This is a genomic window from uncultured Desulfovibrio sp. (assembly GCF_944324935.1).
Classification (GTDB): domain Bacteria; phylum Desulfobacterota; class Desulfovibrionia; order Desulfovibrionales; family Desulfovibrionaceae; genus Desulfovibrio.
Map to the genome: position 1 here is coordinate 1 of NZ_CALUYG010000013.1, position 54,947 is coordinate 54,947.

56 protein-coding genes (1 of these 56 running past the window's edge) are annotated in these 54,947 nt (G+C 65.5%); 33 read left to right on the forward strand and 23 right to left on the reverse strand.

Annotated features, from left to right (window positions below; all coding sequences use genetic code 11):
* Positions 1-104: 104 nt before the first annotated feature.
* The 6 genes from Q0J54_RS04470 (at position 105) to Q0J54_RS04495 (ending at position 4,944) form a co-directional block, all read left to right on the forward strand.
* Positions 105-1,019: an NAD(P)-dependent oxidoreductase gene (locus Q0J54_RS04470; RefSeq protein ID WP_296304227.1), complete on the forward strand. Its 915-nt coding sequence runs from the start codon at positions 105-107 to the stop codon at positions 1,017-1,019.
* A 23-nt stretch (positions 1,020-1,042) separates the two neighbouring features.
* The gene (locus Q0J54_RS04475) at positions 1,043-1,813 is read left to right on the forward strand and encodes a 3-deoxy-manno-octulosonate cytidylyltransferase (RefSeq protein WP_296304228.1); all 771 of its coding nucleotides are present in this window, start codon (positions 1,043-1,045) and stop codon (positions 1,811-1,813) included.
* Positions 1,814-2,443, forward strand: coding sequence for a DapH/DapD/GlmU-related protein (locus Q0J54_RS04480; protein WP_296304229.1), 630 nt, complete (start codon positions 1,814-1,816; stop codon positions 2,441-2,443).
* Between the two features lie 44 nt (positions 2,444-2,487).
* A complete protein-coding gene (locus tag Q0J54_RS04485) occupies positions 2,488-3,042 on the forward strand; it encodes a DapH/DapD/GlmU-related protein (RefSeq protein ID WP_296304230.1) in 555 nt (184 codons plus the stop codon).
* A 230-nt stretch (positions 3,043-3,272) separates the two neighbouring features.
* Positions 3,273-3,908 (forward strand): HAD family hydrolase, encoded by a 636-nt coding sequence (locus Q0J54_RS04490; protein ID WP_296304231.1) that lies wholly within the window; start codon positions 3,273-3,275, stop codon positions 3,906-3,908.
* Position 3,909: 1 nt separating this feature from the next.
* A complete protein-coding gene (locus Q0J54_RS04495) occupies positions 3,910-4,944 on the forward strand; it encodes a hypothetical protein (protein WP_296304232.1) in 1,035 nt (344 codons plus the stop codon).
* Between the two features lie 247 nt (positions 4,945-5,191).
* On the opposite strand, the gene Q0J54_RS04500 is transcribed toward Q0J54_RS04495, so the two are convergent.
* Positions 5,192-5,860: a hypothetical protein gene (locus Q0J54_RS04500; RefSeq protein WP_296304233.1), complete on the reverse strand. Its 669-nt coding sequence runs from the start codon at positions 5,858-5,860 to the stop codon at positions 5,192-5,194.
* Between the two features lie 5 nt (positions 5,861-5,865).
* Positions 5,866-7,353 (reverse strand): hypothetical protein, encoded by a 1,488-nt coding sequence (locus Q0J54_RS04505; protein WP_296304234.1) that lies wholly within the window; start codon positions 7,351-7,353, stop codon positions 5,866-5,868.
* 358 nt (positions 7,354-7,711) lie between these two features.
* Here Q0J54_RS04505 and Q0J54_RS04510 point away from each other — a divergent pair, with 358 nt between their 5' ends.
* From Q0J54_RS04510 to truA, 5 genes are all read left to right on the forward strand, one after another.
* Positions 7,712-9,154 (forward strand): carbon starvation protein A, encoded by a 1,443-nt coding sequence (locus Q0J54_RS04510; RefSeq protein ID WP_296304235.1) that lies wholly within the window; start codon positions 7,712-7,714, stop codon positions 9,152-9,154.
* Positions 9,155-9,277: 123 nt separating this feature from the next.
* Positions 9,278-10,078: a bifunctional hydroxymethylpyrimidine kinase/phosphomethylpyrimidine kinase gene (gene thiD / locus Q0J54_RS04515; RefSeq protein ID WP_296304236.1), complete on the forward strand. Its 801-nt coding sequence runs from the start codon at positions 9,278-9,280 to the stop codon at positions 10,076-10,078.
* Positions 10,079-10,211: 133 nt separating this feature from the next.
* Positions 10,212-10,649, forward strand: a complete 438-nt coding sequence (gene fliJ, locus Q0J54_RS04520; protein WP_296304237.1) for a flagellar export protein FliJ — start codon at positions 10,212-10,214, stop codon at positions 10,647-10,649.
* The gene (locus tag Q0J54_RS04525; RefSeq protein ID WP_296304238.1) at positions 10,606-11,832 is read left to right on the forward strand and encodes a hypothetical protein; all 1,227 of its coding nucleotides are present in this window, start codon (positions 10,606-10,608) and stop codon (positions 11,830-11,832) included. Before fliJ ends, Q0J54_RS04525 begins: the two co-directional genes overlap by 44 nt.
* Before the next feature lie 2 nt (positions 11,833-11,834).
* A complete protein-coding gene (gene truA, locus Q0J54_RS04530) occupies positions 11,835-12,674 on the forward strand; it encodes a tRNA pseudouridine(38-40) synthase TruA (RefSeq protein ID WP_296304239.1) in 840 nt (279 codons plus the stop codon).
* A gap of 497 nt (positions 12,675-13,171) precedes the next feature.
* Here the strand turns inward: truA and Q0J54_RS04535 are convergent, their stop codons facing one another.
* Positions 13,172-13,606 carry a hypothetical protein gene (locus Q0J54_RS04535; RefSeq protein WP_296304240.1) on the reverse strand — a complete coding sequence of 145 codons (435 nt, stop codon included), beginning with the start codon at positions 13,604-13,606 and terminating at the stop codon, positions 13,172-13,174.
* A 383-nt stretch (positions 13,607-13,989) separates the two neighbouring features.
* On the reverse strand, positions 13,990-15,255 hold the full coding sequence (locus Q0J54_RS04540) for an MFS transporter (protein WP_296304241.1): 1,266 nt from the start codon (positions 15,253-15,255) through the stop codon (positions 13,990-13,992).
* A 385-nt stretch (positions 15,256-15,640) separates the two neighbouring features.
* Here Q0J54_RS04540 and Q0J54_RS04545 point away from each other — a divergent pair, with 385 nt between their 5' ends.
* The 7 genes from Q0J54_RS04545 (at position 15,641) to Q0J54_RS04575 (ending at position 21,946) form a co-directional block, all read left to right on the forward strand.
* Complete coding sequence (locus Q0J54_RS04545) at positions 15,641-16,159, forward strand: YchJ family protein (protein WP_296304242.1); 519 nt, start codon at positions 15,641-15,643, stop codon at positions 16,157-16,159.
* Positions 16,160-16,347: 188 nt separating this feature from the next.
* Positions 16,348-16,632 (forward strand): hypothetical protein, encoded by a 285-nt coding sequence (locus tag Q0J54_RS04550; protein WP_296304243.1) that lies wholly within the window; start codon positions 16,348-16,350, stop codon positions 16,630-16,632.
* Positions 16,633-16,703: 71 nt separating this feature from the next.
* Complete coding sequence (locus tag Q0J54_RS04555) at positions 16,704-18,068, forward strand: glucose-6-phosphate isomerase (protein ID WP_296304244.1); 1,365 nt, start codon at positions 16,704-16,706, stop codon at positions 18,066-18,068.
* A 20-nt stretch (positions 18,069-18,088) separates the two neighbouring features.
* Positions 18,089-19,606 carry an ATP-binding protein gene (locus Q0J54_RS04560; RefSeq protein WP_296304245.1) on the forward strand — a complete coding sequence of 506 codons (1,518 nt, stop codon included), beginning with the start codon at positions 18,089-18,091 and terminating at the stop codon, positions 19,604-19,606.
* On the forward strand, positions 19,603-20,982 hold the full coding sequence (locus tag Q0J54_RS04565; RefSeq protein ID WP_296304246.1) for a sigma-54 dependent transcriptional regulator: 1,380 nt from the start codon (positions 19,603-19,605) through the stop codon (positions 20,980-20,982). The genes Q0J54_RS04560 and Q0J54_RS04565 overlap by 4 nt, the downstream gene beginning before the upstream one ends.
* A gap of 97 nt (positions 20,983-21,079) precedes the next feature.
* Positions 21,080-21,487 (forward strand): PAS domain-containing protein, encoded by a 408-nt coding sequence (locus tag Q0J54_RS04570; protein ID WP_296304247.1) that lies wholly within the window; start codon positions 21,080-21,082, stop codon positions 21,485-21,487.
* 12 nt (positions 21,488-21,499) lie between these two features.
* Positions 21,500-21,946: a diguanylate cyclase gene (locus Q0J54_RS04575; RefSeq protein ID WP_296304248.1), complete on the forward strand. Its 447-nt coding sequence runs from the start codon at positions 21,500-21,502 to the stop codon at positions 21,944-21,946.
* A 534-nt stretch (positions 21,947-22,480) separates the two neighbouring features.
* Here Q0J54_RS04575 and Q0J54_RS04580 read toward each other — a convergent pair.
* Positions 22,481-23,692 carry an iron-containing alcohol dehydrogenase gene (locus tag Q0J54_RS04580; RefSeq protein ID WP_296304249.1) on the reverse strand — a complete coding sequence of 404 codons (1,212 nt, stop codon included), beginning with the start codon at positions 23,690-23,692 and terminating at the stop codon, positions 22,481-22,483.
* Between the two features lie 396 nt (positions 23,693-24,088).
* On the opposite strand from Q0J54_RS04580, the gene Q0J54_RS04585 reads away from it, so the two are divergent.
* Positions 24,089-24,466 carry a CGGC domain-containing protein gene (locus Q0J54_RS04585; protein ID WP_296304250.1) on the forward strand — a complete coding sequence of 126 codons (378 nt, stop codon included), beginning with the start codon at positions 24,089-24,091 and terminating at the stop codon, positions 24,464-24,466.
* Between the two features lie 47 nt (positions 24,467-24,513).
* On the opposite strand, the gene Q0J54_RS04590 is transcribed toward Q0J54_RS04585, so the two are convergent.
* The 7 genes from Q0J54_RS04590 to Q0J54_RS04620 form a co-directional block, all read right to left on the reverse strand.
* Positions 24,514-25,296, reverse strand: coding sequence for a 4Fe-4S binding protein (locus Q0J54_RS04590; RefSeq protein ID WP_296304251.1), 783 nt, complete (start codon positions 25,294-25,296; stop codon positions 24,514-24,516).
* A gap of 66 nt (positions 25,297-25,362) precedes the next feature.
* Positions 25,363-25,791, reverse strand: coding sequence for a TOBE domain-containing protein (locus tag Q0J54_RS04595; RefSeq protein WP_296304252.1), 429 nt, complete (start codon positions 25,789-25,791; stop codon positions 25,363-25,365).
* A gap of 121 nt (positions 25,792-25,912) precedes the next feature.
* The gene (locus Q0J54_RS04600) at positions 25,913-26,233 is read right to left on the reverse strand and encodes a multidrug efflux SMR transporter (RefSeq protein WP_296304253.1); all 321 of its coding nucleotides are present in this window, start codon (positions 26,231-26,233) and stop codon (positions 25,913-25,915) included.
* The gene (locus tag Q0J54_RS04605; protein WP_296304254.1) at positions 26,230-27,120 is read right to left on the reverse strand and encodes a tRNA (adenine-N1)-methyltransferase; all 891 of its coding nucleotides are present in this window, start codon (positions 27,118-27,120) and stop codon (positions 26,230-26,232) included. The genes Q0J54_RS04600 and Q0J54_RS04605 overlap by 4 nt, the downstream gene beginning before the upstream one ends.
* A gap of 353 nt (positions 27,121-27,473) precedes the next feature.
* Complete coding sequence (locus tag Q0J54_RS04610) at positions 27,474-29,927, reverse strand: penicillin-binding protein 1A (protein ID WP_296304255.1); 2,454 nt, start codon at positions 29,925-29,927, stop codon at positions 27,474-27,476.
* Positions 29,928-30,101: 174 nt separating this feature from the next.
* Positions 30,102-30,419: a TusE/DsrC/DsvC family sulfur relay protein gene (locus Q0J54_RS04615; RefSeq protein ID WP_296304256.1), complete on the reverse strand. Its 318-nt coding sequence runs from the start codon at positions 30,417-30,419 to the stop codon at positions 30,102-30,104.
* Between the two features lie 185 nt (positions 30,420-30,604).
* Positions 30,605-31,270, reverse strand: coding sequence for a CBS and ACT domain-containing protein (locus Q0J54_RS04620; RefSeq protein WP_296304257.1), 666 nt, complete (start codon positions 31,268-31,270; stop codon positions 30,605-30,607).
* Positions 31,271-31,512: 242 nt separating this feature from the next.
* Here Q0J54_RS04620 and Q0J54_RS04625 point away from each other — a divergent pair, with 242 nt between their 5' ends.
* Entirely contained in the window at positions 31,513-32,733 is a 1,221-nt protein-coding gene (locus tag Q0J54_RS04625) for a LarC family nickel insertion protein (RefSeq protein ID WP_296304258.1), read from the forward strand.
* Positions 32,734-32,883: 150 nt separating this feature from the next.
* Here Q0J54_RS04625 and dctA read toward each other — a convergent pair whose 3' ends face one another.
* From dctA to Q0J54_RS04640, 3 genes are all read right to left on the reverse strand, one after another.
* Positions 32,884-34,146, reverse strand: coding sequence for a C4-dicarboxylate transporter DctA (dctA, locus tag Q0J54_RS04630; protein WP_296304259.1), 1,263 nt, complete (start codon positions 34,144-34,146; stop codon positions 32,884-32,886).
* Between the two features lie 393 nt (positions 34,147-34,539).
* Positions 34,540-35,700 carry a UxaA family hydrolase gene (locus tag Q0J54_RS04635; protein WP_296304260.1) on the reverse strand — a complete coding sequence of 387 codons (1,161 nt, stop codon included), beginning with the start codon at positions 35,698-35,700 and terminating at the stop codon, positions 34,540-34,542.
* 2 nt (positions 35,701-35,702) lie between these two features.
* A complete protein-coding gene (locus Q0J54_RS04640; protein ID WP_296304261.1) occupies positions 35,703-35,987 on the reverse strand; it encodes a UxaA family hydrolase in 285 nt (94 codons plus the stop codon).
* Positions 35,988-36,243: 256 nt separating this feature from the next.
* On the opposite strand from Q0J54_RS04640, the gene Q0J54_RS04645 reads away from it, so the two are divergent.
* Positions 36,244-37,761 carry a sigma-54-dependent Fis family transcriptional regulator gene (locus tag Q0J54_RS04645; RefSeq protein ID WP_296304262.1) on the forward strand — a complete coding sequence of 506 codons (1,518 nt, stop codon included), beginning with the start codon at positions 36,244-36,246 and terminating at the stop codon, positions 37,759-37,761.
* A gap of 72 nt (positions 37,762-37,833) precedes the next feature.
* Here the strand turns inward: Q0J54_RS04645 and Q0J54_RS04650 are convergent, their stop codons facing one another.
* From Q0J54_RS04650 to Q0J54_RS04665, 4 genes are all read right to left on the reverse strand, one after another.
* Entirely contained in the window at positions 37,834-39,039 is a 1,206-nt protein-coding gene (locus Q0J54_RS04650; RefSeq protein ID WP_296304263.1) for an FprA family A-type flavoprotein, read from the reverse strand.
* A 103-nt stretch (positions 39,040-39,142) separates the two neighbouring features.
* On the reverse strand, positions 39,143-39,283 hold the full coding sequence (locus Q0J54_RS04655) for a rubredoxin (RefSeq protein ID WP_296304264.1): 141 nt from the start codon (positions 39,281-39,283) through the stop codon (positions 39,143-39,145).
* Between the two features lie 30 nt (positions 39,284-39,313).
* Positions 39,314-39,694 carry a desulfoferrodoxin gene (locus Q0J54_RS04660; RefSeq protein ID WP_296304265.1) on the reverse strand — a complete coding sequence of 127 codons (381 nt, stop codon included), beginning with the start codon at positions 39,692-39,694 and terminating at the stop codon, positions 39,314-39,316.
* A 146-nt stretch (positions 39,695-39,840) separates the two neighbouring features.
* Positions 39,841-40,818, reverse strand: a complete 978-nt coding sequence (locus tag Q0J54_RS04665) for a phosphodiester glycosidase family protein (protein ID WP_296304266.1) — start codon at positions 40,816-40,818, stop codon at positions 39,841-39,843.
* 154 nt (positions 40,819-40,972) lie between these two features.
* Here Q0J54_RS04665 and folD point away from each other — a divergent pair, with 154 nt between their 5' ends.
* From folD to Q0J54_RS04690, 5 genes are all read left to right on the forward strand, one after another.
* A complete protein-coding gene (gene folD, locus Q0J54_RS04670) occupies positions 40,973-41,827 on the forward strand; it encodes a bifunctional methylenetetrahydrofolate dehydrogenase/methenyltetrahydrofolate cyclohydrolase FolD (RefSeq protein ID WP_296304267.1) in 855 nt (284 codons plus the stop codon).
* A gap of 42 nt (positions 41,828-41,869) precedes the next feature.
* On the forward strand, positions 41,870-42,994 hold the full coding sequence (locus Q0J54_RS04675) for a DUF805 domain-containing protein (RefSeq protein WP_296304268.1): 1,125 nt from the start codon (positions 41,870-41,872) through the stop codon (positions 42,992-42,994).
* Positions 42,972-43,526, forward strand: coding sequence for a DUF4952 domain-containing protein (locus tag Q0J54_RS04680; protein WP_296304269.1), 555 nt, complete (start codon positions 42,972-42,974; stop codon positions 43,524-43,526). The genes Q0J54_RS04675 and Q0J54_RS04680 overlap by 23 nt, the downstream gene beginning before the upstream one ends.
* 161 nt (positions 43,527-43,687) lie before the next feature.
* Positions 43,688-44,161 carry a chemotaxis protein CheW gene (locus Q0J54_RS04685; protein WP_296304270.1) on the forward strand — a complete coding sequence of 158 codons (474 nt, stop codon included), beginning with the start codon at positions 43,688-43,690 and terminating at the stop codon, positions 44,159-44,161.
* Between the two features lie 2 nt (positions 44,162-44,163).
* Positions 44,164-44,739, forward strand: a complete 576-nt coding sequence (locus tag Q0J54_RS04690) for a TetR/AcrR family transcriptional regulator (RefSeq protein ID WP_296304271.1) — start codon at positions 44,164-44,166, stop codon at positions 44,737-44,739.
* Between the two features lie 15 nt (positions 44,740-44,754).
* Here Q0J54_RS04690 and Q0J54_RS04695 read toward each other — a convergent pair whose 3' ends face one another.
* Positions 44,755-45,390 carry a YigZ family protein gene (locus Q0J54_RS04695; protein ID WP_296304272.1) on the reverse strand — a complete coding sequence of 212 codons (636 nt, stop codon included), beginning with the start codon at positions 45,388-45,390 and terminating at the stop codon, positions 44,755-44,757.
* A gap of 233 nt (positions 45,391-45,623) precedes the next feature.
* On the opposite strand from Q0J54_RS04695, the gene Q0J54_RS04700 reads away from it, so the two are divergent.
* The 7 genes from Q0J54_RS04700 to Q0J54_RS04730 all read left to right on the forward strand — a co-directional run bounded on the left by Q0J54_RS04700 (position 45,624) and on the right by Q0J54_RS04730 (position 51,291).
* Positions 45,624-46,136, forward strand: a complete 513-nt coding sequence (locus tag Q0J54_RS04700; RefSeq protein ID WP_296304273.1) for a rubrerythrin family protein — start codon at positions 45,624-45,626, stop codon at positions 46,134-46,136.
* 187 nt (positions 46,137-46,323) lie between these two features.
* Positions 46,324-47,628, forward strand: coding sequence for a S41 family peptidase (locus Q0J54_RS04705; protein WP_296304274.1), 1,305 nt, complete (start codon positions 46,324-46,326; stop codon positions 47,626-47,628).
* Between the two features lie 12 nt (positions 47,629-47,640).
* Positions 47,641-48,873 carry a divergent polysaccharide deacetylase family protein gene (locus tag Q0J54_RS04710; protein ID WP_296304275.1) on the forward strand — a complete coding sequence of 411 codons (1,233 nt, stop codon included), beginning with the start codon at positions 47,641-47,643 and terminating at the stop codon, positions 48,871-48,873.
* Positions 48,874-48,978: 105 nt separating this feature from the next.
* Complete coding sequence (gene uraH / locus Q0J54_RS04715) at positions 48,979-49,389, forward strand: hydroxyisourate hydrolase (protein WP_296304276.1); 411 nt, start codon at positions 48,979-48,981, stop codon at positions 49,387-49,389.
* A gap of 529 nt (positions 49,390-49,918) precedes the next feature.
* The gene (gene proC, locus Q0J54_RS04720) at positions 49,919-50,737 is read left to right on the forward strand and encodes a pyrroline-5-carboxylate reductase (protein WP_296304278.1); all 819 of its coding nucleotides are present in this window, start codon (positions 49,919-49,921) and stop codon (positions 50,735-50,737) included.
* Positions 50,734-50,877, forward strand: a complete 144-nt coding sequence (locus tag Q0J54_RS04725) for a hypothetical protein (RefSeq protein WP_296304279.1) — start codon at positions 50,734-50,736, stop codon at positions 50,875-50,877. Before proC ends, Q0J54_RS04725 begins: the two co-directional genes overlap by 4 nt.
* A gap of 36 nt (positions 50,878-50,913) precedes the next feature.
* The gene (locus Q0J54_RS04730) at positions 50,914-51,291 is read left to right on the forward strand and encodes a CrcB family protein (protein WP_296304280.1); all 378 of its coding nucleotides are present in this window, start codon (positions 50,914-50,916) and stop codon (positions 51,289-51,291) included.
* Between the two features lie 996 nt (positions 51,292-52,287).
* On the opposite strand, the gene hydF is transcribed toward Q0J54_RS04730, so the two are convergent.
* The 3 genes from hydF to Q0J54_RS04745 form a co-directional block, all read right to left on the reverse strand.
* Entirely contained in the window at positions 52,288-53,568 is a 1,281-nt protein-coding gene (hydF, locus tag Q0J54_RS04735; protein WP_296304281.1) for a [FeFe] hydrogenase H-cluster maturation GTPase HydF, read from the reverse strand.
* A complete protein-coding gene (hydE, locus tag Q0J54_RS04740; protein WP_296304282.1) occupies positions 53,561-54,541 on the reverse strand; it encodes a [FeFe] hydrogenase H-cluster radical SAM maturase HydE in 981 nt (326 codons plus the stop codon). The genes hydF and hydE overlap by 8 nt, the downstream gene beginning before the upstream one ends.
* An 80-nt stretch (positions 54,542-54,621) precedes the next feature.
* On the reverse strand, positions 54,622-54,947 hold the end of the coding sequence (locus tag Q0J54_RS04745; RefSeq protein WP_296304283.1) for a monomeric [FeFe] hydrogenase. Its footprint extends 1,129 nt past the window's final position; 326 of the gene's 1,455 nt are visible here — the last part of the coding sequence; the start codon falls outside the window, past its right edge; the stop codon is at positions 54,622-54,624.

Genomic DNA, 54,947 nt, shown 5'->3' on the forward strand with positions numbered 1-54,947 from the left:
ACTGGATGCCTTGTTTCTGGGATTCATCATGTTTGCCTTAATCGTTGAGTCTCTTAAATAGTGTTAACAGGCCCTAGTCCGTAGACAGCCAGCGGGAGAACAGCATGAAGATAACCGTATTCGGCGGCTCCGGTTTCCTGGGGTCGCACATTTGCGACAAACTTTCCGAAGCCGGGCACGAGGTCACCATCGTTGATGTGCACCCCTCGCCCTGGCTGCGTCCCGATCAGCACATGCTGACCGGCAGCATCCTGGATGAGGCGCTGGTGGATCAGGCGGTCTCCGGGGCGGACGTGGTGTTCAACTACGCCGGCATAGCGGACATAGGGGAGGCCAACCGCCGCCCTGTGGACACGGCCCGGCTCAATGTGCTGGGCAATGTTATGGCGCTGGAGGCCTGCCGCAAGGCCGGGGTGCGGCGCTATGTCTTCGCCAGTTCGCTCTATGTCTATGGCAAGTCGGGCGGCTTTTACCGGTGCAGCAAGCAGGCGTGCGAGATCTACATTGAAAATTATCAGGCCATGCACGGCCTGCCATATACCATCCTGCGCTACGGCTCCCTGTACGGGCCGCGCGCCGATGCCCGCAACGCCATCCACCGCTTCGTGCAGGAGGCCCTGACCACGGGCAGCATCACCTATTACGGCGCGCCCACGGCCCTGCGCGAATATGTGCATGTGGACGACGCCTCCACGGCCACCGTGATGGTGCTGGAACCGGAGTTCGCCAATCAGAACATCATCATCTCGGGCAACCAGCCCATGCGCGTGGGCGATCTGTTCAAGATGATCGGCGAGATGCTCGGTAGGGAGCTGACCATCAATTACCAGAACGACCCCAACAGCGGACATTACCAGATCACGCCGTACGCCTTCATGCCCAAGGTGGGTCGGAAGCTGGTGCCGCCGCTGACCGTGGACCTGGGACAGGGCATCCTGCGTGTGATGGAGGCCGTGCACCGCGACGCGCATCCCGAATTGCAAAGCGAAGGCGGCTATCTGGTCGCCACCGACGACTAGCCCGCACGGGCAAAGGAGCAGACATGAACATCATCGCCATCATTCCCGCCCGTATGGGATCGAGCCGCTATCCCGGCAAGCCGCTGGCCCTCATCCACGGCACGCCCATGGTGGGGCATGTGGCCTTTCGTACGGCCATGAGCGGCATCCTTTCCGACACCTATGTGGCGACCTGTGACGAGATCATCGAGAATTACTGCCGCGACGCCGGGCTCAAATGCGTTATGACCGGCGATCATCACGTCCGCTGCTCCACGCGGACGGCCGAGGCCCTGCTCAGGATCGAAGCGCAGACCGGCAAAAAGGTGGACATCGTGGTCATGGTGCAGGGCGACGAACCCATGATCACACCGGACATGATCGACGCCGCCGTCCAGCCCATGCTGGACGACCCGTCCATCAACGTGGTCAACCTCATGGCCGAGATGGAGACGGTGGAGGAGTTCGAGGATCCCAACGAGGTCAAAGTGGTCGTGGACTGCCACAATGACGCGCTCTACTTCTCCCGCGAGCCCATCCCGTCCCGCAAGAAGGGCTCGGACAAGGTTCCCATGCGTAAACAGGTCTGCATCATCCCCTTCCGCCGGGATTACCTCATCCGCTTCAACGAAATGGCGGAAATGCCGCTGGAGATCTATGAGTCCGTGGACATGATGCGCATCCTGGAGCACGGCGAAAAGGTACGCATGGTGCCGACGGACAAGCGCACCTTCAGCGTGGACACGCCGGAAGACCTGGCCCGCGTCACCCGGCTCATGGAAGGCGACACCCTGATGCAGGAGTACGGCAAATAGATGAAGGGCCATCAACGCCTTTTGCTGGCCCTTGAGGAGCTGTGGGTGTTCGCCTTCGGGTGGATACCCACGCCCCTGGGCCGTCTGGTGCGCCTCATCATGTGGCGCTGGATGTTCGCCCGCTGCGGGTCGGTGCGCTTCAATACGGGCATCGGCATGGTCGGCTGTCACAATATGCGGCTGGGCAATCAGGTGCGTGTCGGCCGCAACTGCATCCTGACGGCGGGCAACGGCAAGCTGGAGCTGGCCGATCACGTCTCCCTCTCGCCAGGCGTCCACCTGTGCGCCGACGGCGGGAGCATCTTCATCGGCGTCAAGACGGCCATAGGGCCAGGCACCGTCATCCGTTCGGCCAACCATTGCTTCACCCGGCAGGATGTCCCCATCATGGAACAGGGGCACGAGCCGGGTGTCGTCGTTATTGAGGATGACGTCTGGATCGCCGCCAACTGCACGGTGACGCCCAATGTGCGCATCGGGCGCGGCGCGGTGGTGGGCGCGGGCGCGGTGGTGACCCGCGACGTGCAGCCGTACGACATCGTGGCCGGCGTGCCTGCCCGGCCCATCGGCAAGCGCGGCAAGGACGACTGTCTCAATCAGGTCGGCGAGATGGACGACGACATGTATTGACGGTAGTCCGACATATTCCAACCTGTCCGACAAGAGGAAGATCCATGGAAGAAGTGCGTCTGGATACACGCAACATGCCGCCGGAACGGGTGGCCGAGGTGCGGCGCTGCGCTGAACTCTGCTTCAAAATCAATCATACGCCGCCCACCAGCCCGGAATGCCGGAAACTCATCGACGAGCTTTTCCAGCATACGCTGGGCGAGGGGACGGTCATCCATCCGCCGGTGTTCACCATCTTGGGCGACACGGTGCGCATCGGGCGGAACGTGACCATCATGAACGGCTTCCACTGCATGTCCGCCGGGGGCCTTACCATCGAGGACGGCGTGATGATCGCCCTGAACTGCACGGTGCTGACCAACAATCATGATATGTACGAGCGGGCGGTCATCACCTGCAAGCCGGTGCGCATCAAGCGAAACGTCTGGATCGGGGCCAATGCCACCATCCTGCCGGGCGTGACCATCGGGGAGAATGCCGTGGTCGGGGCCGGATCGGTGGTGACCAAGGATGTGCCGGACAATGCCGTGGTGGCGGGGAACCCCGCGCGCCTCATCCGCTTTCTGGATGCGGAACGGCTGGCCTCCCCTCAAGAATAGAGCATTTTACCTTTGAAAAAGGCAAAACGCGAGGCGGCGGCACAGCGCCGTCCGGCCCGAAGTGAGCGGAAAAACCGCCCCTTTTCCGCGAAACGACAGGCCGCATGGTTTGAAACGCAGAGCGCTTCAAACAGAAATTGCGCTAATCCCGCTGCCGCGCGGAGCGGTTCTCTTTCCCGCGTCTGCCCCTCCGCCGCCCGGCAGGGGGATATTTTGCCTGTGGAGAATCTATGCCCCTGCAAGCCATCGTTTTTGACTGTGACGGCGTCATCCTGGACAGCGTGCCGGTCAAGACCCGTGCCTTTGCCCGCCTTGCCGAGCCCTTCGGGGAAGAGGCGCGGGATCGTTTCGTCATGTACCATACGGTCCACGGCGGCGTGAGCCGCTACCGGAAGTTCGAGTGGTTCTTCCATGAAGTGCTGGGCCGGGAGATCACGCCGGAGGAATCGAAGGAGTGGGGCGAGCGCTTTGCCGCCTATGCGCTGGACGAAGTGCGCCGCTGCGCGCTCATCCCCGGCATTGCCGGGGTGCTGGAAGACTGGTGGGAGCGTCTGCCGCTCTACGTCTGCTCCGGCGCGCCGCAGGAAGAGGTCCGCCTCGTCCTCGAAGAGCGGGGGGTGTCCGGCAAGTTTCGCGGCATCTTCGGCTCGCCGCCGGCCAAGGCCGCACTGCTGGCCCGCATCGTCAGCGCGGCGGGAGTTGATCCGGCGGATGTGCTCATGGTGGGCGATGCCGTCACCGACCGCAATGCCGCGGAAGAGGTCGGCACCCTGTTCTACGGTATAGGCGCGGAACTGCGCGGCGGCGACTTCCCGTGGGGCATGGACGCCACGGGCCTCTCCGCCTGGATCGCGGAGCATGCGTAACATGCGGCGGACAGGATACATGCGGCGCGGTCTGCTGCCCGCTGTCTGCCTCTGCGCGGCGCTGCTGCTGAGCGCCTGCGGCGATGACGGAACCCCGCGGGAAAAAACGGCGGGAGGTACGCCCTCCGCCGCGCAGGACTCGCCGGCTGCCCCGTCCACGGAAAAAAAGAGCCCGTCCGCAACCGCGCCTAAGAGCTATCTGCCCGCCTCCCTCAAAGAGATACGGCAGGATGCCCCGGCGACGGAAGAGGCCCTGCGGGCGGCCAACGCCCAGCTGGCTTACGCCAACGGCGTTATGGACTGGCAGCTCGGCAAGGATGCCGGTTACGCGCTTTGGCTCTATCTTGGGGCGGATTTCTACCTCCGGGAAGCGGCCCTGCCCAAGCTTGCCAGGCGTCCGCCGCGCTTTGCCCGCGACAAGACGCTGCTGCCGCCCGCCGCATGGCCGAAAGAGTCGGCCGAAGCCATCCGCCAGGCGCTGCGGGAGATGGATGCCGCCGTTGACGCCGAGCGCGAGCAGTACGAAAAGCTCGTGAAATATGCGCTGGACGAAAGCATCGTGGATGACGGCAAGCAGGGGCGGACCTACCTGAAAGCCATCCGGCAGCAGTGGGAAGCCTACGAAGACGCCCGCCGCGTGCTGCGCGGCGAGGTGGAGAGCGTCGCCCTCGCCGCGGAAGCCGTCACCCTGCAGGGGCATCCCCTGCGGTCGCAGATACTGGCGGTACGCATCCTTTTCCGCCGCATGAAGGAAGCCCGTGCCCTGCTGGGCGAGCGGGAGGCCGACAAGCAGACCATCGCCGCCTGGCGACGCGAGCTGGAAGGCATACTGGCGGAAGCGGCCTTCCTGCCCTTCAGCGTGGCGGGCGAGCCGGAACGGCTCTGGCGAGCCTTCCTGCGTACGGCGCAACGCTTCCCCGCCGCCGTGGCCCTGGGCGAGGCGCAAGGCTTCCACCCCGAAGTCCGCAAACAGCTCAACGCCGCCTACAACGATAGCGAAAAAGCCTACAACGACTTCGTGGACAGCGTGCGCTGACAAGGAGGATTGTTTTGTGGGGGGAAGGGGAACCCCCCGCCTCGCGCGGGCGGGGTTCCCCTTCCCCCCACACCCCCCAACCCTTCCCCGGCGCGCTTTGCTTGTGAGGATGAAAGGGAGCGGGCCGCTCGGCGGCAGGCGGACAGCGCAAAAGCGTTTCCCTGATGTGAGGAAACGCTTTCTTTTTCATGCTGCCGGGGAACCGCCGGTCAGGGGATGCGCGGGGAGGGAAGATGTCCTTCCCTCTCTATTCTTCAAGCGCGGCGGCCTCGGCGGCGATGCGGGCGAAGAGCTCGTCGAGGTTGTCGATGCCGACCAGCATCACGCGGCCGTCGCGGCGGGCGAAGCGACCGACCACGGGATAATCATTGCCGTTGCCCGCATCGAAGACGCGGAACGGCAGAATCCAGCCGCCGTCGTTGCGGGCGCGGGCCTTGCCGATGCCGTGGATCTCCTTACGGCCCAGGGAGGCATCGGCGAAGAGCGGGGCGATGAGGCCTTCGGACTGATAATCCCGGGCCGGGGCGCGTCCGGCAAAGGCTCCTGACACGATGCCGTTGCGGATGAAGGCCCGGGCCTCGCCGCGCAGCATCTTACGCACGCGTCCGCCGCCGTCGGCCAGAGCCGCGCCGGAAAACATGAGGTGCAGCATGGGGGGGAGCCTGTCGGCATTTTCGGGCCGGCGCGCCTCCACAAACAGTTTGTCCACAACGGTTTGCAGGATGCCGTCCACGTCCGCATGCTGTTCAAAAGCCGCCATGTCGGCGTCGGCGACGGCCTGGGCTATGGCTTCCAGACAGTCCCGCGGGGTGTCGGCGGCGGGCGTCGTGCGGGGCAGCAGCAGGAGGCAGACCAGCAGCGCGGGCAGCAGGAGGCACGGCAGCGGGGGCGGGCAAGGGGCAAAACGGCGGCGCATGGCATTCACCTCGGCTGTCCGTCCGGGGACGAGACGGCGGGCGGGACACGCATCGGGGGGGTGACGGCTTCTTCCGATGGCGGCAGGGGCGGCGTGGCGGCAGGGGCGGGGGCCTGGGGCTGCGGGGGCCGGTAATCCGGCGAGCCCAGCGGGGCGCGCCGCGCCGGACGGGCGGGCGTCTGCGTAGCGGCGGACGGGGCCGGGACGCCCGGGACGGCCTGCGGGGGATTGGCTGCGGCAGGCGTCGTGCCGTCAGACGCCTGTGCAGGCTGGGCGGGCTGGGGGGAAGCCGCCGAGCGGGGCTGCACCAGTACGCCGCTGGCTCCTCCCTGGGCGAAACGCCGGCCCAGATCGCGCAAAATGCCTATGCCGGCCTGGACGGCGGCCCGGGCTTCAGGATCCTGCTGCAGGCGTCTGTCCACCCAGCGTGCCATGAACAGGAGTGTATCTTCGTCCATGCCCTGCGCGCCCTGCGTCCTGACGGCATTGACAAGATCGCGGCGCACGGCGTCCTGTTCGTCCACCGCATGGCGGTAGCGGGTGCCGAGGCTGTCCACCGCCAGCTGGGCGGCCGCAAGTTCGGCTTCCGATGCGCCCTGCTGGCGCTGGTTGTCGAGTTCGTACACGGCGTCGGTCATCTGGCCGCCGACATCGCGTACGGCATCGGCCTTTTCCTGCAGGGCCGCCAGCCGGCCGCGCAGATCGGGGACTTTCAGCACGGCGTCAAGCGCCGTGGCCGTGGTGACCAGCCGGCCGGCGAAAACCATATACATCTGGCGGGCCTGGGCCTGGGTCAGCGTCCTTCCCTTATGCGGCTGCTGGCTTTCCAGGGCGACCGCTTCCAGGAAGCGGTCCACATACAGATTATAGAGCCCATGCAGCATGGTGGGATGGAAGGCATAGCGCAGCACGCCTTCCCGTCCGCCCTGCGCGCCGCCGTCCAGCCCCGTCAGGTTGACGCCGTAGCGGCTGTTGAGGCTTTGCGGACTGATGGACAGGCTGCCTCCGCGCGCACCGGGGGTATAGTTCTCCACAAGATAGGCCGCCAGATCGTCCACAAAGCCGAAGCGGACCCGGGTGTCCTCCACCACCTTGGGGGCGACGACCTGGGGGCCGCCGTCCTGCGGCGCGCCCGGCATCATGGAGGTGTCCACGGGCGTGCCGACGCTGCCCTGCACCGTGGGACCGGAGAGCGTGCCCGGCGCCGTGGGCGGATTGAGCACGGAGGGCGGGGGCGGAGGCGGAGGCGGCGTCAGCAGGGTGCTGACCCCGGCAAGGGGCGTGCCTTCGGTGGCTTTGTCGATGGCGGTGGCGGCCTGCTGCCGCAGTGCCTCCCGCGTTTGGTCATCGCGCGTCAGCCAGTAGGCGGCGGCCGACACGACGAGCAGCGCCAGCACGGCCAGGAGGCCCAGGCGGAAACCGCCGCGGCCGGGCCTGGGCCTGGGCAGTTCGCTGATGTCGGTTGCGGGGGGCGTTCGGCGTTCCGTTTTCATGGGGAGATCCTTGCTGTGAAGAAAGCGGAAAGGGGGTTGTCCGGTGGCAGTTGCCATACGCGCGGCAGCAGGCCCGACCACCAGGGAAAGCCCTGTTCCCGCCGCCGGGAGGGCGAGGGGCCGGCGCTTTTCGCGGGACGGGCAGCCACGGGCAGGCGTCATGCACCCTAGCACTGCTCCCCGGCGCTGTGAAGGGCTTTTCCGGGGGGCGGGCGGACGGCGCGGCAAGCGGAGGATGATTGCACAGCCCTCGTCTTGACGGAGGCGGGGGGGCATGCTACGGGAGAAACGTTCTCGATAGGCCGCAAACGGCGATTTTTCGACGTGTTGCGGCAAAATACTGTTCCAGGAGGCTCGTATGCCTACATATTTGTACTTTATTCTTGCCGTGGTGGCGCTCCTTCTCGGATACGCCATCTACGGGACGCTGGTCACCAAGATCTTCGGGGCCGATCCCAAACGCCCCACGCCGGCCCAGACCATGGCCGACGGCGTGGACTATGTGGAAATGCCCATGTGGAAAGTCTGGCTCATCCAGTTGTTGAACATTGCGGGCGTGGGGCCGGTGTTCGGGCCCATCCTGGGGGCGCTCTACGGGCCGTCCGCGCTGATCTGGATCGTTATCGGCACCATTTTTGCCGGCGCCGTGCATGACTATTTTTCCGGCATGCTGTCGCTGCGCTACGGCGGGGCCAACGTGCCCACCATCGTGGGGTACAACCTCGGCAACATCGCCAAGAACATCATGCGCGTCTTTTCCGTGGTGCTGCTCCTGCTGGTGGGGGTGGTCTTCGTGGCGGCTCCGGCCGGCCTGCTGGCCAAGCTGACGCCGGAATCCCTCAATCTCACTTTCTGGATCGCGGTGATCTTCGTGTACTACTTCCTGGCCACCATCCTGCCCATCGACAAGATCATCGGGCGTCTCTACCCCATTTTCGGGGCGGTGCTCATTATCATGGCCGTGGGCATGACCGTGGGCATGTTCGTCTCCGGCAAGGAATTCTACAGCTGGCTGGAATGGCGCAACCCCAATCCTGACGGCCTGCCGATCTATCCGCTGGTCTTCATCACCATCGCCTGCGGCGCGCTTTCCGGCTTCCATGCCACGCAGTCGCCGCTTATGGCGCGCTGCCTCGCCAACGAACGGCAGGGCCGGGCCGTCTTCTACGGCGGCATGGTGGCCGAAGGGCTCATCGGCCTTGTCTGGGCCACGGTGGGCATGACCTTCTACCAGAGTCCCGATCTGCTCAATGCCGCCATCAAGGCCGGTGGTCCCGGCAACGTGGTGACCGAGACCTCCCTTGCCCTCATGGGTTCCTTTGGCGGCGTGCTGGCCATCCTCGGCGTGGTGGCCCTGCCCGTGACCTCCGGCGACACGGCTTTCCGCGCCGCGCGTCTGACCATTGCGGAAGTGTTCAACTTCTCGCAGCGTTCCATCGCTTCGCGTCTGATCATCGCCGTGCCCATCTTCGTCATCGGCATCATCCTGGCCAACGTGGACTTCAACATCATCTGGCGCTACTTCGGTTTCGCCAACCAGGCGCTGGCGGCCATCGTGCTCTGGGCGGCGGCGGGCTACCTCTACCGCAAGCACCTTCTGCACTGGATCTGCACCGTGCCCGCGGTCTTTATGACCTCGGTCTGCATCTCCTACATCTGCTTCGAGCCGAACATGGGCTTCGGCATGACCATCGGCATCTCCGACACCATCGGCATCATCTGCGCGGTGGTGACGCTGGCGGCCTTCCTCGTGCTGGGGCGCAAGCCCATTGAGGGCGCGCCGGATATCGACAGCGTCTAGTTTCCGCCGGCGGCGGGATTGCGCATCGACAACGGGCGGGCTATAGTTGGCCCGCCCTTTGTCGTGTTGGCGGCAGGGGAGCTCAGGACTTTTGACAGCGTACCGAAGACAAGGAGCTTTCTCATGTTGCAGCCTCCGAACATCCTCACCATCGCCGGATCGGACTCCGGCGGCGGGGCCGGCATCCAGGCCGACCTCAAGACCATCATGGCCCTCGGCGGCTACGGCATGAGCGTCATCACCGCACTGACGGCCCAGAACGGACTGGGCGTGCGGGGCATCCATGCGCCGGAGCCGGAATTCGCCGTGCTCCAGCTGCGTACCGTGCTCGAGGGCTTTCCCGTCGCGGCGGCCAAGACGGGCATGCTTTTTTCGGCGGGCATCATCCGTGCTCTGGCGGCGGAGCTGCGCAAGGTCGCCTTCCCGCTGGTGGTGGACCCCGTTTCCATCAGTCAGAGCGGCAGCCCACTCCTGCAGGAAGACGCCATTGCCGCCCTGAAGGAAGAAATGATCCCCCTGAGCAGCCTGCTCACGCCCAACCGGCCCGAAGCCGAGGCCCTGACCGGCCTGAGCATCCGCTCCATCGAAGACGCCTTTGCCGCCGCGGAACGACTCATCGGCATGGGAGCGAAGGCGGTCCTCGTCAAGGGCGGTCACATGGAAAGCTCCGTCGTGGTGACGGACTGCCTGCTCGTCAGGGGCGAAGCGCCCAAAACGCTGCCGCAACCCAGGGTGGAGACCGAAAACAATCACGGGACCGGCTGCACCCTGTCGGCCGCCATCGCGACGGGGCTGGGCAAGGGCGAACCGCTGCCGGTAGCCGTGAAGCACGCGCAAGAGTATCTCAATCTGGCGCTGCGCAAGAGCTATGCGCCCGGCAAGGGGTGCGGGCCGGTCAATCACGCGGCCCCGTTCGCGGGCTGACGGAAGCGGAGGCCGTCGCGTCAGGCTTCCGGCGGCAGTGCCGCGCGGGGAGGCGCGGCGCGGGAGAGGTGTTTTTGCACGCATTTTGCAAAGGGTATGGACGTGCTTTGATACCGTCAAAAAGAAGGCGCCCATGCCCTTTCATTTCAGCATGCAAAAGGTGCTCGACTACCGCGAGCAACTGGAAGAAGAGGCCAAGGTCAGGCTGGCCAGGGCCGAACAGCAGCGTAACGAGCTGCGTTCCCGGCTGGAGATCATCCGTAAGGATCTGATGGAGCAGGAAGAGCGTCTGTACACCCGGCCGCCGAGCGGGGCCGGGGAGCGCTGGCTGTTGGAGCATTTTGTCAGAGGGCTCAAGGCTGACATGGCCGCTACGGCGGTGCAGCTTCGCGCGGCGGAAACCATGGTGGAAGAATCGCGCCGGATTCTGGCGCAACGGGCTATGGATCGCAAGATCCTCGACAAGCTCAAGGAACGCCAGAAACAACATTATATGCACGATGAGCGTATGAAGGAGCAGCGCTTCAATGACGAAATCGCCACACTCCGTTACAAGGCTCCGACTTTTTAAGCTGTACCGCCTGCTGGCGCTTTTGTGCGTCTTCAAGCTCTGCCTCTTCGGCGCGCTGCTGCTGGATGTGGACTGGAGCAGGGTCCACAGGGACGTCAGGGACATCGCCAGGGAAGATGTCCGTCTGGAGGATGATGCCGACGTGAAAGCGATGACCGCTTCCCTTGAGGCGACGGATACGGCCGTGGCGTCGGAGGATGCCGTGCCGAAGGCGCTGGCGTCGGCCAGGAGCAAAGCGGAGGAAACCGCCGAAGGCGCTCCGGAAAAGGGCAGGGAACCGCAAGGGGCGGAAGCCGCCCGGCTGGCGGCGGAAGCCCGGCCCGCGCCGCGTCCGGCGACCATAGCCTCCGGTCTGGACGACAGCGTGGTCATGCCCGGGGGATCGGCGGCCAGTGCGGACGCCGGCGCGCCCGCCGCGGACGGCCCCTTTGTCCGCGCGCCGAAGCTTGCCGAACCGCCCCTGCTGGAAGCCGGCCTCGCCCGGAACGCCCGCCCGCGTGAAGAAGGCATCATGGACATGCTGGGGCTGAGCAATCTGCCCATCCCCCACCTTGGCAGCGTCAAGGCCGCGCATGCGGCGGCGCAGGATATGCCCGTGCCCGCGGTGGCGGATCGTGTGGGCAACACCTCCTTTGCTCCCGCCGCCCAGCAGAATGCCACCGTCATGCCGGGCGCGCCGGCCATCCCGTCCAATATCCCCCGGGGTGAGGACATCGCCTCCGGCAGAGCCGCCCGGCAGCCCGGCGCAGGCAACCTGCCGGAGCTGCCCGAGCGCACGTCGGATATCGCCAGGGCCCCGGCGCCGGCCATCCAGCCCATGACCCTGCCGGATGACCCCAATGAAAAAGCCCAGGATCTGGCCCGCCAGGAACAGGATATGCTGGTGCTCCGTCAGCAGATGGATCAGCGTCTCAAGGAGCTTGAGGGCGCCGAAAAGCGCATGCAGGAGCTGATACGGGATGCCCGTACCCTTGAGGATCAGAAAGTCCGCTCCCTTATCCAGATGTACGCCAACATGAAGCCCCGCGTGGCCGCCAAGGCGCTGGAAAACATGGATGAGCGCGTGGCCGTGCGCATCCTTTCCGGCATGGCCCCCAAGCAGTCCGGCGAGATCCTGACCTACACCAACCCTGAAAAGACGGCCAAGTTCACCGAGATTATCACGCGCATGAGGACGCCCTAACGATGCGCCTGCGGCTTCTGCTGGCGTATGACGGCAGTCGCTACAGCGGATGGCAGATCCAGGAGGCGGCCAAGGCCCCGCTCACCATTCAGGGAGAAGGTGAGAAGGCCCTTGGCCGCCTCTGCGCCTGTCCGGTGCGGCTGTTCGGCTCTGGCAGGACGGATGCGGGCGTCCATGCCCACGGGCAGGTGGCGCATGCGGACGTGCCGGACAGCCGGGCCGGGCTGCCGTGGCGGCATGCCCTCAATTGTCTTTTGCCGCCGGATATCCGCGTGCTGGCGGCAGAGGCGGCGCATCCGCGCTTCCATGCCCGGCTGGATGCCCTGCACAAGACCTATGTCTACGATTTCTGGCAGGACAGGGCCTTCGTGCCGCCGCGCCTTGCCCCCTATGTCTGGGCCTGCGGGCCCCTGGCCCTGCCGCCCATGCGCGAGGCCCTGCACCATCTGCTCGGCGAACATGATTTTGCCAGCCTGCAAAATGCCGGCACGCCCGTGGAAGGAACCGTGCGGCGCATCCTTGATGCGGAGCTGACGGAATGCCCCGCCGAAGAGTTCCTGCCGCCGCATCTGCCGCGTCTGCGCCTGCGCATCACGGCCAACGGTTTTCTTAAACAGATGGTCAGGAACATCGCCGGTCTGCTGGTGGCCTGCGGGACGGGCAGACTTGCGCCCGAGGCCATCCCCGGCCTGCTGGCCGCCGGCGACAGGCAGGCGCTGCCCACGCCCACGGCGCCGCCTCAGGGGCTGGCTCTGGCACGCGTGGTCTACCCGGAAGCCCTGCCTGTCCAGAACGCCTCGGGATCGTCGGAGGCCCCGGAGGCGTCTTTCACGGCGGACTGACGTTCGCTGGCCTTAGCGGAGACCGTCGCGGTCTTTTTGTTCTGTACTGCCGGCGGGCGGCCTGTCGTCGCCTCCCTCTGGTCGTGCAGGGGGCCCCGGCGGCGACGCGCGGCGTCGTGATGAAGCTGCCGTGTGTCGCGCCGCTTCACGTCGGACGGTGTATCGAAGATGCCACGGCAGACGTGCGGGGCGGGAAAAGGGCGGCGGAAAAGATGTACGGGGGAAGGCCCCAAACGGAAAAAACCCCGCTGAAGCGGGGTTTTCCGATGTGTTGGGCCGTGTGATGGGAGGGAAACCCAGCTCCGCCAATCGGAGCCCACATCAAGACTTGGGAGCGGCGTTATCACTCCATGAGAAAAACCTAACCAAAAATTTTTTTTTTGGCAAGGGAAAAAGAACAGACAGCATGTGCGTCCGTGCTCCGGCATTCTCGCGTACCGGGATCATGCTGTCCGAACACCCGATGTTTCGGACAGCATGTCTGCATTTTCGGCATGTCAGATGATGGCTTCGCCCATGCGCCCTTCTTCTTGCAAGGTGCGGAAGCGCTGTTGCAGCATGAGCGGCAGGCCGTCCCGGTCATTGGGATCGTACTCGAACATGACCGCCGTGCCGTAGCAGGAGAAATATTTGCTGCCGTCAGGATGGAAGGCCACGTTCTCGCTATAACCGACGATAGCCTGCGCCCCCTTGTTCATGGCCCGGCACGCCATGCCGAAAAAGGCTTCTTCCGAATCGAATCCCCGGCAGCAGACAAGACCGAGCACCTTGGCGATGCGGCGACCTTCCACATCGTCCGTCGTCACCACGGGAAAGCGTCCAGCCATGAAGATCTCGCGCGCCCGATCCGTCATTTCGCCCATTTTGCGATGCTGCTTTCGTTCAGCCTTGCGGGCCTTCTTCTCACTATTGCCACCAAGCAGAAAAAACATGGACACCTCCCTCGGCTACCTGCTGTATGCCAGTGTGATGTCATGCCATATGCAATATGAGGGCCATTTGTGATAATTCATAGAAAACAAAGTAGTTACAGGTGTCGTGGCTGGTTCCGCCAAAAGGATGACAGCCCGTGACGGCCTCGTTTCGCCGTGAAAGGGCCTCCCGGCGGCCCGCGGGCGCGCAGCCAAAGGGGCAGCCGTCAAAAGGCTGCCAGTCAGGGGACGGCCGGGGGACGGCTAGGGCACGTCAGGAGCCGGATAGGGCGGATGCCGGCGGCAGGACGCCGGAAAACGCGGGATCGTCCGTATGGGCCTGCCGGCGGCCGGGCGTCTCCCGGCAGGGACGCCGTGCGGCCAGGGGGATGATCATCCCGGTTCTAGCGTTCCCAGGCACGCAGGCGCGTACGCTTGTCCTTGTGTTCCCACCAGGCCAGGCGCAGCCTGTCGAGGATCATGCTGGCGCCGCAGGCGGCGATGAGCACCGCCGCCGTACTGAACACGCCCCGGTAGCCCCAGCCCGCGTTGACGACCGCCCCGCCCAGCAGGGGGCCGATCATGCCGCTGGCGTCGAAGGTCAGCATCATGACGTTGGAATTGATGGAGCGGGTCTCCGGGGTGGAGCGGTCATAGACGGTGGCCGCCAGCAGGGGATAGAGCAGGCCCAGGCTGATGCCGTAGAAGCAGGCGCAGGGGATGAACAGACTGCGCGGGGCCCAGGCCAGGCCCAGCAGGCAGCAGACGAGCGTCAGCGCACAGATGGGCACGACCCGGTAGCGGGGCAGGGTGTCCAGCAGATGCCCGCCGAACAGACGGATGAGAATCATGGTGATGGTATAGGTCAGGAAGAACCATTCCGGGCGCGCGCCCGTCTCCACGCACAATCCCTTGATGAAGTAGATGGCCAGGCTCACCATGATGCTGAAGGTGAGGCAGCCGAGGTAGATGAACGCCAGTCCCGAGTGGCTGGCCGCATGGATGAGCTTGCGGGCCGTGAGCTGTTCGGCCTCCGCGGGGGGGATCTCCGAGGCCCGCAGCTTGGGGGCCAGCGGCAGCAGCATGCAGAGTGCGGGGATGCCCAGCATGGCCGTGGCGGCAAAGAGATAGGGTTCGCCGCCCAGCAGAGGGAGGATGCGTTCGCCCACGGCGGGGATGATGGAATACGGCAAAAGCGTGGTCAGGGAAAAGAGGGCGAAGCCCCGGGCACTCTGCCCCCTGGGGATGCAGCTCACCATGACGGCCACCACGCAGCAGGAATAGACGGCCAGGGAAATGCCCTGCACGATGCGCAGCGTCCAGACCATGCCGACCACATGTTCCCTGGGAACCAGCGGATAGGCCAGCATGACGCAGCTTGAAAGGATGATGGTGCAGAGCAGCGGGGGCAGCTTGTTACGCTTGAGAAAAACCACGCTGGCCACCGGCCGGAACAGCAGCACCATGGCCGCCAGACTGGCCAGCAGGATGCCGCGCCAGTTGGGGCTGACGGCAAGGCCTTCCAGCCATTGCTCGAAGCAGTAGAAGACGGCAAGATAGCTGTTGCAGCACATGGACATGCAGAACAGCAGGATAAAGTCCCGGCTGAGCAGTTTTTCCTGGGGCTGCTGGCCTGAGAAGTCGCGAGGGCGGTTCGGGCGAAAGGGCATGACTACCTCTGTCGACCGTCGGGCCCCGTGCAGGGGCGGGCGGCTGTGCGGGGCGGAGCTGCGCCCGCATGTTGGGGTGCGAAGGGGAAGATGCACCTTAGCACCGGCCGTGGACAAGGTAAAGTCCGGCGAAAGGCCCGCCCGGCGGCGAGCGGCGGAGCGCTTGCGGGACGGCGCGCTCTGGGCTATTATAGACTACGGGGAGATTCTGCGGAAGCCATCCCGCCGCGTGCCTGGCGGGACTTCCCACGGCAGAGGCGAGTCCGGCGCGGCGCGACGAGCGCCGGAGAAACGCCGCGGCTTTCGTTTTCGGCGAAGGGGCGGCACGATCCGGCAGCGGGCCGCATCGTGACGTGTTCGCCTTACCTCAGCAAAGGATACCGGCATGTCCCAACCTTGTCCCTGCGGCAGCGGCCGAGAACTGAGCGCCTGTTGCGGTCCCTTCCTTGACGGCACGGCGCAGGCCGATACGGCCGAAAGCCTCGTGCGTTCCCGCTATACGGCGTACGCGCTCGGCAACTTTCCCTATGTGGTGGAGACGACCCACCCGGATCACCGCCAGGATCTCTCGGTCGAAAAACTCGAGGAGCAGACGCGCGGCGTGCACTGGCTGCGGCTGGATATGGGCCCCTGCCGGGAGCAGGTTCCTGCCGGTCCTGGCGGCGAGCTGTACGATGTGGCGGAATTCTACGCCTACTATGAGCTGGAAGGCGTGACCCGCCAGATCGGGGAGCGCAGCTTCTTTGCCCGCAAGGACGGCAGGCTGTATTATATGGATGGCGAGGCGCGCCGTCCGCAGGCCTACCGGCGGGTGGAGCCCAAGGTCGGGCGCAATGATCCCTGTCCCTGCGGCAGCGGCAAGAAGTACAAGAAGTGCTGCGGCGCGGCCGGGCAGGGGGCCTAGGGCGTTTGTCCTGACGGCGGGGCCCGGTCGTTCCAGACGGCGGGACGGGGCATGCCTCCGGTGCGGAGCCGCCCCTTGTCCGCCGTCTCGCGGGCAGGGAAGGAAGAGAGGCAGGTATGGCAGGCGGCGGCAGCATCGCGTCCATCAGACGTTTCTGTCTTGAGTGTCAGGGAGATTCGCCCAGGGGTGTGCGGGAGTGCGCCGATACGGCCTGTCCCCTCTGGGCATGGCGCATGGCCGCGGCCCAGCCCGGCACGCAGGAACTGTGGCGCGGCCCGGACGCGCCGAGGCGCGCCCTGCGCGAGATCAGGCGGCAATGTCTGGCCTGTGCGGGCGGCCGGCGGGAGGTGCGTCAGTGCGCCGCCCGTGAGGCCTGTCCCCTGTGGCGCTGGCGCTTCGGCGTCCGCCCGCAGACGTACCGCGAGGTCCGGCAGCGCTTTTTCGCTCCCAGGCCCCTGAGCCTTTTCGACTGACGCCACCTGCCGGGAGACGGCCTGGCACGCGGCGCGCATGCGTAACGCCGTGCACAGCAGGAGATACGCACATGGCACATCATCTGGACTGGACTCATGCGGCAACCGGCCGGCTGACGGCTGCGGCCCTGCAACGGCCGCGTGCACGGGCGCGGGCCCTTGCCTCCCGGCTCGCCGGTGAGGCGGCACAGGGACGGCTCCCCTTCCTTGACCTGCCGTTCCGGCAGCGGCTGGAGCGGGAGTTGCCGCCGCTGCTGCCCCGTCTGAAGGCCAGGCGTCACATGCTCCTGCTGGGCATCGGCGGATCGGCTCTGGGCGCGCGCGCCCTGCAGCGCGCCTTTGCGCCGCAGCAGGACGAGCCGGGGCACGACGGTCCCTGCCTCTGGATAGCCGACAACGTCTGCGAGGCCACCCTTGCGCGCTGGCTCGACCGGCTCCCTCCCGACGATACCGTCGTAGCGTGCGTGAGCAAATCCGGCGGCACCATCGAGACCGTGGCCCAGTACCTGCTGGTGCGGGACTGGCTGCGGGCCGCGCTGGGCGACGGCTGGCGGAACCACATGCTGCTTGTCACGGACGGCCGTCAGGGCTTTCTGCGCGAGGAGGCCGACCGCTTAGCGATCCCCTCTCTGGAAGTGCCGGATCATCTGGGGGGGCGCTATTCCGCTCTCTCGGCCGTGGGGCTCGTGCCGGCCGCCTTTTTGGGCATCGACTGGCGGGCCCTGCTGGACGGCGCGGCGGAAACGGGCGAAAGTCTCGTCCGGGCGGCCCATGCCGGGACGCTGGAGGCCCATCCGGCCTTTCGTCTGGCGGGCTGGGCGCACGAGCTGGAGGCCTGCGGCTACGATCAGCTTATTTTTTTCTGCTACCTGCCGCAGTGGGCGGCCTTCGGGGCCTGGTTCGCCCAGCTCTGGGCCGAAAGCCTCGGCAAGGGGGGCACGGGCAGCCAGCCGCTGCCGGCTACCGGCGTGACGGATCAGCATTCCATCAACCAGATGTTCCTTGACGGGCCGCGCAACAAGGCCTGTCTCTTCCTGACCGGGCCGGATGTGGACGCACGCCAGGCGGACGGCAGGGGGCCGCATTTTGCGAAGGACATACCGGAACGCTGGCAATGGCTGGCGGAGAGGCCGTTCGGCTGTCTGCTGGATGCCGAGGCGCTGGGGACGCGCATGGCGTTGTGTCACAGCGGCCTGCCGCTGGTGCACATGGCGATGGAGAGCGCCACGCCGCGGGCCGCCGGCAACCTGATGGCCCTGCTGGAAGGGACGACCCTGCTGACGGGCTGGCTCAACGGCATCGATCCGCTGGATCAGCCCGCGGTGGAACTGGGCAAGCGCCTGGCCAACGCCCGCCTCGGCGCGCCGGGCCTGACCGAGGAGGCGGAGGCCATGCGGGCCTTCCTGGCGCAGCAGGGCGAGCGTCAGACCTTCTGAACGCGGCGGAGCGGGAGCGTATGCGGAATCTACGGGAATGGCTGGGCCTGTCCCGGCCCACGGAGCCGGCGACATCCGGCACGCCGGCAACGGATCTGCCGCTCAGCTATGCGCGCACGCTTTCCTGGCTGTCGCTGGCGGTCATCCTGCTGACAAGCCTGGGGCTGTCCTTCTTCATATCCAATTCGGCGCGCCAGACGCTGCTCACCAAGCAGGAAGACTTCGCCCGTCTGCTGGCGGACAACCTCAATCACCAGATATTCCGCCGCTTCGCCCTGCCGACCATCCTCGCCCACGGGCGCATTGCCCTCCGCCAGCCCTCGCAGTACGAGCACCTCAATGAGGTGGTCGGGTCGGTCATCCACGGCCTGCCGGTGGAGAGGCTGCGCATCTATGACTTCTCCCGTCTGGTGGCCTTTTCCACCAACAAGGCAGATCTCGGCCGTACGGGGCTGGCCCCGGAAGGGCTGGAAGAGGTCCTGCGCGGCGGTCCGGCCCAGGTGGAGATCATCTCCGCCATCCCCGACTGGCAGGCCCCGTTCAACATCCCGCTCAAGCGCGGGACCTTCGTCCTGCGGCTGCTGTGCCCCCTGCGGGGGGAGGCGCTGGAGGCCGGCGGCGATCCCCCGCTCATGGGCGCGCTGGAGCTGACCCAGGACATCACCGACGATTATGAGCAGGTGCTGGCCTTCCAGGGCATCATCGTGGTCATGTGTCTCTTGTCCTCGGTCATCCTCTTTGCCCTGCTGCTCATGCTCATCCACCGTTCCGAGCGGGTGCTGGCCGAGCGCATGAACCGGAACCGCCAGCTGGAGAACGAGTTGCACAGCAATGAAAAGCTGGCCAGCATGGGGCGGGTCATCGCCAGCATCGCCCACGAGATCCGTAATCCGCTGGGCATCATCCGCTCCAGCGCCGAACTTTTGCAACGCCGGACGGACAAGGCCGATGCGGGGACCCGGCGCATCCTTGACGCCATTTACGACGAGTCCGTACGCCTTTCTCAGACCGTCAACGACTTTCTGGACTATGCCCGGCCCAGGCAGCCCCGTCAGGACCTGGTGGACGTCAACCTGGTGCTGGACCAGGCGCTGGCCTTCCTGGAAGGGGAGTGGAACCGCTGCGGCGTGCGCCTTGAGCGGGACATGCCGCCCGGCCTGTACATACTGGGCGACAAGGACCTGCTCTACCGGGCCTTCTACAATATCCTGACCAACGGCCAGCAGGCCATGGACGGGCCCGGCGTCATGCGGGTAAGCGCCCGGCGGACGCCGGAGAAGATCCGCCTGGAGTTTTACGACAGCGGCCCCGGCATCGATGAAGCCATTTTGCCCAACCTGCTGGATCCCTTCTTTACCACCAAGGATGGCGGGACGGGGCTCGGGCTGCCCATCGTGCAGTCCATCATTGCCAGCCACGGCGGCCAGCTCCATCTGGCCAACGGGACCGAGGGCGGCGCGGTGGTCACCGTCACCCTGCCGGCAGCGCAGTGCCCTGCCGGCCAGGCGGCGGAAGCGACAGGCAAGGAGAACGCATGAGCGAAAAATCGCATATCCTGATCATCGACGACGAAAAAAATTATCTGCTGGTGCTCCAGACCCTGCTGGAAGATGAGGGCTACGTCGTAACGGCCATCAGCGACCCGGAGACCGCGCTGGCCTTTCTGGAGGAAAGCGAGGTGGATGTGGTGGTGACGGACATGAAGATGCCGCGCGTCACCGGCCGCGAAGTGCTGCAACGGGTCAAGAAGAGCTGGCCCTACATCCCCGTGCTGATTATGACGGCTTTCGGTTCCATCGAAAGCGCCGTGGAGGTTATGAAGTACGGCGCGTTCGACTATATCACCAAGCCCTTTTCCAATGACGAACTGCTGCTTTCCCTGCACAACGCCACGGAACTGGCCCGGGCCCACCGCCAATACCGTCTCTTGCAGGAAGCGATGGAAGATCGCTACGGCGTCCACAAGATCGTGGGGCGCAGCCGGGCCATACGGGACGTGCTGGCCATGGTGGACAGGGCGGCCCCCAGCCGCTCCACGGTGCTCATCACCGGCGAGTCCGGCACGGGCAAGGAGCTGGTGGCCCGCGCCATCCATTATTCCAGCCCGCGCAAGGAAAAGCCCTTCGTGTCCGTCAACTGCATGGCGCTCAATCCCGGCGTGCTGGAAAGCGAGCTTTTCGGGCACGAAAAGGGCTCTTTCACCGGGGCCGTGGCCATGCGGCGCGGCCGCTTCGAGCAGGCGGACGGCGGCACGCTCTTCCTGGACGAGATCGCCGAGCTCACGCCCGAGCTCCAGGTCAAGCTGTTGCGGGTGCTGCAGGAGCGGCGCTTTGAACGGGTGGGCGGCAGCGAGGAGGTGGAGGTGGACATCCGCGTGGTGGCCGCCACCAACAAGGATCTGGCGGGCATGGTGGAGGCCGGGACCTTCCGCGATGACCTGTACTACCGCCTCAACGTGGTGCAGATCCCTCTTCCGCCACTGCGTGAGCGCCGGGAGGACATCCCGCTGCTGGTGGCGCATTTTGTGGAAAAAGTGGCGGCGGACAACAACATGCCGCCCAAGACCTTCAGCACGGAAGCGCTGAACTATCTGACCGGCTACGAGTGGCCCGGCAATATCCGTCAGCTGGAGAATGTGGTGGAAAGCTGCATCGTGCTCGTGCCCGGCTCGGTCATCGAGGTGGACAATCTGCCCGCCGAGATCCGCGACGAGGACGCCCAGTTCAAAAGCGCCGTGGACTTGCTGCCGGTACAGCTCGACCTGGCGGACACGCTGGAAAAAATCGAGGCCGCCCTCATCCGGCGGGCTCTGGTGCGGGCGGATCTCGTGCAGGTCAAGGCCGCCGAACTCCTGGGCATTTCCAAGAGCCTCCTGCAATACAAGCTCAAGAAGTACGCCATTACCGGGCATTAGGACCGGACCGCGTGCGCGCGCCGGCCGAGTGGGGGATGTTCGTTGTCCGGGGGAGCATTTTGCCGGTGGAACGGCGGATGTCGGCATGCGGGCCGCCATGCAGCGAACCCGCGTGCCCGCCACGCACATGGGACACGCGGCCGGGGCAGCCTTTCCCCGGACCTTCGAGGAATGGGTGAGCATCGTCCATCCTGAAGACCTTGAGGCCGTGGACTTCCAACGGCATCTGGCCATCTATCCCGAATTCGGCGACAGCTTCGAATGTTCGATCAGGCTCAGACACAAGAGCGGACACTATATCTGGAGCATCGGCAAGGGCTTCGTCTCCCAGCGCAACCATCTCGGTCACGCCATATCCATTCGCGGAACGAACCAGAGCGTGGAAATAATACGTCGAACGTACGAGAACTCCTTGCAAAAGGGCATGCTCGATCCGTTGACGAACACCTGCAGCAGGGATTTCTTCACGAAAAAGCGGTATGAGGTCCCGAGCAGCGACGTCTGACCCATAAGCTTTTTGTATATCGATGTCTGCGGGCTGAAGATGGTCAACGACACCCCTGGACATGAACAGGGCGACAAGATGCTCCTGACGACCGTTGAGATCATCGACAAGGTCATCCAGATGCCCCAATTCACCATCAGGATGGGGGACGACGAGTTTCTCGGCGTTTTGCCGAACTGCACCTCGGCGCTGGCGGCGGAGTGCATAAAGAATCTGAAAAAGGCGCAGGCGCAACGCGGCGACCAGGGGCTGCCCGTCCTCTTTTCCATCGGCAAGACGTCGATGATCATCAAGATGAACCTGCAGGAAATCGTATCGTCCGCCGCGCGGGAGATGCAACGCAACAAGGAGCATTCCCGCCGTGAGGATCGGGCTGTGCCGCCCGACGATATCGAACGCATCCGGGGAAAGAAGGTCGCGTACATCGATGATCGCATCGATGCCGGGGAGGCGGACTGAGGCTCCGGGATCAGTGGCGGCAGCGTCTTCGTCCCTGTTTTCGGTTCGTTTTCGTTCCGCTGCCGTGGCGTCGCCGGTCTGACGGCGGCAGCCCGCCCGCGGCGGCGGGATCAGGGCGGGCGTCGGCATGGGCAGCCCTTCTTTGCTGCCACGCGCCGGAGCAGGCGTCTCCCGAGGAGCGGGAGGGCCGCCGTCGTGTCCCCGTCCATGCTCCCGGGAGACGACAAGGCCCCGTCCGGGTATGGCGGACGGGGCCTACCGGCACGGAGGAGACATGCCGGACCGGAGGACAGAGCACAGGGCGACAGACCCTGTTCTCTCTGGCGGGTGCAGGAGGCGGGAAGGGAATGCCCGATCATGCCGACGGGCCGTTCCCGCTCGGGCTTGCTCCGGCGGGGACCGGCCTCCCGGCGGCAGCGATGCCGCCGGGAACGGCCAGGCCTTGCGCGGAGCGAGATGTTTTGCCTGCCGCTCCTGTCCCTCCGCCGTACCGGTGGGAAAGGGCGGGAGCGGTGGGCACGCCATGAATGGCGGTCAGCGCATGGGCGCCAGCGAGTTACGGTAGATGCGGGCGATACGTTCCCGGTTGCCTTCCACTGGCGCGAGCGAAACGAGCAGGCCCAGCGAGGGCGTCTTTTCCACCAGATCGCAGAGCGGTTCCACATCCGCTTCACTGAAGCCCACGGACGTGAGCTTTTCCGTCACGCCCAGTCCGAAGAGCCACTGCTCCACGGCGCGCGCCACCTTGGGCGCTTCATCGGGCATGCCGGAAAGACCGGGAACGATGGGCTTGAGGATGTGGGCCATGACCTGCGACCGGGCCGGATAGCATTCCTCGATGACGGCGGGCAGCAGCATGGCCAGCCCCAGGCCGTGCGCCAGGGTGGGTTTGAGGGCGCTGAGCGGATGCTCCAGGGCGTGCGTCAAATGCAGCATGCCGTTATCGAAGGCCGTCCCGCCCATCATGGCCGCGTAGGCAAGGTCGTAACGCGCCCGAAGATTATCGGGATGGGCGATGATGCGGGGCAGATTGGCATGGACGAGCCGGACCGTCTCCGCCGCCAGCATGACGGCAAAGGGGTTGGAGCATGTGGTGGTGGCCGCCTCCACCACATGGTTCACGGCGTCAATGGAGACATAGCGCGTCTGATTGGGGGAAAGCCCGCTCATCAGTGCCGGGTCGTCGATGGCGTAGCGCGGATAGATGCAGTCATAGGCGATGGCCGGCTTGTAGTTGAGGCGGGTGATGGTCGCCACGGCGAAGCGGTTCACTTCGCTGCCGGTGCCGTGCGTCAGATTGACGGCCACGATGGGCAGTGCGGCGCGGGGCGTGAATTTGTAGCAGTAGAGTTCTTCCGCCGTCTTGCCGGGATTGGCCAGCAGGATGGCGGCGCTCTTGCCGCAGTCTATGGGGCTGCCGCCGCCGATGCACAGCACGGCCCCGGCTCCGGCCTCGCGCCCAAGGGCGGCCGCTTCGTCCACGCTGTCGGTGGTGGGGTTGGGCGTCACCTTGTTGTACAGGGCAAGGCGCAGGCCGTGTCTGGCGGCCGCGGCTTCCACCTTATCCCACGCGCCGGTGAGCTTGTAGGAATGCCCGCCCGTGACGCAGAGAACGACCGAGATGCCCTCTTCCTTGAATTCGCCGAAAATGTCGTCGATCTTATCTATGGCGCCCACACCGAGATAGGTGGTGGTTTTGGTGCGGATTTCCCTTACCGTATCATACAGCATGCTTTCGTCCCACATGGGAACCTCCCTTGATTAATGGCTTTTGCCGAAAACGAGCCTAGGCCTGCCGCCGGCGAAGGTCAAGAGTTTGTGTTAATTTTCACAAAAAAATTTTGGGGAGAAATGAGAGAATGGGATAAAGAATGTTCTGAAAAGGGTATGATTTTTCAGAAGATAAAAATTTGCAGTGAGCATCTGCTGGATGAAGGCCCGTTATTATGTGGCATTTGTGCCGGAAGGGACAATCGTTATCCTTGCCTTGCAGGGCCAGTACGCCTATGCTTCGGCAACGGCGGACGTCGTGTCGGGCGTCGCCGGCGCAAACGGCGTCCCGAGTCAGGGCGTCCGTCTGGCGGCGGGAAGGGCTCGCCGTGGCGGGTGCACTGGCTCACGCCATAGCCGCAAGGAGCGGACATGAAAAAGAAAGTGGGCCTTATCCGTTGTCAGCAGACGGAAGATCTCTGCCCCGGCACCAAGGATTTTTGCTATGCGGCGGAGGGAAAGGGGGCGTTTGAACCCTTTGGCGAGTGTGAGGTGGTGGGTTTCGTTTCCTGCGGCGGCTGTCCCGGCAAACGGGCGGTGGCGCGGGCGCAGATGCTCAAGGACCGGGGCGCGGAAGTGGTGGCGCTCACCTCCTGCATCACCAAGGGAACGCCCATCGGCTTCCCCTGCCCCAACAAGGGGATGATGCTGCACGCCATACGCGCCAGACTGGGTGAGGATTTCCCGGTGCTGGACTATACGCATCCGTCCGCCGCGGAGCTCAAGGCGGCGGAACAGGCAAAAGCCTGAACCTGTTCGACAGGCGGACGGAGAGGCGTTCCCCGCCCGCCTGACCGTCAGAGATAGAGGGCGGGTTCGTCGCGCCGGTCCAGGCAGGGGCCCAGCTTTTCGGCCAGCAGCGCCACGACGGGCGCGGGCAGGGCGCGGGCATGGGCCGGGCAGATCTTGACGCAGCGCATGCAGAGGATGCAGCGTCCACGGTCGCTCGTCTGCGGGCGTTCCGGGTCGATGGCCTGCGCGGGGCAGCGGGAGGCGCAGAGGCCGCAGGCCGTACAGGCCACGGACGCTGTGGGCGTTACCTGCATGGCCTGCCACTGCCGGTAGGGGCGCGTGCCGGGCAGGCGCGGCGCGGGCACGGGAGCCGCGCGCAGATGCTCGGCGGCCTGCCGGCCGAGATCGCGCAGGGCCGCGGCATCTTCCGCGTCCGGGCGACCCGCCGCCACGCTGCGGCACATGCTGTGTTCGGCAACGGCGGACAGACCGGCCATGACCGGCAGGCCGCAGGCGGTCGCCGTGTCGGCAAGTTCGAGCAGGGCGTCGTCAAAAGCACGGTTGCCGTAGACGACGAGGACGATGGTCGGAATCTGCCTGCCGTCCGCGAGCGGGCGCAGCGCCTCGAGCCGCTGCGCCATGAGGGCGGGGATGCGCCCGCCGTAGACAGGGCCGGCCAGCAGCAGGACGTCGCCGGCGGCAAGAACCGGCCAGGCGATCTGCGGGGCGGCCAGTTCGCAGAGGGCGGTCGCCATGCCCAGCGTCTGCGCGACGGCTTCGCCCACCAGGCGGGCCGCACGCTCCACGCCGCCAGTGGGGCTGAAATGCAGGATATGACAGGTTGGCATATTTCCTCCGGGCGCATGTGGACAGCCTGTGACCAAGCCTGCCCGCATGCGCATGACGACGCGGGATTACTTCTGCACGGCAAGGATGACGCTGGACGCCTTGACGGCCGCCGTCACCCGGGAGCCGGGCGCGAGGTGGAGCTTTTCGGCACTGGCGACCGTCACGATGGCGCAAAGCGTCTGGCCGCCGGGCAGTTCCATGTCCACTTCCGTGTTGACGGCGCCGGGGCGCACGGCCGTGACCGTGCCGCTGAACTGATTGCGGGTGGAGAGCAGCCAGTCGTCCGCCTCCTCAAGCAGGATGACAAAACTGGCCTTGATGAGGGCCAGGGCCTTTTTGCCGGCGGCAAGGCCGAGGCGTTTCGTGCTGGCCTGGGTGATGGAGGCCACCACTTCCTGGCCGCCCTCCATGCTCAGGACGATCTCATCATTGACGGCCCCGCCGTGGACGGCGGTTACCGTGACCGGAAAGACATTACGGGCACTGGTCAGCATATTTCCTCCTGTTGCGGCGCCGCTGGCGCCGATGGGTTGTCGCTGCGTCCCGCACACGCCGGCAAAAAGCCCGGCGGCAGGACGGACAGCGGAAAAGGGGGCATGACGCGTTACGCTCGTCTCAGGCGCTCAGCTTGAGCGTGATCACTCCGCCGAGGATGAGGGCCGCCCCCAGCAGGCGGCCCGGATGCAGGGGCTCGCCGAAGCAGAGCACGCCGAGGGCAAAGGTTCCCACCGCGCCAATGCCGGTCCAGACCACATAGGCCGTGCCCAGCGGGATGTGGCGCTGGGCGAGAAAGAGCAGATAGCCACTGAGCGCCATGCTGAGCACCGAGAAGGCCAGCCCGGGGAGACGCCACGCCGGCTGCTGCGCCAGCTTGAAGCCCAGCGGCCAGCCGATCTCGAGCAGCCCCGCGCCGATGAGCGTCAGCCACGGATTCATTTCCGTCCCTCCGCTTCCTCGTCGGCGTACGGATCCACGCCGGCCTCGGCCAGCCGGGCCTGACGAGCCGCTTCCTGCTTGCGCTGCCGTGTCCCCAGGGGGACAAAGGTCTCAAAAGCCTCGCTGCGCTCCTGCTGGCGGCAGAAGACCAGAAAGCCCGTGTGCGCGGTCATGCGGTCTTCGGGACGCAGGCGGTCGGCGACCGGCTTCCAGCGCCGGATAAGGATCTCGCAGACTTCCACCTCGGCAAAGGGGCGCCGCTCGATGCCGAGCAGAAGCTTGCTGACCTGATCCACCGTGGGCAGGAGGAAGCCGAACATGCCGCCGGGGCGCACGGCCCGCAGCGCATGGTCCAGATATTCCCAGGGCGTGCGCACGTCGAGAAAGAGCGCATCGGCCCCATCCACGCAAAAGCCGTCGGCAATGTCGCGATGATGGATGGTCACGTTGTCGCCAAGGCCCGCCCAGTCCAGATTGCGGCGGGCAAGCCTGGCGAACTCCTCGCGGGCCTCATGGCTGACGACGCGGCCCGTGGGCCCGCAGAACCAGGAAAGTCCGCAGGTCATGCCGCCGGAGCCGCAACCGGCCTCGATGATGGTACGTCCGGGGCCGGCCCCGAGGCGCAGGGCGATGTAGGCGATATCCTTGGCATAGATGACCTGCGTCTGCCGCTTGAGGCCCTGGAGGCGGTCAAAGAGCGTGGCTTCCAGCACGCGGATGGGCACATCCAGCGAGGTGCGGGCCTCGCCGCCGAAATGCAGTGCGTGCACCTGTGCGGCGGTCAGCACGCCGTCATTGCTGTGCCAGTCGTTGCCTTCTTCCAGCCGCTTGATGTAGCGCTTGCCGGTCGGGGTCACATATACCACAAGAGAGCCATAAGGGATCATTGTCCGTCCTTTGCCGGGCGTTGAAGGAATATGGGACCTGGGGTCTCGGTACAATAGAGCATTTTCCGTTTGAAACGCGTTGCGGTTCAAACCATACGGCCTGTCGTGTCACGGAAAAAAAGGCGGTTTTTCCGCTCCCTGCTGGCCGGGCGGCGCTGTGCCGCCGCTTCGCGCCCCAGCCTCTTTCCTCGCTGAACGCGCGCAGGGGAAGGGGCGGGAGGCGCGGGGGGAAGGGAGCGGCCCACTGGCGGCCGCGGGTCGTGCCCGTCAGGCGACGCGGGAGCCTTGCGGGCATCGACGGCGGAACGAGGGTTTCCCTTCCCCCACGAGGCGACGAAGAATGTCGCCAGCCCCTAGAACATCTGCCGCATGAGGGCCTCGCCGCCGTCGGAGGTATCCATCATGCCGTCGCCCTCGCTGCCGGGGCTGCCGTCCAGGGCCGAAATGCCCGGTACGGGCTCTCCCTGGAAGGCCAGCCCGCCGGACATGGTGATGCCCGGAGGCATGGCGAATTCCTGCGGCTGATCCTTGTAGAGATCTTCCACGGCCGTCCGGTAATAGCGGAAGATGGGGGCTGCCGTGCGTCCGCCCTGTTCGAGGCGGCCCAGCGAGCGCACCTGGTCGAAGCCCACATAGACGCCGGTAGCCAGATAGGGCGTGAAGCCCACGAACCAGGTGTCCCTTTCCTCGTTGGTCGTACCGGTCTTGCCGGCGATGTTGGTGTGTCCTTCCACACGGGCGCGGCCGCCGGTGCCGGCGTTGACCACTTCCTTGAGCAGGGTCGCCATCTGGAAGGCGTTCTGCGGGCTGATGGCCTGCCAGTGCTCGGGATCCTGCCGGTAGAGCTCGCGCCCCCTGCTGTCGCGTATGGAGGTGATGATGCGCGGCCGTACGCCCAGGCCGTTGTTGGCAAAGGCGGCATAGGCCTGCGTCAGGTTGAGCGGAGTCACGTCCACCGCGCCCAGGCAGATGGCGAGTTCCGCCGGGAAATTGGGTTCAAGGCCAAGGGCCTTGGCCCGCATGATGACGTTCTCGATGCCGATGGTATGGGCCACCCGCACGGTGGTCGTGTTGCGCGAGAGCGCCAGGGCCCGGTGCAGGGGCATGACGCCCTTGAAGTTGTGTTCGTAGTTGGAGGGCCGCCAGACTTCGTTGGTATAGGGGTTTACATAGACAAAGGGGCCGTCCAGCACTTCGGAGGTCGGGGTAAAGCCGAAATCCAGCGCCGCGGAGTAGACGATGGGCTTGAAGCTGGAACCGGGCTGCCGCCGGGCCTGCGTGGCCCGGTTGAAATGGCTGTTGCCGAACTGGTAGCCGCCGATGAGGGCCACCACGTCGCCGCTCTGGGGTTCGATGGAGGCAAGGGCCCCCTGCACTTCGGGGACCTGCTGCAGCAGCAGGGTGATGGGCGTGCCGGGCCGCACGCGACCGGAATCGTAGGGGACGGTCTCCGTCCGTTTTTTCCTGGTCTTGGGATCGGTCGTCGTCACCTTTTCTTCGGCGGCGGAGACCAGGATGACGTCGCCGGGCTTCAGCACCGGCCGGGCGTCCTTGATGGCCGGAGCATACATGCCCGCCACCTTGGGGTTGGGCGTGCGGGCCCAGCTCATATTGGCGATGGGGATGACGCCCGTATAGCCCTTGCCGAAGGCCACTTCCGCCCGTTGCTGTTCGACCCTGGTGACCAGCGCTCTGGCCCAGGAGCCGCCCAGCAGGTTTTCCGGCGTAAAGTCGCTCTTGTCCAGGAATTCGCGCTGGTCATTGCTGGAAAGATGGGTGAGCGGGCCGCGCCAGCCCTGCCGCTTGTCCAGCTCTTCCAGGCCGCGGCGCAGGGCCGCGCCCGCCGCTTCCTGCTGCACGGGGTCCATGGCGGTATGGACGGTCAGTCCCGCCTCATAGACGTAATCCTCGCCGTAGCGCGGCGTATCGATGCCGAGCGCCCGCAGGTTCTGTTCGGTAAAAAATTCGATGAGCAGGCGGCGCGCCTCTTCCAGATACCAGTCGGCAGCGCCGCCGCGCCCGTCGGGCATGCTCCAGTAGACAAGGGGCTCGCTGCAGGCGTTCTGGTATTCCTCCTCGCTGATCCATTGCAGCGTGCGCATGCGCTCCAGCACATAGCGCTGGCGGGCCTGCGCGGATTCAGGCCGGCGGAAGGGATTGTACTTGCTGGGGGCCTGCGGCAGTCCGGCGATGACGGCGCATTCGGCCAGCGTCAGATCGGCGGCATGCTTGCCGAAATAGGTGCGTGCCGCCGCTTCCACCCCGTAGGAGTGCTGGCCCAGATAGATATAGTTGAGATAGGTCAGCAGTATCTCGTCCTTGCTGAGGCTGTTTTCCAGCCGGTAGGCAAGGATGGCTTCCTTCATCTTGCGGGTATAGCTGCGCTCCGAGGTCAGGAGGAGCTGCTTGATGATCTGCTGGGTGATGGTGCTGCCGCCCTGTCCCGTGCCCCCGTGCTGCAGATTGTGGAGGGCCGCGCGGATGATGGCCACGATGTCGATGCCGGGATGCGTGTAGAAATTGTCGTCCTCGGCGGCCAGAAAGGCCATGGGCAGGTAGCGGGACATATCCGTCAACTTGATGTCGTAGCGCTTTTCGTGCGCCAGCGTGCCGAGGATGGAACCGTCACGGGCCAGGATGGTGGTGGCCTGCGGCGCATCGTAGCTGATGAGCCTGTCCAGGTCGGGAAGATCGCGCGAGGCCCAGTAGAACAGGGCCGCCACGGCGCCCGCGGCCGTCAGGCCGCCAAGAACGATCAGCAGCAGAAAGACAAGCGCGGTGCGCTTCAGGATGCGAGAGAACTTCATGGCAGGGCGATACCGTTTTTTTGGCTCGAGGTAAAGGGGCAAGGGACGGCGGGCAGGCCGCCTGCGCGACAAGCGTCTGCCGCCCGGAGGGCCCATCCCGGCGGGCTTCCGCCGTGCGGTCGGGCAAAAAAAAAGGCGGAACCGAGGTTCCGCCTTTGAAAACGCCGGTGACGACTACACGCAGCCGGTGGGCTTGGGCAGGCCGGCCATTTTGCAGGCGCCCTTACCGGGGCCGGAGGGGAAGAGCTCGTACACTTCCTTCAGCTTGTAGCCGGTGTTCTTGGAGAGGATACGCACCATGGGGGCGATGCCGTTTTTGCGGTAGTAATCCTGGAGGAAGTCAAGGATCTTCTGGTGATCAGGATTCAGTTCCGTGATCCCTTCGGATTCCTTCACATATTCCATCCATTCCGGGCACCACTCGTCGAAGTGGAGCAGGAAGCCGTCTTCGTCAACTTCAAAGGTTTTACCCTTATACGTGATTTCAGCCATCGTGTCCTCCTTGGACATGTATTTCTCTCGCTCAGGGGCGATATGCCCCAAAGCCCGCCAGCCGATGAACGGCCGATTTCCCAGCGCTCGGCAAAGCGTATTCTGCTCCGCCACGAATTGCTTTGCCATAAATTTGCGTCATTGGCAAGTGCGGGGCGGCAAAGGCCGGAAGGCCCTCCCCGGGGCTACACGGGATCGCAGTGCAAAAAATCAAGGACCTTGGCCACACCGCGCAGGGCGTCGATGGTGGCGGCCTCCTGCGAGGGGCCGCTCATGGGCATGGTACGGATGAAGACCTGACGTTTGCCGCCGCCTTCGGGAGTACGGCTCAGCACGGAGCTGATGCGGGCCCCCTGTTCGCGCAGCGTATCGAAGACAGGGCGCATGGCCCCGGGCCTGTCGTCCACTTCCAGGGCCACATAGAGCCCGCCGAGACGCGCGCCGGTGATGTCGATGAGCACCTTGAAGATGTCCTGATCGGTGATGATGCCGCACAGCCGGCCGTCATCCCCCACCACGGGCAGGCCGCCGATCTTCCTGTCCACCATGAGCACGGCGGCATTTTCCACCGTGGTCTCGGGTTTGACAGTGACGGGGGATGGCGTCATAATGTCGCGCGCCTTGATCTCGGCCAGGAGATACTGCATCTCATGCACTTCCAGCGCTGTGGCCTTGGAGGGGGAGGCGCTCTTGACGTCCCGGTCGGAAATGATGCCGATGACGTGGTTATCGTCATCCACCACGGGGACACGGCGAATATTTTTTTCCTTCATCAGGTTGCGGCACTTGAGCAGCGAAGTGTCGGCCTTGACGGTGATAACGTCGTTGGTCATCCAATGCTTGACGGCCATGCAGCCTCCTTGACGGTGAGGGTTGACGTGCGATGCGGCGGCATGCCGCCTGCGTGGGACGGTGCTGCCTTGCCGGCGGGCAGCCTGCTTTCCGGCCAGTGTCGCTCCCTGCCCGCCGGCGTCGCCGCACACGGCGGTCCGGCGCGGGAATATGGGCGTTTCCGCCAATGTCTTCTCAAGAGTATACACCAAGGGCGGCGGCTGTACAAGTCCGCCCGTTTTCCCGCTCCTGCGGAGCGGCCATGAGGTGCAGAACCATGGAAATGTACTGGGATTGTGCAAACGGCATCAGCGGCGACATGACGCTTGCGGCGCTCGCGCATCTGGGGGTGGATTTCACCCCGCTGACGGCACGTCTGGCACAGGCGGGCGTCGCCTGCGTCGTGGAGTGCCGCGAGGAGGAGCGGGCGGGCGGTCCCGGTTTCCGGGTGGATGTCCGCTGGCAGGAGGAGGCGCAGCCGCTGCGCCATCCGGCGGACATCGCCGACATCTTCCGGCGGGTGACCGTGGCGGAGCGGGTGCGGGAGCGGGCGCTGGCGGTGCTGGACGCTCTGGCGCGGGCCGAGGCGCAGGCTCACCGGATCCCGGTGGAGGAGGTGCACTTCCACGAGGTCGGGGCCGTGGATACGCTGGTGGATATCCTCGGCGTCTGCTGGGGGCTGGAAGAGCTGGGCGTGGAACGGGTGACGGCCTCTCACCTGCCGTGGTTCGGCGGCAGCATCGACTGTGCGCACGGGCGTATCCCCCTGCCGGCTCCGGCCACGGCCTGTCTCATGCGGGGCAAGCCCGTCCGCCCGACCGGCGCGCAAACCGAGCTGGTGACGCCCACCGGGGCGGCGCTGGCGCACGCGCTGGTGGAGGACTTTTCCGACGGGCCGCGGGGGCGGCTTGGCCGGCTGGGGACAGGCTACGGCTCGCGCCCGGCCCCGGCGGGACTGCGCGTCTGGGAGGTGTTCCCCGCGTCTGGGGGCGCGCAGGTCTGCGGCGGCCGGGAAGAGGTCTGCCAGCTGGAATGCCATCTTGATCACCTGAGCGGCGAGGAGCTCGGGCAGGCCATCGAGGCGTTGGCCGCCGCGCCCGCCGTGCTGGACGTGCTCTGGCTCGCGGGAACCGGCAAGAAGAACCGGCCCTCCGGCGCACTGCGGATACTGTGCCTGCCGGAAGCGCAGGAAGAGGCGCTGCGGCTGGTCTTCCGGCATACGCACAGTCTGGGCGTGCGCGTCCTGCGGCTGGAGCGGGTCGTCCTGCCGCGCACGGCGGGCGCGGCTGTCTGCGACGGCGAACGCATGCCGGCCAAATGCTATGAGCTGGAGGGCCGCCCCTATGTCCGGCCGGAAGCCGATGCCCTGGCCCGTCATGCCGCCGGACAGGGGCTCGGCATGCCGGCCCTGCGCTTCAGCGGCGACGCCCGGCGGGCCATGATGCCGGAGGATGGGGAAAACGGCGAGCGTGCCGCCCAGTGAAGGCGTTTGTGAAACGTTTTGGGCGGATAGGGGCATGCGGATGCGCGTCATTGCCCTTTTGGGGCAATGCGACGGAAGTGGGCAGACAGGGAGCTTCCGGCTCCCCGCTTGCCCGCTTTGAGGCGAAGGACGATGGGGCCCGCGCCGGCCTCAGCCCTCGGCCGGCTCCTCGCCGCGCAGCATGCGGCGTGCCCGTTCGATATCGATGGCATTTTCCCACCGGGCAACGACCACTGTGGCGACACAGTTACCGATCAGGTTGGTGGTCGCGCGTACCTCATTCAGGATCTTGTCGATGCCGATGACCAGCGTCATCCCGGCTACGGGGATGATGTGCGTGGACGAAAGCGTGGCCGCCAGCACGACCAGGGCGGCTCCCGTGACGCCCGCGCCGCCCTTCGACGTCAAGAGGAGGATGAGGAGCAGCCCGACCTGATGTTCCAGATCAAGATGGATGTCCATGGCCTGGGCGATAAAGGAGGCCGCCATGGTCAGGTAGATGGCCGCGCCGTCAAGGTTGAAGGAGTAGCCGGTGGGGAGGACCAGGCCGACGATGGATCGCTTGATCCCCAGACGCTCCATCTTTTCCATGGTCTGGGGCAATACCGCTTCCGTGGAGGTCGTGCCGAGGGTGATGAGCACCTCTTCCTTCATATAGCAGATCAGCCGCCAGATGTTGATGCCGCAAAAGTGGCTCACCGCGCCGAGGATCAGAAAAACGAACAGTATGCTTGTCGCGTACAGGCAGGCGATGAGCTTGCCGTATGAGATCAGGGCATCCGCGCCATATTTGCCGATGGTGAAGGTAATGGCGCCAAAGGCCCCAATGGGCGCAAGCTTCATGACCAGGTTGATGACGCCAAGAAAGGCATGCCCGAACCTGTCCAGCGTATCCAGGATGGACGTCCTCACGCTCCCCATATGCGAGAGGGCCATGCCGAAAAGGATCGAGAACAGCAGCACCTGCAACAGGTTGCCATCGGCGAAGGCGCCGACGACACTGTTGGGGATGATGCCCATGATGAATTGCTGCGTCGTCTGTTGCCTTGCTTCGGCGAGTTTGCCGAGCGAGGAGGCGTCCATGGTGGCTGGGTCGGCATGGATGCCCGCTCCGGGCTGGAAGTAGTCAACGACGACCATGCCGATGATCAAGGCCAGCGTCGTCATGATTTCAAAATAGATCAGCGTCTTGCCGCCAACTCGGCCCACTTCCTTCAGGTTGTCCATGCGGGCGATGCCAACGACCACCGTACAGAAAATGATCGGGGTGATGAGCATCTTGATCAGGTTGATGAAGGCATCGCCCAGCGGCTTCAACTTTACAGCGATCTGCGGCTCCAGCAAGCCAAAAACAATCCCCAGGATGATCCCCAGCAAGACCTTGAAATAGAGTGCATGGAAGATTTTTGGCATACAGTCCTCCATATGACAAAAAATTCTCGATGGAATGAGTACTGTCCTTGTCGTTTATATGTATTGCTTGTGGATTTGAGATCAACGCCGACCACAACGCGGCGTTAAACATTCTGGCGGCCGGGCAGGCCGTGACTGCCTGTGGAGCGGGAAGGGCTCAAGCGCCCGCGTTGAAGCAGGAACCCGCTTGTGGTGCGGCTCATGAGAGCCGTTACCGACAGGAACCCCCGACTTTAAGCGGGGGAGGATGTCAATTTGCGGACTGTGGGCCTGAGCAATTGCCGCAAAGGCTCCCACAGCGTCTTTTCCCTTGTAAAGTGTGTGCCGACATGCCCAGGCCGGGAGGCGGCGGCAGCCTTCCGTACAGCCGCCGCCTCCCGACTTTGCGAGATGCTAGGCGCTTTCATACAGGCGGGTCATGACAAATTCCACATGGCCCAAAGCTTCAGCACTGGTCCTGCGACCGTTGCAGGTGCGGATCATCATGTCGAGCAGCATGTCTCCCGCGGCATCCAGCCCGTATTCGCGTTGCAGCAGCCCGGTCACATCCACATCGATATGCTCGCTCATGGTGCGCACCGTGCGGGGGTTGCCGGACAATTTGATGACGGGCAGGATGGGGTTGCCGATGACGTTGCCCTGTCCTGTGGGGAAGAGGTGCACCACGAAACCGGCGGCAGCCGCCAGGGTCACCATTTCCGCGGCGGCGGAAGAGGAGTCCATGAACCAGAGGCCGGGGCCGGTGGGGCTTTCCGCCTTGTCAAGGCAGCCGACGATGGGGGCCTTGCGTCCTATTTTCTGGATATTGCCCAGTGCCTTCTCCTCAATGGTCGTCAAGCCTCCTTCGATGTTCCCCTTGGTGGGCTGCGAGTCGCAAAGATCGTTGGTCTTGTGCTCGTCGACGACCTTGGCGTAGCGGTCAAAGAAATGCATGAACTTCTTGCGCGTTTCATCGTCGGCACAGCGTTCGGCGACGAGATGCTCTCCACCGGTGAGTTCGGTGGTTTCGCCGAACAGGGTGGTGGCGCCGGCTTCCCATAGCTTGTCAAAGGCGTTGCCCACGGTGGGATTGGCGGCAATGCCCGAAGTGGTGTCGGATTCGCCGCACTTGCAGGAGACCCACAGTTCCCTGATGTCACATTCCACGCGCCGCTGTTCACTCACCTGCTGGAGGAATTCCTTGGCCTTGCGGGAGGCGGCGGCGATGGTGGCGATGTCTCCATGCTTTTCGATGGCAAAACCGGCGACAGGCTTGCCGGTGGCGGCGATGCCGTCCACGATGCGCTGCGTCCATGCGGGCTCGATGCCGATGACGATCACCGCCGCGACATTGGGGTTGCGGCCCGTGCCAATAAGTGTGCGGAAATGCAGTTCGAGGTCTTCGCCGAACTGTAGCCGCCCATAATGATGAGGCAGCGCCATAGTCCCCTTGATGTTGTTGGCAACAGCCGTGCAAGCCGCATTGGACAGATCGTCCAGCGGCAGGATGACGACATGGTTACGAATGCCCACACGCCCATTTTCCCGCTTGTAGCCCCAGAAAGTCCTTTTCATCTTTACCACCTTTTCGTCTTTACATTGTGGACATGGACATGCTGCCCCTTCTTGATGGGCTGAACGACCTTTCCGATATCATGGCCATACTTTATGACCGTATCGCCGACAGCGAAGTCTTGCAGAGCAATTTTGTGACCGATGGCAATATCGTCCTTCGCTTCACATTCTATTGTTGTATCGCCATCCATAATCCATCCAGACAAGGCATCTCCCTTTTTCACATCTTCAACCACAACAACGCCAACGCCATCGCCTGGTTCATGTACCACGAACTGATTCATCACATCTTTCTCCTTGCAAATAAGTTTCGGGATGGAGCTGAACAGCGCTGGCCCGTCCACGCCCCTTGAACATAGGGATTGCAATCGATGTGCCATTAAGTTTTATTTGTATAACATATTTATATAACAAGTTTTTTGTTCGATATGCCCAAGCGGGCTCACGGCAGGATGGACAACTTGGGCACAAATATGCTCATATGTGGGCAAGGGAGGATGAGGGATGCTTCAGACGGATCGTTCAACTTCCGTGCGGTGGGATATGCTTCAGGACCTGACATCGCTGGCCGCGATGGAGGTGGATCGCAAGAGATTTTTCTCGCATTGCGCCAAGCTGCTGTACAGGCATTTCCGCTACGACAGATTTTGCGTCAACCTCTATGTCAACAAGGAACAGCTGACAGCTTACGCTCCTGCCTACGGGGTGGCCATAGAGAGTTTGGACAACCATGCCAGAACCATCAAAAATACCGTGGCCGCAATGGTCATTGAATCTCGCAAGCCATTGTTCCTCAAAGATATTTCTGTGCGAGGCATCGCCGAACGGTGTCCTATCCTGGCTGGTTCCGGCTTCAATTTCTCCCTGGCCTTCCCCCTGATCCTGGGTAACGAGATATTCGGCACCCTGCATATCTCCTACTTCCGTTGGCACGACGATATGGAGCAGCTGTTCATGCTTCTCACGGAGCTGTCGCCCGCTCTGGCCATCTGTCTTTTTACGGTGCTGGAGCGAGAGCGGAGGGGGGCGCTTTCCTCCCCGGAGTCGGCGCTGAGCGCGTCACGGCGACCAGACATGGAGGGCCGACTGCTGGAAACGCGAGATATGGCCGGCGTCATGCATGTGGCGGCTAGAGTGGCTGGGCTGGATATCCCCGTACTGATCACCGGCGAGACCGGCACGGGGAAAAGTATGCTCGCGCGCTGGCTGCACAGGCGCAGTCCCAGACGGAATGCGGCCTTCGTCAAGGTCAATTGTCCCACCCTGTCTTCCAGCCTGTTTGAAAGCGAGATGTTCGGGCATGTCAAAGGGGCCTTCACCGGGGCCGGGGGCAGTCGCATGGGTCGGCTGGAGGCCGCGGACAACGGGACCCTTTTCCTGGATGAGATCGGCGATCTTGCCACGGATATGCAGAGCAAGCTTCTTCAAGTCCTCGAAGAGGGCACTTTCGAACGCGTGGGGGAAACGCGGCCGCGGCATGTGGATGTGCGCGTCATTTCAGCCACCAATATCGACATCCCGCGCGCCATGAAGACGGGGACCCTGCGGCGCGACCTTTTTTATCGACTTGCGCCGGTCATCCTGCACCTGCCGCCCTTGCGCGAGCGTCGTGCCGACATCCCCGGGTGGGCCACCTGGTTCCTCAGTTCTCTTTCCCGCCAGTGGGCGCTTCAGCCGCCCCGCCTGTCCGTCAGGGTGCTGAAGATCCTTTCAGCGCATGACTGGCCCGGCAATTTGCGCGAGCTCCGCAATGTCATTGCCAGGATATTGCTGCATTCCCTTGACGGTGCGGTGGACGAGACGTTTGTCGGTAGTCTCCTGCGGGAAGGACCCGGGGGCGAAGGCTATCCGGCCCCGGATGGTGACGCGGCTCGGCCGATGTCCGGTTTCCCCTCCCTGGAGGAGCACGAACGCGCACATATCCTGGAAGCCCTGCGCAGGACAGGTGGTCGCTTGTCTGGCACGCTTGGGGCCGCCGCATTGCTGGGCATCCCGCGTTCCACATTGCAACACCGGATGCGAAAGCTGGGCATAGGCCTCAGCCCAAAGGGCATCGCATGACGTAGGCGCAGCCAAAAAAAGGAACCCCGCGGGAGCGGGGTTCCTTTTTTTCGGCGATGCGATCGACAGGGCTTATTCGCCCTGGCACTTGCGCTTGAGCGCCTCGCCCACGGCCTTGCCAAGATCATGGCAGGCCTTGAGCGCCTCATGGCCGGGAGCCCAGTTGCACTTGACCGGTGCGGCGGGCATTTCCATGCCCATGCTTTCGAGCTGCTCATGGATGTACTTGGCCGATTCCCCCGACCAGCCGTAGGAGCCGAAGGCGCCGCCCACGCGGTTCCTGGGACGCAGGCCCTTCATGTAGGTCAGCTGGGCGGCCACCAGGGGCAGCACGGTGTTGTTGTGCGTGGGCGAACCGGCGAGCACCGCGCCGCAGTCGGCCAGTTCGGTCATAATCTGGCTGTGGTGGTTGTTCTTCACGGACATGAGGCGCGTGGGCACGCCCGCTTCTTCCAGACCGCTGCAGGCGGCATAGGCCATCTTTTCCGTGGAGTGCCACATGGTGTCGTAGAAAATGACGGCGCGCTGCTGGGGCTTCTGCTCGGCAAGCTTGCGGTACATGTCGAGGATGAAGCGCACGGACTTTTCCCCGCGGTGGATGAGGCCGTGGTCGGGCGCGATCATATCGATGTCGAGGCCTTCCACGACGGGCAGGGTGGCCAGCACCTGCGGGGAGTAGGGCAGCACGATGTTGTAGTAGTATTCCTTGATGGCCCGCACGAAGTCGCCTTCGTCGTGTTCATCGGCATAGCGCCAGCTGCTGGCGATGTTCTGGCCGAAGGCGTCATTGCTGATCAGCAGCTTGTCCTGAGGGATGTAGGACACCATGCTGTCAGGCCAGTGCAGCATGCGGGTCTCCTGGAAAATGATGGTGCGCTTGCCGATCTCCAGCTTGTCGCCGCTCTTGACGGCGACGACGGGCCAGTCCCTGGTGTTGAAGTAACCCTGCATGGACTTGAGGCCAAGGGTTGAGCAGAAGATCTTCTCAGGTTTGCAGCGTTCCACGATCTGCGCCAGGGAGCCGGCATGGTCCAGCTCCATGTGGTTGCAGACGATGTAGTCCACCTTTTCCGGCTCCATGACCTTGCCCAGCCGGCACAGCAGGGTGCCGGCGCAGCCCGGGGACACGGTATCCATCAGGACGTTCTTTTCGTCCTTGATGAGGTAGGCGTTGTAGGTGGTGCCTTCAGGCGAACGGGAGTAGCCGTGGAAATCGCGGTGGTCGTAATCGACGCAGCCGACCCAGTAGATATCTTTTTTCAGTTCAAAGGGCTGCATGGAAACTCCGTCAACAGCGTTTGGGGTTTTCGCAATACGCAAACAGGAAACGCCTGCCCCGTTTCAACAACAAGGCAGGCGTACGGTAGCCGGCTGGCTCAACCTACTCAGCGGGGGAGAACTGATCCTTGCTCACGCCACAGACAGGGCAGGTCCAGTCGTCGGGGAGCTGGTCGAAGGGCACGTTGTCGTGTTCGGCAGGATCGTATTCAAAGCCGCAAACGCCGCAAACATATTTCTGCATGGGATCTCTCCTTATGGGATGTCGTGTGGATTAGTTTTCCGCTTTCCAGTGGCCGTGCAGATTGCAGTATTCCCGGGCCGTCACCTTGGCGGCATCGGTCTTGAACACGGCTTCCGGCTTGTCGCCGGGTTTCAGGAAACAGGTGAGCACCTGGTTGTCGGCGATCAGTTCGATCCATTCGACATAATGCGCTTCTTCCATGGGGTGGGCCACGCTGCCCACGCTCACCTTGTAGCCGCCGTCGATCTTTTCGATGACGGGCACATGCTTTTCCTGAGCGCCGTCGGTGGAACCTTCGGCCATGTGTTTCATGGGCTGGCCACAGCAGGTGAGAGCGGCGGCGCCGCCGTGGAAGACTTCAACGATATTGCCGCAGTGCTGGCACTTGTAAATTTCGAGATGCTTGGGCATGGTGTCCTCTCGATGGTTGATTTGTTTGCTGGCGGCACAGTCCGTCAATGACGGGACTGCCGTACCGACAGGACAAGTGTGTCCTATTCCGCGCCGCCTGTAAAGACTTTTTAGTCATTAACAGGAATTTTTTTTAATAGGCCGCCTCAGCGACTGTTCTCGCGCGTTTCCGGTGACGGTGCGGCGGGGCGGCGGCGCGCCCCCAGCACGTTGGGTAGCGCGGCCCGGATGCTGCCCGCGGGCAGGAATTCCGTGGCGCTGCGCCCGTTGAATTCCCGCTCGAGGCCGTCCGCCCGCAGCACAAGACCGGCCTGTCCGCCGCCTTCGACATACATGACCGCGCGCAGGCGCAGGGGCAGCCGCAGCAGGCCGTCGGCAAAGCTGTAGGCGTCGAGCGGTTCGCGGCAATGCAGGAAGAGGATGTGCCCCTCCGCGTCCGCCCCCACGGCGGAAATGGCGCTGCGCGGACCGCCGGGCTTCCAGAGGATGCGGCCGTCGCCGCTGATGAGCCGGTAATTCTGGATGACCAGCCGGTATCGGGCAAGGCGTGCCTGCCAGTCCGGCTCATCCCGGTCGATGATGGTGGCGGCGGGCAGGGCGTCGTCATCGGGGCCGGCCACGAAGAAGGCCCCGAAGCGTCTGGCCAGCCGGCTATTGTTGGCGTAAGAGCCCTCGCGCAGATAGCCTGTACTCGTCACGCCGTCCGGCAGGTACATGCTGGCGTTGATGGCGGCCTCCAGGCCTTCGCGCTGGGCCCACTGGCGCAGGGTGAGGGGAGGATGTTTGCCGCGACCCACGGCACAGAGGACGAAATCAAAGACGTCGGGGGACAGGCGCACCACGGCCACCCGCGGCCCCGGCCCGTCCCGCAGCGGCAGGGGAAGTTCGGCGAAGGCCAGCCCATCCTGTCGTATCCAGGGGATGTCGGGCGATGCCGCCGCATCCGCCGTTTCCGGCGGCACGGGCGGCGGGTCGGTCGCCGTCTGGTCGGCACGCGCCGGCAGGGGCTGCCGGACGCACAGGCAGAGCAGCCAGCCGCAGAGCAGCAGCAGCCCGAAAAAACGGCGGAGGGCCGGATGCCGGGGCCGCCGGCCCGCCGGCAGGACAGGTGGACAGATTCCCATTGCCCAAGCGTACGTCCCGGCTCATGTGAAAGCAAGGGCTTTTGCCCGCCGCCGGAACGGGGGCCGGGCGGCGACTTGAATCCGAAAGCGGAGGGGGATATAGTGACTCCCTCATTTTCTTGAAGGTTCCCCGAAAAACGAAGAGAGGCGTAAGATGCTGCTGATAGACGGGAAAAAGGTTGCGCTGGAAATGCGCAAGGCGTTGCACAAGGTTATTGCCGGCGTCACAGCCAAGGGACGCCGCGCGCCCGGGCTGGCGGTCATCCTGGTGGGCGACGACCCTGCCTCGCAAATCTATGTGCGCAACAAGGAGCAGGCCTGCAAGGAAGCGGGCATCATCTCCCTGCCGTATCATCTGCCCGCGCATACCCGTCAGGAAGAGCTGCTGGCGCTCATCGCCGACCTCAACCACCGCAGCGACGTGGACGGCATCCTGCTCCAGCTGCCGTTGCCGAAGGGGCTCAACGCCACACAGTGTCTGCTGGCCATGAATCCGGCCAAGGATGTGGACGGCTTCCATCCCGAGAACGTGGGCCGCCTGTCCCTGGGGCTGCCGGGGCTCATGTCCTGCACGCCTGCCGGCGTCATCGAGCTGCTGCGCTACTACAAGCTGCCCACGCAGGGCAAGAAGGCCGTGGTGCTCGGCCGTTCGGACATCGTGGGCAAGCCGCTGGCCATGCTGCTGAGTCGTCCCGGCGAATACGGGGACGCCACGGTCACGGTCTGCCATTCGCGCACGCCCGACCTGGCCGAACATTGCCGCGACGCGGATTTCATCTTTCTGGCGGTGGGCAAGCCCAGGATGCTCACGGCCGATATGGTCAGCGAAAAGGCCGTCATCATCGATGTGGGCATCAACCGCACGCCGGAAGGGCTGTGCGGCGATGCCGACTTCGCCGCCCTCAAGGACAAGGTGGCGGCCATCACGCCGGTGCCGGGCGGCGTCGGGCCCATGACCATCGCCATGCTGCTCAAGAACACCGTGCAGTCCTGGCAGGAACATCGCTGAGGCGCTGGTGCTGCCCGTCATATTCAGCCACAAGGACATATCATGCGCCTTTTGAGCGTCTGGAAACATTGTTTCGGCTCCGGTTTCCTGGAGCATGAAGGCCGGGCCGACCGGGAGGAGTTCTGGCTGTTCTCCCTGCTGGCCCTGCCGCTGGCCGTCCTGCTCGTCTGGCTCATGCTGGCGCTGGATCAGATGCTCCCCGGCCTCTGGTCACAGCCGCTGCCCGCCGGGGAGGAGATCCCGCGCCTGCTGCTGCGTCTGCTGCTGGTGGTCATCTGGCTCGGTCTGCTGGCGCCGGCCGTGTGCGTCACCATCCGTCGTCTGCACGATATGGACGCCAGCGGCCGCTGGGTCATCGCCGCACTGGTGCCAGGGCTTGCCGCCCTGTGCTGCTGGCTGCTGACGTCCTGGCAGATCGTCGTCGATGACCTGCCGCGTATGGTGCTGGATATCTGCGCCGGCGGGCTGGCCGTGCTGGAAGCGCTGGCCGTGGTGTCGCTGGGGCTGGTCTTCCTGGGCGACGGGACGCACGGGAGCAATCGTTTCGGCGCGGATCCCCTGGGACGCGCGCCGCAGCATCTGCCGCCCACGGACGTCAACGGCGTGCCGCTGCATCTCGAGGACGACGAGGAAGAGGTCATCGATCTTGATGACGTGGCCTCCCCGGAATGGCACGACGTGCCCCGCGTGGAGCTGGACAAGGAAACGGAGGAGGAGCTCCGGGCCGGCGAGCTGGCCCGTGAGGCCGCCCCTGCCGTCCAGGATGTGGTGAAGGTCGCCACCGCGGGACAGCCGGCCGCGCCGGCCCCCACCGAGGAATTTGCCCGGATGGTGGCCCAGGCGCTCCAGAAGACGGCCGCGGGCGTCGCCGCGACCGCCGGGGCGCAGCCCGCTCCCGTGCCGGGTGCGCCCGTGCGCGGCGACTGGCCGCCGGCGGATATGTCGCCGGAGGAGATGTCGCTGGCCTCGCAGTCGCTGGCGGAACTGTCCGCCCAGGCCGAGACGCCCAGGGACGAGGAGCTGGTGGATTCCCTGCTGGAAGAGATGGAACAGGCCGAGGATGCCCGCCGTGAGGCGGCCTGCATCCGGCCCGGACAGACGGTGACCCAGGCCATGCGGCGGCTGGAGGAGCAGGGGCAGGACAATGAACAGGCCACGGGGCGTTGAGGCGTCGTCATCCCGCCGGCGCTGGGGGATCCCGCTGCTCTGCCTCCTGCTCTGGGGCTGGGGAGCGCCGCCGGCCCGGGCCGCCGGAGATCCGCCGGCCCTGGCGTCGCCCCCGTTGCCGGTCGTGTCCGGCATGGCGGCGGCAGCGGCGCGGCAGGACTGCGGCGATCTGCTGCGTGAGGCCGATATACGGCCGGACGGTCTGGAATTTCTTTTCTGCCGGAAGGAAGAGCGGGGCGGGCAGGCCCGCTTCACGGCCCGTTACCGGGTTCGCGGCAGCGAGGCGGCCCGCGTGGAACGGTTGCTGCATGAGCGCTGCGGCATGGGGATGCTCGTGCGCTCGCTCGGCATCTGGAGCGTCCCGGACGGCGCGGAAGGCCGTCTGCCTGCCGGGGCGGCGCGGGTCAGCATGGGCGAAGTGCCGCAGTCCGGCGTATTCGCCGCCGACAGGACCGCCTGGGCGCACATCGCCTGGTTCGCCGTACGGGTGGACATCCCCCTGCCAGGGGCCGTGCGGACGTCCTGTCCGTAAGTCCCGGAGCGCCCGTGCGGGGCTGTTGCGCGGCGCTGGCTCCGGCTGCCGGAAGGCCCGCCGTGCGCATCGGCGGCGACGGCCGGTCCGTGTTGACGCCGCCGGGAGGAAGGCGTAAGGAAGACTAACAGGCGTTAGGCAACTTCCCAGCGAGGCGAAACATGCAGACGGCCAGCACCGCCGCGACCGGCGTCGTCCAATTCGGCACATTCTTCCTTGACGGTCAGCTTTTCGGCGTTGACATCCTCAAAATGCGGGAGATACTCTTGCCGCAGGATATGACGCGCGTGCCGCGTGCCGGGCAGGAGATGGAAGGGGTCATCAATCTGCGCGGGCTGGTCATCCCGGTGGTCAGCCTGCGGGCTCGGCTGGGGATTCCGCGCCGGCCCTACGACAAGCAGACACGCATCATCAATATGGAGATCGACGGCATGGTGGTGGGCTTCCTCGTGGATGCCATCGGCCATGTGCACAGCTACGCCGCCAGCGAGATCATGGAGCCGCCGTCGCTCTATGGCGGCGTGGAGGTCGAGGCCATCTCCGGCATGGTCATCACCGAGGCGGGCATGCTGGTGGTGCTGGACACGGCCCACCTTGTCTGTCCCGACAGCCTGCGGCAGGCGCTGGATCTCTGAGCATGTCCGCGGGGGACATCCGGCTGGCGGCCGTCCGCCTGTTCGCCCGGCAGGGGTACGAGGCCACGCCGCTTTCGGCCATCGCGGCCGCCGTCGGCATCAAGACACCATCCCTGTACGCGCATTTCCGCAGCAAGGACGACCTGTTCCGCGCCGTCTTTGACGATGCCATCCGCGCGGAACTCCAGGAGCTGGCGACCGCCGTGTCGCCGGAGGAGGCCGCGACGGAGGGCTTGCGGCGCTATCTGCGGGAGACCGTGGAGCGCTACGCGGCCACGGCGCACCTGTCCTTTCTCTTGCGGAGCATCTATCTGCCGCCGGCCTCGCTGGCATCCCATATCCGCGAGCGGGACAGGGTGTTTGCCGTCGAACTGACCAGGCGCGTGGAGCGGGCGCTCGTCCAGGGGACGGCGGCCGCTCCGCTGGGCCTGCCGCCGGAGGAGGCCGCGCTGGCCTTCATCGGCATATTGCGGGGGACTCACGCCGAATTGCTCTACGCCGGCCCTGAGGCGGCGCGGCGTCTGGGCCGGGCCCTCTGGAGCGCCTACGCCCGCGCCCTGCGGCCCGACGGCCGGTGATGCGGGCGGTCGCCGTCAGTCAGGCGAGCCGGTCAGCGGTTCGCAGACAGCCCGGCCGTCGGTACGGCCGGCCAGCAGGGCGGTGAATTCCTCCTGCCGCGCGGCGGGCAGGGTGATGGTCAGACAGGCCTCGGCGTCGTAGCTTTCGTCCACCAGCCGGGCTTCCACCTCCGGCAAGAGGCGGTGCAGCCTGTCGAGATGGGCGAAGCCCACCCGCACGCGCAGACGGCAGCGGGGCACGCGTTCCTCTTGCGGCAGCTCGGCCAGTACAGCCCGCACGCTGTCCTGGTAGGCCCGCACGAGGCCTCCCGTGCCGAGCTTGACGCCGCCGAACCAGCGGGTCACCACCACGCAGATCTCGCCGAGGCCGCTGTGCAACAGCAGTTGCAGCATGGGCCGGCCGGCCGTGCCGTGGGGCTCGCCGTCGTCGGAAAAGCCGATCTCCGCCGTCTGTCCCGGCGGCCCGGCCACATAGGCCCAGCAATTGTGCGTGGCGTCGGCGTGCGCGGCCCGGATGCGCTCCACGAAGGCCCGCGCTTCGGCATGACCGGCGGTCCGGGCGCAGTGGGCCAGAAAGCGGCTGCGGCGGATGATGAGTTCGGCCTCGTGGGGCCGGTCGGGGCAAGCGGAGGGGACGGGATAGCGGCTCATGCGGCACTGTCGTGGCTGACGGGCGGGTTGACGGCCTCGGGGTTGACGGCCTCGCCGGCGTCGGGCCGGCATCCCTGTATAGCCCGCCGCCGCCTTTCTGACAAGCTGCCGGCAGGCGCGGATACCCGAGAAAAAAATCACGGTTTTCGGGAAAAAAAGCTTTACAGCCAGGGAAGATTCAAGTAAACAGGAATTGTTCCTGATAATAACGAAACCCCTCAAGGAGACATACCATGAGCAAGACCCAGGAAAATCTGATGGCCGCCTTTGCCGGCGAATCCCAGGCCAACCGTAAATATCTCGCCTTCGCCGCCGTGGCGGACAAGGAAGGCATGCCGCAGGTGGCCAAGCTCTTCCGCGCCGCCGCTGCCGCCGAGACCATCCATGCCCATGCCCACCTGAAAAATGCCGGGCTGATCGGCAGCACCGAAGAAAACCTCAAGGCCGCCATCGAAGGGGAAACCTACGAATTCACCAAGATGTACCCTGAAATGATCAAGGAAGCCGAAGCCGAAGGCAACACCGCCGTGGCCAAGTACTTCGACTTCGCCAACAAGGTGGAAGAAGTGCACGCCAACCTGTACAAGAAGGCGCTGGCCGATCCCAAGGGCCTGGCCGGCACCGACTACTATGTGTGCAAGGTCTGCGGCTACACCCACGAAGGCCCCTGTGATTCCTGCCCCGTGTGCGGCGGCGGCGCGGCCGGCTTCTTCAAGGTGGACGACACCTGCTGCCTGAACAAGTAATCCCGGCCGGCAGGACTGCCGGCAGGCATCATATGCGACGGCGCATGCGGCTTTCCGCCGTGTGCGCCGTCCCTTTTCGCGGGGGGGACGCGCCCCGGGCGCATTGCAATTTGAGGGGAAAGCGGGCAAGATTCAGGTTTCGTGCCCGCTCCGCGGTCAGACGGACGGGCGATCAGGAGGCCTATCCATGCGTATGCTATTTGTTCTGTGCAGCGCGCTGCTGAGCCTTGCGCTGCTTGGCGGCGGGTCAGCGCCGCGTGCCGCCGATGCGGCGTCTTCTCCCGATGCCAAATACGAGGACCTGCGGCGCTTCAGCCAGGTGCTCGATCTGGTGGAGCGCAACTACGTCAAGGACGTGAGCCGGTCGGACCTCATCAACGGGGCCTTGAAGGGCATGCTCTCGGCGCTTGATCCGCATTCCACCTTCATGACGCCGGAAGAATACAAGGAGATGCACGAGAACACCGCCGGGGAATTCTTCGGCGTCGGCATCGAAATGACGCTGGAAAACGGACAGGTGACCGTACTCACCCCCATCGACGATACGCCGGCCTTCCGGGCGGGCGTGCAGCCCGGCGACCTCATCCTTTCCATCAACGGGCAGCCCACGCAGGAACTTTCCCTGTCCGAGGTCGCCTCGCGCATCCGCGGTCCCAAGGGGACGGAAGTGGAACTTACCCTGCTGCGCACCAATTCCAAGACGCCGCATACCGTGCGCATCGTGCGCGACGCCATCCCGCTGGTGAGCGTCAAGTCCCGCAAGCTGGAGGACGGCTATTACTGGGTGCGCCTCTCGCGCTTTGCCGAACCGACGTCCGACGAGCTGCGCAAGGCGCTGGCCCAGGCCGCCAAGGAAAGCAAGAAGGATGGCCTGCGCGGCATCGTGCTCGACTTGCGCAACAACCCCGGCGGCCTGCTTGATCAGGCCGTGGAAGTGACGGACATGTTCCTCTCCGCGGGCGACATCGTGTCCATCAAGGGGCGCGACAGCGCCATGCAGCGCGTGTACACGGCCCATCAGCAACCCGACGACATGGCCGACGTGCCGCTGGTGGTGCTCATCAACGCCGGTTCGGCCTCGGCTTCGGAGATCGTGGCCGGCGCGCTGCGCGATCACAAGCGGGCGCTCATCGTGGGCGAGCGCTCCTTCGGCAAGGGCTCGGTCCAGAATCTCATCCCGCTCATGGACAAGTCCGGGCTCAAGCTGACCGTTGCCCTGTACTACACGCCCAACGGCAGCTCCATCCAGGCCGAGGGCATCGTGCCGGATGTGGATGTGCCCTTTGAGGCGCCGCGCGAGCAGGACAAGGAGGCCGAGCGCTTCCTCGTGCGGGAAAAGGATCTCAATCGTCATCTGGAAAACGGCAAGCAGGCCGGACAGGGCAAGAGCAAGGCGGCCAATGAGGGACGCGATCAGCTCGAGCGCGACAACCAGCTGCGCATGGCGCTCAATCTGGTGAAGAGCCTGCCCCGGATGCGTACCATCAAGTAACGGCCTGGCGTCATGCGGAAAGTGGCCAGTTCCGCCGGAACATGCCGGACGGCAGGCGGGCGCGCGGCAAGGCGTCTGCTGCTGTTCGGCATGGTCTGGTTCGCTCTCTGCCTGGGCATCGGGCTCTGGTCGCTGGGGCAGGAAGGTCCCGGCGCGCCCCGGCAGCTCCGGGGACCGGACGGCCCGCGTCTCCAGGCGCTGCGGCAACGGGCCTTTCTGGCCGTGCTGGAACGCGCCGCGGCAGGCGTGCCGCATGCCCGTCTCTATCAGGAGCCCCGCTCCGGCGCTGACGATGTCCTGCAATACGTCATGGAAGGCGTGCGCGCCCCCCTGCGGCTGGCGCTGGGCATGCAGGAGCGGGTGGAGGTCTGGCGTCGCTCCATGCGCCCGGGCGCTGGATCCCCCCTGCTCCAGCCCGGGGAAGCGCCGCGGCTTGTCTGGCGCGATGACGGCAGCCTGGAGGTCTGCATCAACGAACGGCCCGTCCTGCGCATCCGTTTTCCCGGGCAGGAGGCGCAGCTCGGCGCGCTGGCACGGCCGCTGGGGGAGGGGTCGCTCGTCATCGTCATCGACGATATGGGGCAGCGGCTGGAAACGGCGGAGCAGCTTGCCGCCCTGCCGTTCCCGGTGACCTTTGCCGTCTGGCCCCATGCGCGCCGTGCTGGCGAAGTGGAACGGCTGGCGCGGGAACGCGGACTTGACGTCATCGTGCATCTGCCCATGCAGCCGTTGCGTCGCGAAGGCGGCAAACAGCCGGACGCAGGCCCCGGCGCCCTGACGGAGAGCATGAGCGCCGCCGAGATGCGCGCCGTGCTGGACGCCGCCTTCACGCGTCTGCCATCGGCCATCGGCTTCAACAATCACATGGGCTCGCGCTTTACCGGCAGTCGCAACGGCTGTCGCCTGCTGTGCAGCCAGTTACGCGGGCAGGGGCTGTTCGTGCTGGACAGCATGACCCAGAACCATTCCGTTCTTTGCAAGGAGGCCCTCCAGCAGGGTCTCGTAGGGGCCGAGCGCAGTGTTTTCCTGGACAACGAGCGCAAGGTCCCCGCCATCCTGGCCGCGCTGGACATCGCGGCCGAAAAGGCGCGGCGGCATGGCCTGGCCATCGCCATCGGCCATCCCTATCCCGAGACCGTGCAGGCGCTCCGGCAATGGCCGCTGGCCGCCGGGCGGGAAGGGGTCGCCGTGGTGTCCCTGCGCCGTCTGGTCTGGCATCTGGCCACCCGCACTGACGGGGAGTGAGCCGGCCGGCCGCCTTTCTCGCGCCGCGCCTGCGCCGGGTCACGGCGTGCGCCCTGCCGGCATGGCATGCTGATGTATACACCTGCAACCCCACGGAGGTTTTCCATGAAGTGGTTCGTCCATGTTTGTCTGGCGCTGGCCCTGCTGGCCGCGGGAGCGAGCGCCGCCCGTGCCGACGCCTACCAGCTCTCCACCCACATCCTCGACATCACCCGCGGCAAGCCTGTGCCGGGGGTGCAGATCCTCCTTTTCAAGATCGACACCACCAAGGACATCTGGGTCAAGGTGGCCGAAGGCCGGACGGACGAGAACGGCCGGGTGGGCAACTTCCTCCCCGGCGTGGGCAATGACGGGACCTACAAGCTGCGTTTCGAGGTGGCCCCCTATTTCAAGGCCCATAACGAGCCCTCGCTCTACCCCTTTGTGGAGATCATCTTCGCCATCGAAGGGGCCGGACATTACCATATCCCCATCACCATGTCGGCCAACGGCTATTCCACCTATCGCGGCAACTAGGACCTGCCGACACGTCTTGCTGTTTGTGTGGGGGGAAGGGGAACCCCTCGCGTTGCTGTCGATGCCCGCAAGGCCTTGCGGCCCAACAGGCATGGCCTGCGGGCCGCCCGCTGGATCGCCGCCGGCGCGGGAGGGCCCAGCCTTTTCGCAGCGAAGCGAGAAAAGGCGTTCTCGCCATTCTTCCCCCCACGCTCTCCATCCCTCTTCCAGCGCGCTTTTATCGGGGGAAGCGTCGAGAGAACACGGGGGACCCCCGCTCCATGGACACGCGGCGTGTGGACGGCTCGTTTGGCATATGGCGTAAAATTATTTATAAAATTTATGTTGTCAGCCCCTGGCCTGCCCCCGGCACCGGGGTTGCCCGCACAAAAGCGCAAAGGGCGCGCGGCGGAGAGCTCCGCCCGTGCCCTTTTTGACGACACCCCGCTGACGGCCGGACTGTTTGCGGCTGGCCGCGGCTGGACTTTCCCGCCGTGAGGGCGTAGCAGGGGAGACGACCCCGCCCCATGCGCGGGGAACAGGAGGAGATATGGCTACATGCACCATTGCCTGTATCGGCTGCGGCAACATGGGCGGCGCCATGCTGGGCGGCTGGCTCGCGGTGGCCGGCAAGCGGGACTACCGTCTGCTCGGCATGACGCGCACCCCCGCCCGGGCGGCGGCTCTTGTGGAGCGCGGGCTCACGCTGTGCGGAACGGCGGAAGAGGCCGCACGGCAAGCGGATATCGTCGTGCTGGCCGTCAAACCCTATCAGGTGGCGGACGTGCTTGCCGGCCTGTCGCCCGCGCTCGACGCCGGCAAGCTGCTGGTTTCCGTGGCCGCCGGCGTGAGCGTGGAGCGTTTGCGCGCGGCTTCCGGCGGACGCTGCCCGGTGGCGCGCTGCATGCCCAACACGCCCGCGCTGGTGGGCAAGGGCGTCTTTGCGCTGTGTTTTGACGATCCGGCCCTGACGCCGGAGGCTCGGGAGCGCGTGCAGCGCCTCTTTGCCGATCTGGGCGTCTGCGTGGAGCTGCCCGAAGCGCGGATGACCGCCTTTTCCGCGCTGGTGGGCGCGGGGCCGGCCTATGTCTTCCAGATGATGCAGGGCCTTGTCCAGGCAGGGGCGACACAGGGCTTTTCCTGGGCGCAGTCGCGCGAGCTGGTGGCGGCCCTCTTTGAAGGCTGCGCCTGCATGGCCCGGCAAGAGACGACGCCTCTCATGGAGATGCGGGACAACGTCTGCTCTCCGGCGGGGCTGACCATCGCGGGCGTCAACGTGCTCGACCGGGCGGGCCTCTCCGGCCTGCTGGTGGATGCCGTGCTGGCCGCCGAGCAGCGCGGCCGCGAGATGGAAGGCGGCAAGGCATGAACCGACCGGCGGGCGGCATGCGGAACCTCGGCCTGCTTGTCCGGCGGGAGGCTCCGCCGCTGCCCGTCTTCCAGACGACCCGCCTCCATGCCCGCTCAGTGAGCGTACGGGCGATGGCGGCGGAAGCAACGCACAACTGACGCGCTGCCTTTGACAGCGAAAAGGAGCGACCGACAATGACCCTGAGCAATGTGGGCCTGCTGGCGCTGGCCGGGGCAATGGGCACGCTGGCCCGCTACGGGATCTCGGAGCTGGCCAGCCGGCTGGCCGGCGGCAACTATCCGCTGGGGACCTTCACGGTCAATGTGCTGGGATCCTTCCTCTTCGGCTTCATCTGGCATCTGGCGGCCGTGCGTCTGCTCATCCCCGACCATGTGCGCATCATCCTGCTGGTGGGCTTCATGGGCTCGTTCACCACCTTTTCGTCCCTCATGTTCGATTCCTTCGCGCTGGGGCAGACGCGCCTTGTGCTGCTGTTCTTCAACATCGGGGCGCAGGTGGTGCTGGGCATGGGGGCGCTGCTGCTGGGCATGACGCTGGCCCGGCAGCTTTGATGCACCGTTAATCCCCGCCGCCGCCTCCGTCGCAGCCTCCACAATCCCCCCCACCGTCGCCGTCGCCTCCATCGCCGTCCCCGCCAAAGAATCCCCCGCAATGAGGGCAGCGACCGCTTGTCGGGGCATGGGAATCGGGGGTGTCATCGAAAAAAGCGTCGTCCTTGCTCAGAGTGCCACCAGTACCGTCCACAGGGGCCCTCGAACCGAGGGCACGCTGTCTGGGGCGTCAGCCGCAGCGTTTTTTTATCATGTCGTCAAAGACAAGATATCGGAAGATGAAGTAAATCAGGAAGAGCAGAAAAACCACGAGTAAAAATTTACCAAGCAAGCTGAGCAGTTCCCATATCATGCAGGTCCTCCAGGTACAGGATTCCTTGTGTGTTTTTTGGGGGGGAGAAGTCTCCTCCTGCTGTGCTGGCGATGCCTGCCGGCGCGGCCCTGCGGGGCCCTCCCCGGAGCGTTGCCCTGCAGAAAGGCATTTTTTCCTCCGCACGCTCCTCCGCCTTTCCCCCACCCTCCGCCGGGGTGAGGAGGATGGGGCGCGAAGCATCCGTTCAAAGGAAAGAATATCTTCCTTTCCAGAGGGTCAGACTTCCCTCCTCGAGATGGGGTGTCTGATCATGCGTCCCGGCCCTGATGCCGTTCAATTCCCGCCGCCTCCGTCGCACGACGAACCGGCTGAGGATCCGCCCCGGCATGATCGCCGCCACGGTCACTGCCGGCGGGACGGGATGACGCGGCGGACGGCGTCCTTGCTCCGGGCGTGCCGTCGAAAAAGAAGCCGTCCTTGCGCGGGGGGTGTTCATTGTCGTTCAGCGGATCCCTCAGACCGAGGGCGCGCAGGTTGGGGCGTCAGCCGCAGCCGTTGCCCGCCGCGCCGTTGCCGATGAGGCGGGACAGGCCAAAGCCCAGCAGGCCGCAAAGGAGCAGGGCGAGCACAAGTTCCAGCATGTGAACCTCCGTAAGGGGGGCGGCGGGCCGCCATTCTCTGCGTCAAGCATGCCGTTGTCGGGCGCTCTGGTCAAGGCAGGCTTCCCTGTAGGCGGCAAGGGCTTCGGGGAAAGGCGACAGCACCCGTTCCAGCACGCCCTGCGCCAGCGATATGGCCATACCGTAATTGGTCATGGGCAGATCGGCGCGCTGTGCCGTGATGAGACGGCGGGTCATCTGACGCCGGCTGAGGGTGCAGCCGCCGCAGTGCACCACAACGCGGGCCTGCTGGATCGCGTCATAGTCCTGCCAGTGCCGGCCGGCCAGCAGGCGGCAGTCCAGCTCGCCGCCCGCCAGACGGGCCAGCAGACGCGGGATCTTGACCCGGCCGATGTCGTCCTCCTGCGGATGGTGCGAGCAGGCCTCCTGGATGAGGACCGTGTCGCCGGGGCGCAAACTGTGGAGTGCCGCCGCGCCGCGCGCCAGCAAGGGCAGATCGCCCTTGAGGCGGGCCATGAGCACGGAAAAGGTGGTGAGCGGGATCTCCGGCGGCGCTGCGGCGGCCACGGGGGCAATGACCTGGGAATCGCAGACGATGAGCTGCGGCGCTTCGCGCAGACTCTCCAGCGCCGCGCCGCATTCCTCGTCCGTGACCACGAGGCAGAGGGCGTGTCCGTCCAGCGCATCGCGGATGGCCTGTACCTGCGGCATGATCAGGCGGCCCTTGGGTGCGCTGCCGTCCTGCGGGCAGACGAGGAGCAGCCGCCCCCGCGGGGGGAGAAGATCGCGCAGCAGGGGAGGTTCCTCCTCCTGCGGACGCAGGCGCACCAGCAGCTCCCGCACCTCGTCCAGCGCGCCGGCGGGCGTGGACGTCCCGTCCAGCCGGCAGACGGCCAGCGGGATGGACGCGGGCAGGGCGAAGGTCTCCGGCCCCAGACGGCGGGCGGCCTGCTCCGCCGCCGCATCCCGGCAGTTGCAGACGACGCCGAACGGCACGTCCGCCGCCTGCAGGGCCGCGGCAAGCCGGGCCTCCGGCGGGCCCCAGAGGCTGTCCTCCAGTACGACCAGAGCCACATCCACTTCCTCAAGCGTCCGCAGGCTGCGGGCCACGCGCTGCGCGCCCAGCTCGCCGGCATCATCGAGGCCGGGGGTATCCAGCAGCACCACAGGGCCCAGCGGGGCGAGCTCCATCACTTTTTCCACCGGGTCCGTGGTCGTGCCGGGCACGGGAGAGACCAGGGCCGCATCCTGGCCGCAAAGCGCGTTGCACAGACTGGATTTTCCGGCATTGCGGCGGCCGAAGAGGCCGATATGCAGCCGCTGGGGACGACGAGCATCAGACATGGGCGGGATCTCCTGCCGGAGGGGCGGCGGGCAGACTGTGCCGCAGCCCCGCGGCGGTTATGGCGCGGCGGGCGGCCTCGAGGCTCACCTGTGCCTTGTTGTCGTAAATACGGTAGGCCGAACGGCAGGCGGGCGGCGTGAAGGACGGCATGAGCACATTGGCTCCGGCCAGCAGGCCCTGTCGTTGTCCGTCGGCGGGCGAGAGGCTGGCCAGTGCCGTGGTGGCGGGCAGATGCGCCGTGGGCAGGACCAGCCGCAGGACGGCCAGCACCCGCAGCGTCAACGGCACGTCGCCACGGGGCGCATGGGCCAGCGGCGTGGCCGCCTGCGGGATGAAGGGGCCCACGCCGCACATGGCCACGCCCAGTCGCTGCACCAGCAGGATGTCGTCCACGAGCGAGGTGGGACGCTGGCCCGGCACGCCTACCAGAAACCCCGAGCCGACCTCGTAGCCCAGTTCGGCCAGCCATTCCAGCGCCCGTATGCGTTCCGCGAGCTGGTGACCGGGATGCAGACGGGCATACAGGGCCGCATCCGCCGTCTCATGCCGCAGCAGGAAGCGGTCCGCGCCGGCCTCCCGCCAGCGGGCATAGTGTTCGCGCGGCACTTCGCCCACGCTGAGGGTGACGGCCAGGCTCAGCTCGGCCTTGACCTGCCGGATGATGCCGGCCAGCCAGTGCGGCGGGCGTTCCCATTCGCCGGATTGCAGGACAAGGGTGTCCACGCCGGCGGCGGCCGCCTGCCGGGCCGCGGCCAGTATCTGCCCCTCGGTCAGGCAGTAGCGGCCAAGTTCGCGGTTGGCGCGCTGCAAGCCGCAGTAGCGGCAGTTGCGGCGGCAGAGATTGGCAAATTCCAGCAGGCCGCGCACGAAGACGTGCCGTCCCACGGCGGCACGGCGCTGTCGTTGCGCCGCGGCCCGCAGTTCGGGCCAGGGCATGCGGAAAAGCAGCTCGAGGATCTGGCGACGGTCCATGACTGGGCGGAGAGGCAATGGCGGGGCGAAAGCGGCGGGGCCGGAGGTCGTCCGTACCGGGACGGCCCCCGGCCCGCGGCCTAGTCGTGCGGAGCGCTGTCCGGCGAGGACTGGGCAAAGCGGTCCACCAGGCGGGCCGCCTTGTCCGCTTCGGCCAGCACGCCCGCGCCGCCCACGCAGCCGCCCACGCAGGTCATAACCTCGACGAGGTTGCCGGGGCAGCTGCCGTCGATATAGGATTGCATTTTACGCAGGGCCTGCAGGGAAAGGCCGTTGATAAAGATGGGCCGCACCTCTTCCCGGTCGCCCACGACCTTCTTGACCGCGGCCGCCACGCCGCCGGAAATGGCGTAGCCGCGTCCTGCGCCGGAGGCATTGCCGAGCTCGGCTTCGGCGCATTCCTCCA

Excerpts from the sequence above, each read along its gene's own strand:
- Q0J54_RS04470 (WP_296304227.1), top strand. The coding sequence starts at position 105 with ATGAAGATAACCGTATTCGGCGGCTCCGGTTTCCTGGGGTCGCACATT.
- Q0J54_RS04475 (WP_296304228.1), top strand. The coding sequence starts at position 1,043 with ATGAACATCATCGCCATCATTCCCGCCCGTATGGGATCGAGCCGCTAT.
- Q0J54_RS04480 (WP_296304229.1), top strand. The coding sequence starts at position 1,814 with ATGAAGGGCCATCAACGCCTTTTGCTGGCCCTTGAGGAGCTGTGGGTG.
- Q0J54_RS04485 (WP_296304230.1), top strand. The coding sequence starts at position 2,488 with ATGGAAGAAGTGCGTCTGGATACACGCAACATGCCGCCGGAACGGGTG.
- Q0J54_RS04490 (WP_296304231.1), top strand. The coding sequence starts at position 3,273 with ATGCCCCTGCAAGCCATCGTTTTTGACTGTGACGGCGTCATCCTGGAC.
- Q0J54_RS04495 (WP_296304232.1), top strand. The coding sequence starts at position 3,910 with ATGCGGCGGACAGGATACATGCGGCGCGGTCTGCTGCCCGCTGTCTGC.
- Q0J54_RS04500 (WP_296304233.1), bottom strand. The coding sequence starts at position 5,860 with ATGCGCCGCCGTTTTGCCCCTTGCCCGCCCCCGCTGCCGTGCCTCCTG.
- Q0J54_RS04505 (WP_296304234.1), bottom strand. The coding sequence starts at position 7,353 with ATGAAAACGGAACGCCGAACGCCCCCCGCAACCGACATCAGCGAACTG.
- Q0J54_RS04510 (WP_296304235.1), top strand. The coding sequence starts at position 7,712 with ATGCCTACATATTTGTACTTTATTCTTGCCGTGGTGGCGCTCCTTCTC.
- thiD (WP_296304236.1), top strand. The coding sequence starts at position 9,278 with ATGTTGCAGCCTCCGAACATCCTCACCATCGCCGGATCGGACTCCGGC.
- fliJ (WP_296304237.1), top strand. The coding sequence starts at position 10,212 with ATGCCCTTTCATTTCAGCATGCAAAAGGTGCTCGACTACCGCGAGCAA.
- Q0J54_RS04525 (WP_296304238.1), top strand. The coding sequence starts at position 10,606 with ATGACGAAATCGCCACACTCCGTTACAAGGCTCCGACTTTTTAAGCTG.
- truA (WP_296304239.1), top strand. The coding sequence starts at position 11,835 with ATGCGCCTGCGGCTTCTGCTGGCGTATGACGGCAGTCGCTACAGCGGA.
- Q0J54_RS04535 (WP_296304240.1), bottom strand. The coding sequence starts at position 13,606 with ATGTTTTTTCTGCTTGGTGGCAATAGTGAGAAGAAGGCCCGCAAGGCT.
- Q0J54_RS04540 (WP_296304241.1), bottom strand. The coding sequence starts at position 15,255 with ATGCCCTTTCGCCCGAACCGCCCTCGCGACTTCTCAGGCCAGCAGCCC.
- Q0J54_RS04545 (WP_296304242.1), top strand. The coding sequence starts at position 15,641 with ATGTCCCAACCTTGTCCCTGCGGCAGCGGCCGAGAACTGAGCGCCTGT.
- Q0J54_RS04555 (WP_296304244.1), top strand. The coding sequence starts at position 16,704 with ATGGCACATCATCTGGACTGGACTCATGCGGCAACCGGCCGGCTGACG.
- Q0J54_RS04560 (WP_296304245.1), top strand. The coding sequence starts at position 18,089 with ATGCGGAATCTACGGGAATGGCTGGGCCTGTCCCGGCCCACGGAGCCG.
- Q0J54_RS04565 (WP_296304246.1), top strand. The coding sequence starts at position 19,603 with ATGAGCGAAAAATCGCATATCCTGATCATCGACGACGAAAAAAATTAT.
- Q0J54_RS04570 (WP_296304247.1), top strand. The coding sequence starts at position 21,080 with ATGCAGCGAACCCGCGTGCCCGCCACGCACATGGGACACGCGGCCGGG.
- Q0J54_RS04580 (WP_296304249.1), bottom strand. The coding sequence starts at position 23,692 with ATGTGGGACGAAAGCATGCTGTATGATACGGTAAGGGAAATCCGCACC.
- Q0J54_RS04585 (WP_296304250.1), top strand. The coding sequence starts at position 24,089 with ATGAAAAAGAAAGTGGGCCTTATCCGTTGTCAGCAGACGGAAGATCTC.
- Q0J54_RS04590 (WP_296304251.1), bottom strand. The coding sequence starts at position 25,296 with ATGCCAACCTGTCATATCCTGCATTTCAGCCCCACTGGCGGCGTGGAG.
- Q0J54_RS04595 (WP_296304252.1), bottom strand. The coding sequence starts at position 25,791 with ATGCTGACCAGTGCCCGTAATGTCTTTCCGGTCACGGTAACCGCCGTC.
- Q0J54_RS04600 (WP_296304253.1), bottom strand. The coding sequence starts at position 26,233 with ATGAATCCGTGGCTGACGCTCATCGGCGCGGGGCTGCTCGAGATCGGC.
- Q0J54_RS04605 (WP_296304254.1), bottom strand. The coding sequence starts at position 27,120 with ATGATCCCTTATGGCTCTCTTGTGGTATATGTGACCCCGACCGGCAAG.
- Q0J54_RS04610 (WP_296304255.1), bottom strand. The coding sequence starts at position 29,927 with ATGAAGTTCTCTCGCATCCTGAAGCGCACCGCGCTTGTCTTTCTGCTG.
- Q0J54_RS04615 (WP_296304256.1), bottom strand. The coding sequence starts at position 30,419 with ATGGCTGAAATCACGTATAAGGGTAAAACCTTTGAAGTTGACGAAGAC.
- Q0J54_RS04620 (WP_296304257.1), bottom strand. The coding sequence starts at position 31,270 with ATGGCCGTCAAGCATTGGATGACCAACGACGTTATCACCGTCAAGGCC.
- Q0J54_RS04625 (WP_296304258.1), top strand. The coding sequence starts at position 31,513 with ATGAGGTGCAGAACCATGGAAATGTACTGGGATTGTGCAAACGGCATC.
- dctA (WP_296304259.1), bottom strand. The coding sequence starts at position 34,146 with ATGCCAAAAATCTTCCATGCACTCTATTTCAAGGTCTTGCTGGGGATC.
- Q0J54_RS04635 (WP_296304260.1), bottom strand. The coding sequence starts at position 35,700 with ATGAAAAGGACTTTCTGGGGCTACAAGCGGGAAAATGGGCGTGTGGGC.
- Q0J54_RS04645 (WP_296304262.1), top strand. The coding sequence starts at position 36,244 with ATGCTTCAGGACCTGACATCGCTGGCCGCGATGGAGGTGGATCGCAAG.
- Q0J54_RS04650 (WP_296304263.1), bottom strand. The coding sequence starts at position 39,039 with ATGCAGCCCTTTGAACTGAAAAAAGATATCTACTGGGTCGGCTGCGTC.
- Q0J54_RS04655 (WP_296304264.1), bottom strand. The coding sequence starts at position 39,283 with ATGCAGAAATATGTTTGCGGCGTTTGCGGCTTTGAATACGATCCTGCC.
- Q0J54_RS04660 (WP_296304265.1), bottom strand. The coding sequence starts at position 39,694 with ATGCCCAAGCATCTCGAAATTTACAAGTGCCAGCACTGCGGCAATATC.
- Q0J54_RS04665 (WP_296304266.1), bottom strand. The coding sequence starts at position 40,818 with ATGGGAATCTGTCCACCTGTCCTGCCGGCGGGCCGGCGGCCCCGGCAT.
- folD (WP_296304267.1), top strand. The coding sequence starts at position 40,973 with ATGCTGCTGATAGACGGGAAAAAGGTTGCGCTGGAAATGCGCAAGGCG.
- Q0J54_RS04675 (WP_296304268.1), top strand. The coding sequence starts at position 41,870 with ATGCGCCTTTTGAGCGTCTGGAAACATTGTTTCGGCTCCGGTTTCCTG.
- Q0J54_RS04680 (WP_296304269.1), top strand. The coding sequence starts at position 42,972 with ATGAACAGGCCACGGGGCGTTGAGGCGTCGTCATCCCGCCGGCGCTGG.
- Q0J54_RS04685 (WP_296304270.1), top strand. The coding sequence starts at position 43,688 with ATGCAGACGGCCAGCACCGCCGCGACCGGCGTCGTCCAATTCGGCACA.
- Q0J54_RS04690 (WP_296304271.1), top strand. The coding sequence starts at position 44,164 with ATGTCCGCGGGGGACATCCGGCTGGCGGCCGTCCGCCTGTTCGCCCGG.
- Q0J54_RS04695 (WP_296304272.1), bottom strand. The coding sequence starts at position 45,390 with ATGAGCCGCTATCCCGTCCCCTCCGCTTGCCCCGACCGGCCCCACGAG.
- Q0J54_RS04700 (WP_296304273.1), top strand. The coding sequence starts at position 45,624 with ATGAGCAAGACCCAGGAAAATCTGATGGCCGCCTTTGCCGGCGAATCC.
- Q0J54_RS04705 (WP_296304274.1), top strand. The coding sequence starts at position 46,324 with ATGCGTATGCTATTTGTTCTGTGCAGCGCGCTGCTGAGCCTTGCGCTG.
- Q0J54_RS04710 (WP_296304275.1), top strand. The coding sequence starts at position 47,641 with ATGCGGAAAGTGGCCAGTTCCGCCGGAACATGCCGGACGGCAGGCGGG.
- uraH (WP_296304276.1), top strand. The coding sequence starts at position 48,979 with ATGAAGTGGTTCGTCCATGTTTGTCTGGCGCTGGCCCTGCTGGCCGCG.
- proC (WP_296304278.1), top strand. The coding sequence starts at position 49,919 with ATGGCTACATGCACCATTGCCTGTATCGGCTGCGGCAACATGGGCGGC.
- Q0J54_RS04725 (WP_296304279.1), top strand. The coding sequence starts at position 50,734 with ATGAACCGACCGGCGGGCGGCATGCGGAACCTCGGCCTGCTTGTCCGG.
- Q0J54_RS04730 (WP_296304280.1), top strand. The coding sequence starts at position 50,914 with ATGACCCTGAGCAATGTGGGCCTGCTGGCGCTGGCCGGGGCAATGGGC.
- hydF (WP_296304281.1), bottom strand. The coding sequence starts at position 53,568 with ATGTCTGATGCTCGTCGTCCCCAGCGGCTGCATATCGGCCTCTTCGGC.
- hydE (WP_296304282.1), bottom strand. The coding sequence starts at position 54,541 with ATGGACCGTCGCCAGATCCTCGAGCTGCTTTTCCGCATGCCCTGGCCC.